The sequence below is a fragment of the Vibrio sp. 1580 genome (assembly GCF_033340055.1).
This window is the reverse complement of sequence record NZ_JAWOVT010000001.1, coordinates 422936-480606: the sequence shown is the minus strand read 5'-3', so window position 1 is coordinate 480606 and position 57671 is coordinate 422936. Positions and strand designations below refer to the sequence as shown.

Below are 57671 nucleotides of genomic sequence, written 5' to 3'. Positions count from 1 at the left end.
GTAAGAATGCTTGGCCTTTGGCAAAGTTTTCATCTGCTACTTTATGGTTTGTCCAAGTACGGTAAATGAAAAAGCCCGCCAAAATAAAAATAATAAGAGGAAACAAAAATTTAGACACGTAATCTCCTTGTCTATTTAGGTTGTTTTAGCAAAAAGTTGATGGTTTCTGCCATGGCTTCAACGCTGTCATGACCACCAGTAATCACTTGATATTTTCCGTTTACGATAAAGGCTGGAACGGAGTTAATTTGGCCGCGAGTCGTGCTCGCTTCTGCCTTAGTGATGTACTCAAACAGCGTTTTTTGCTGTGCTTCATCTAAATGGTAAGGGCTGATAAGGTTGCGAGACTCAAAGGCTTTCTCTACGGCGATTTGGCGTTCCTCAGCCGTTGCATCGGCACCCATTTGCACAGCAGTAAAAAGATCTGCCATAAACGCTTTATCTGGTGTTGATTCAAGCTGCATTACGGCAGTATAGAAGATGATGGCGCTCACTTGTGCACTTTCATTGAACGTTACATGCATTTTTTCAACGCTTTGATCGGTCAATGATTCAATTTGAGGGACAAACTCTTCCATTGAGCGGCAGTGGCCACAAGTTAAAGAGAATGCTTCAGTCAGGGGAGCTAAATCATATTCTTCAAGGGATACTGGCAAAACTTCGTATTGTTTGCCTTGCTGAGGCTGACTCTTGCCGCTATCGCATGCCGACAAAGCCATTACGGCAACAACAACAGCAAAGCCTTTCGATATGGTTTTTAACATAGTAGTGCTCTAAATGAGAAATTTGCGTTAGTTTATCGGTTAACGATAGTGACTAAAACCATTAAATAACAATAAAGTGAGACCATTGGTAACAGACTTTGCCTGACGTATGGGCTGTAAGGGTAGGGTATTTTAGTGTTGCTTTTTATTTGAGAGATGATTTTGCATTGACTCCAGTGGCATGAACGCTGCATAGACAAACCAGTCGGTGGACAAAAGCGCTAAAGATTCGGCGTGTTTTGTCGACACAATGAACAAGAGTTTTTCTACGTTGGTAATGGTATGAAGCATTGGTTTTTAATTGTTTGTGGCATTCTGGCCGGGTGCAGCAGCCTCGATCAAGATATGGTCCCTGGTGGGAACATTTTAGATACAGCTCCTAAATCAAACTCTGAGCTGAGACACCCAGAGTGGGGATACCCGAGCGCATCCAATGTGGCTTCTTCCCCTCGTTCATATCAAACGGCGAGGGCGTCAGTAAAAAAGTCGCAAAACGTGACCTCTCTGGAAATGTTCCTGAGCAGGCATAACATTCCTCACGAGACGCTCAGTGGTGGTCACCTGATGATACGTTTGAAAGAGCAAGTGCATTTTCAAACGGGTTCTGCACGGTTATCTGCTCAATCTCAAGACTGGATTCGAAACATTGGTCACTATCTGGCTGGAAGAACTGATGTTGATGTCGTGATTGATGGTCATGCGGATAGCACGGGAGCTGAAAGCTTCAATGACACGCTATCTGAAAAGCGAGCTCGTGAAGTAGAAAAACAACTATTGGCGACGAGTATTCCACGTCAACGAGTGTTTTCTAGAGGCTTCGGAGAGTATGTACCGAAGTGCAGCAATGCGACAGCGAGTGGTAAAGCTTGCAATCGGCGCGTAGAGCTAACATTGATCGTGGATGAATAACGCAGACGTTGGGTGGTAATCTTCGTTGTGTTGTTCTTGCATACCCGTTATTTGCTTAGTGGAGTTTAAGTTCGGAGTTGAGCAAGAAGACTGAATAAGGAAAGCTCGCACGGCAACATCTAGCTAGAAAAAATAGAAAAGAGGCACCGTTAGGTGCCTCTTTTACATCCGCCAATGTTCATAGGGGGAACTTAGGCAAATTCTTTTTCAACGTAAGCGACGATGTCAGATGACTCGTATAACCACTGTGTCTCGCCATCTTTTTCGATACGCAGACAAGGGACTTTAACTCGCCCACCACCTTGCTCTAGTTCAGCTCGATGAGTCGGGTTATTTTTTGCATCACGTAGCTCAATGTTCACCGATTGACGCTTCATTGCACGGCGGACCTTTACGCAAAAAGGGCAGGCTTCAAATTGGTAAAGTGCGTATTGTTTCGCTTTTTCATCAATACGTTGCTGTTCTTCTGCGGTGCGCTTAATACCACGAGGTGAGAACACCGCGTTCAGCAATAAGATAACCTTGCCTAAAATCCAACGGATAAACTTCATAATGATCCCTTGATGTTCATTGGGTAATTGTCCTTTAAGAATGCAATCATGATGCTTGTTGCACTGAACGTGAAGTCTATCAGTTGTTTGAAATGGATAAAACCATGTATTTTATGCGGAAAATAGACGTTTAAACCAACCCCAAAAGCCACTTGCTGAAGCCGGACGGGCTTCTTTACCTTGATAAAAACTTTGCATGAGTTCGGTTCTGAATGCATCAACGTCCATGCGTTTTATGACAAGCTCATGCTGCAATGTATTTTGAGTCTGCTCGGCATGATCGTGCGCCAAGCTGAAATCCATATTTAAATAGCCTTGCGTGTATAACCAAAGGTGGGTGACTAAGATTAGGTCTTCAGCAGATTGGTTAGTAAACTTATCCGCGTGCTCATTACCCAAGGAGTCAGTCAGAACTTGCTGCATACGCTGGGTAGAGTGAGCATGTTGCTCGTAGTTAGCACTTGCTTCAATATGTGATTTGGTCAAAAGGCCAAGCAGGTGAAGAGTAGGTGCTGTTGTGGGTTTGTTCTCACAAACTTTTGTAAATAGTTGTGACTGTTCTTTTAACCAACGTCGCTTTGCTGCTTTATGTTCTTTAACAAAGGGGATTTCTTCAAATCCCATCTCTTGACTCAGTTCACTAAGAGACGTCATGGTTTTTTAGTTCCTTCACCGTTACTTCGATATGTTGATCATTGATATCAACAAAAATTGAGCTGCCAGTAATCATAACAGAAAGGCTAGTACCTCGGTCAAGGTGCTGACAAATCAAGTCGATAGCGTCATAGTCAAAGCTCTCTACGTTGACGGGAAGCATTGAGAACTTTCCTGACATTTTGTCCCACCAGACAGCCGCTTTGGTGTTATAAGTGTAAACTTTTACATGCTTTGCGAGGCGAGAAGCTTTCTTAATTCTGTCTGGTTCTGGTTCGCCAATTTCAATCCAGTGAGTAATGCTTTGATCATCGCCAACATGCCATAAATCAGGCTCTTCAATCGTAGAGAGTCCTTTTGTAAACTCTAGATTGCTTTGAGCATTTAAACAGTAAGCTAGAATGCGAGCCAACATTCGTTGCGGCTTTTCAGAAGGGTGAAGGGCGATAGTTAGATTTTTAGAATCGTAATAGTCATTATTCATATCGGAAATGGCGATACGAAATTTGTAAATGGTTGGTTTAAGAGCCATAGATTTATATCGTTTTGTTGGCAAAATAAGTTTTAGGCAAAAAAATAGCCAGCTTTAAAAGCTGGCTATCGTATCAAATTCTTTAAGAATTAAAGTACTTTGATTTGCTCTGCTTGAGGGCCTTTTTGACCTTGAGAGATAACAAATTCTACTTTCTGGCCTTCAACTAGAGTACGGAAGCCGTCACCAGTGATTGCAGAGAAGTGAGCAAATACGTCAGGACCGTTTTCTTGTTGAATGAAACCGAAGCCTTTAGTTTCGTTGAACCACTTAACTGTGCCAGTAGCTGTGTTAGACATGTCTATTTCCTAAATATCTAAATAATGTAATCTTTCGCCTCAACGGCGCTTATAGCGTGGAAAAATAAATTGCTATTGCGTACCACAGGACGACGGGTTACAAGTAATCCAACGAAATGTGAAAACAAAGAACTTTCTTTCTAGCCGTGTTTGAGTCTAGGTTAATTCCACGAAGAGTCAACATATATTAGTGCTTTATGGACAAATATTTGTATTTAGTCACTATTTAACCAGCATGTTTTTGATTAAATTTCAAATAAATGACGGTGATGTGAAGTTTTTTAGCATAAAATTCAACTAAATCTATAAATTTGACTTATTTATATAATTATTGTCCAATCTGGTTCGACCATTAAGGAGGATTTATGGCAAAGCGTAAAATCAGTCCTCAACCGAGTGGCTCACAACATGAGACCGACTTCGGCAGAGGTGAAATCAAAGACAACGCGTTAAAAGCGGTTGTTACCAGTCAGCTGTTCCAAACACGAGTCGTTAAAGCGAAAAAAGGTAAAGGTAGCTTCAGCCGTAAAATGAAGCATAGAGGCAAAGAGCCCTGTTCAAAGTTCTCCCCAAGGTGGATTTTGAATAGGGCTTTTTTATTGGTACTAGGTGTTTGCAAAACTGATGATATTCAATTTTTTAGTACCAGATAAGTTTTCCTAATTTATCATGTACTGCTTCAACTGCTTCAACTGCTTCAACTGCTTCAACTGCTTCAACTGCTTCAACTGCTTCAGCGAACCAAGCGTTGAAAGTACCAATTAAGTACTAAAACTTACTAAGTTAGATTCATATCAATAAGCGTCACTTCCTGTATTATGCAACTCTACTATATCTTTAGTCTAATCAAACAGCCGAGATTATGGTTTAAAAAGACTGGTGAGAAGTAGGTATGTCATCGACGAGTTATGGTACTTATGGTTGCAAATGTAAAAAAGCGTGTGCTTCTTTATTACTACTGTGGCTGTCCATTTGTCCGATGGCGCATGCGCACAAATCAGAGTCTCATTCTTTAATTGTTGCTAACTCCAAAGCGTGGAAGCCGTTCTCTTATCTTAGCCCAGATGGTGAACCTAAAGGTATTTTAATCGACTTTTGGAAAGAGTACGCGGCGAACAACCAAATCGACGTTCAGTTTCTCCTTTTGGATTGGGATGCTTCTTTACAAGCCGTAAAAGAGGGTAAGGCTGACTTTCACGGAGGACTTGTCTACTCGCCCGAAAGAGCGAAGTATATGGACTTTGGCGCAGTCATAATGCCTATCCAAACCAAATTGTACGTAAATAAAGATGTACTTTCGGTTGATATCAGGAGTGTTTTAACTGGCGAAATGACGCTGCCAATTGGCGTTGTTAAAGGAAGTTACGAGTCTGAGTTTGTTCAGACGAATTACCCGAATGCACCTATCGCAGAATACATTAACAATGATTCGATGATACAAGCCGCCGTCGATAAAAAGGTGCTGTACTTCGTTGCAGACCTGCAAGTTGCTAACTTTTATATGGCAACCACGCCGGGAGCGGGTATGTTTGTCCCGACAATTAGCTTATATAGTAAAGATCTTCGGATTGCAGCAGGAATGCACAGTGCAACTTCCATTTTAGAGGTATCACGAGCGTTTGAAAAAGTCATCGATACGGATCGTGAGCGGATCCTCACCCGTTGGAGTCTGGTGAAAACGGTTTATCCACTTTATCTTTTCCCTATTGCTATTTTCATTATGGCGGTCGCAACGCTTTATCATATTTTTGCCCTCAAACGTATGGTTGCTCTTCGGACAAGGCAATTAACGATTGCCAATCAGCAATTGCTGGAGATGACGTTGACGGATTCTCTCACAAAGCTATACAACCGTAGACACCTGATTGAGCAATTGGCGCTACTGAATCATTTGAAGCGAAACTTAACGGTGATGGTGTTTGATATTGATGATTTTAAATCAATCAATGATCGATATGGCCACCTTGCTGGAGACCGAGCAATAGTTGCCATCGCAGAAGCCGCTAAGTCGATGACTGATGACCGAATGACATTGGCGAGAATTGGAGGAGAAGAGTTCGCACTCGTTACGTCGTCTCTGTCAGAGCGAGAAGCGCTCAATTTTGCCAATATGCTTTGTAAAGCCGTTTACGATCAGCCTGTTATACTGGGCGGACAAGCAATTCATTTGAGTATCAGTTTGGGCTGTGCTTACTATCCTGAGTTTACCCACATCGTGAGCTTGCAAGATGCTGACGAGTTGATGTATCAAGGTAAGTCTGAAGGAAAGAATCGTGCAGTTTTCCAAGTTATAACAGACTGTCAGCTTCAACCTGCGCTTCGTCAAGTGAATTAGGTCTCGCTAATTCAACTGATACTTCAAACCATCCTCAAGCCTCAAAGTTTTAGTCAGAGTAAGGTGGTAAGCGTTGACGATCACGTTGCGTTGTTTTCTTTGAGGCCAATTTGCGTACAAATACTATCACTTTCATATATATAAACCCCCGCTTGCTCACGTTTTTATCATAGAAGCAGTAATTGTTTTAAAGTGATAAGTGATTTCTTGGTAAAGATCAGAACCCCTGTCTACACTCAGTGTAAAGTAATGCATATAAAGCATGATGCATACGGTGTTGTACAAAAACAATTAAAGAAGATAAGAAATAAGTTGGCTTGAGAAGGACGGGGAATGAACAACGAATGCTTTGCTAGGTTCCGAGCTGTCACGGATGAACTGTCAATGAAAGAATCGTTGTCAGTTGGGAAAGACCCTTATGCTCACTATCTCAAAGATATTGTGGGGATTGATTTGTTGTCTCGTGAAGAGGAGTTGCATTACGCCAAACTTAATCGAGCTGGTGATGAAGAAGCGCGCGAAATGTTGATTGAGTCTAATCTTCGACTTGTTGTGAAAATCGCAAAAGGCTACCTCAAACGGCCAGGCAATAACTTTACTCTGCTCGATTTAATAGAAGAAGGTAACATTGGTTTGATAAAAGCGGTCGATAAATTCGATCCTGAGCCAGGCTACCGTTTTTCTACTTATGCGGTATGGTGGATTCGCGAGAATATAGAAGCGGCATTAATGAACAATGGCCGCACGGTACGTTTACCTGCTCATGTGTGCAAAGAGATAAATAGCCTGGCTTTAAAAAAGCTAGATGCGTCAAAAAGTGAGAGCAAGGAGTTGTCTATTTCTGAACTCTCACGCTGCTCAGGGGTGAAAGCAGAACGTATAGATGAACTTGTTGCTCTAAGTGGTTTTATTGATGTATCGACCACTGCGGACCTACATCGCGTTCCATTTGTTCTTGAACTGTGTGAAAGTGAGTATACGCCAGATCCACAACAAGACTGTGAAAATCAGTGCTTTACTCAAGCTATTGAAAATATTATTAAAACCTTGCCAACTAAGTTGCAGAAAGTCTTAATCCATCGATTCGGATTATTTGACCAGAGAGTGAAAACCTTGTCGGAAATAGGCCTGTTGTTAAATGTGTCTAACGAGCGTGTTCGTCAGATGCAGATAGAGGCGGTTGAACGCGTGCAGAAACGTCTCCGATTCGATGGTTGGGTTTAAGATTTTTAGCCCCTTATCCTAGCCGATTAATTTACTGGCTTGCTACTCTGTTCTTCCGTAAGTAACAGCAGCTCAAGCTGTGCTTTAGCTGCTGCCTCCAATCTCCATACACTCAATAATCGGTTAAGTGCTGCGCGATAAGCACGACTTTTGAGTAAAAAAGCGAGCGTACTTGTGTAGTTGTTTACGACTTGCGCTTGTGTCTCGACTAATGCGGTTTTGTTTTCGATGTCGATGTGTTGAAGGTTAAAGTCAGGAAGAAACGCACACTCATACCATACCTCTACAATTTCACGAATTTCGAGTTCTTCTTCAGGCACGTCGAAGTCTTGTAACTGGTAGTTTTCTGGTATCGTTGATAAATAAACCACATCCAATTTGTCTGCAACAAATGTATACATCGGATTCCTTAGTGTACGCGCTTACAGAGTAAATAGTCTCATCGTTTACATTTTTGTCAATGACCGTACTCAAGTATGAATGATGAACCACACCACATTCCGAACTTAACTTAGACTTTTTAAGTACTTATCGGTTAACCCGAAATATTTCAGGTTGCCATCTGGCTCCAAGACTAAGCTCATGTTGGATGTAGAGATCATGCCCGGATCATTCGTTGAGAAAATAACGGTCTTATTGAGTAGTTTGTCGCTGAATAACCGCTTGAAGTAGTGCGAGTTTTCTTGCTCAGCACCATTAAATGGCTCGTCAATGATAATCAAAGATTGTTCGCAGTTACCTAGCCCTAATGCGAGCCGCAGTCTTTGTTGAATACCATTTGGTAAACTTTTACAGATATCAACGCTCAATTGAGTGTCCAGGCCTTGTGGCAACCATGTATCGAGCTCAAAGAAACTCACCATTTCACGCATTTTTTCTGTTGGGATTAACCCATTATGCAAGATGAAGTTAGTCTCCAAGGAGCCTTCAAAAATATGCAGGTTAAACGGGATGTAGTTAATCGAGGTTCGATAGCGGTAACTGTTGAATTGTTTGATGTTATAACCGTCCACCGAAACTGAGCCTTGATAGCGTTCCTCTAGCCCAGCGATAATAGAAATGAGCGTCGTTTTACCGCAACCTGTTGGTCCACAAATCACAACTTTTGCGCCCGGTGGAATCTTAAAACCAAGATTAGTTAAGCCTGTTGCCGCACCACTATAACGATGGCTCACACCAGAGCCGACGATACTACCTTGAAATAGGCGAATAGGGGGGCTTTTCTCTAACGTTAGCTTATCGTCATTCATCGCCATAAGGTTGTTGATTTGCGCAGAAGACGCCTTAATGGATTGGAACTTAGAAATAGAGTTGTAGATGCCCATAATAGGCCCCAACGCCTTCCAGACTAAAATTACGGTAGCAAGCATTGCACCTGCATCGGAGGTGCCGTCCATCACGCCGATAACGGCCGCGACGATACTTGCGGTACCAATAACCTGAATCAAACTTCCGCCTGCTGCCTGAACCCTGCTATTAGTCACTGAAACATGTTCTGCATCGTTGGTGCTTTGTAAATGCGATGCGCTAAAGCGGGACTGGATAACACGCAACAATGGCAAGCCTTGGATGGTTTTTATACCACGAAGAATCTCATTCCATTGGTAAGAAACCATGGCGTTGGCGCGAGAGCTCTTGGACGTGGCTTGCGAGTAGATGTAACGAGAATAAACACAGAACACCAACATCAGAATCAACCCCGCCATAACGACTAGCGCTGCGGTACCAGACATAAGAGCAATGGCAATAATGAATACGATAACAAACGGCATGTCGAAGTAGCTTAATGTTGACTCTGCGGTTACCAAACGGCGGAAAGTGTCGATGTCTTTCAAACGCGCTAACTGAGAAGAGACACCTGCGGTGGATGTCATCGAATACGGAAGCCACAACAGTTTGGATATTACGTTTTGAGAAATATGCACCGCCAAATCCTTTCCTGATGTGGCGATGATGTTGACCCGCATTTTCTTGAAAAAGTATTCCGAGAACCCAACAATCACAGCAAATAACGTGAGCCAATAAAGCGTGGCTTGCGAGCTAGAGGTTAAGGCGAAGTTGTACACACTCATAATAAAAAAGGGCTGGAGTGCGCCGAGAATGCTGACCACGAAGCTGAGAATAATCAGGCTTTTGAGTTCATTGTTGTAGCGATAAAACGCGTATTTAATCCAGTTACTGCGGTCTTGAGATTCAGGTGGCGGTTCTCGGAATAAGCGGGAGTATTCGCTGATCGAGACCAACAAGCACGGCTTCTTGCAGAGCGGGTATTCAATGGTGTTGTTATTTGTGTAATCAAACAGGATCAGTTTGCCGTCTTTAGTGCCCAAGAAAATCGCAGTGAGGTTTTCTATCTCGATAAAACAAGGATGAGGATGCCCCTTGATGTGCTCCAACGTTTTTAGTTTGGTGACGTCACAACGGTAACCAAGGCGTTCAATCGTAGCGATAAAACTGTCGCTGTCTTTTGGTTTAGGGATAAAAGCGTCGCTGAGGATAGAAGGTGTGCCTTCCCATTCAAGCGCTATGAGGGTGTAAGCTAAACCACGAATCAAAGGTGACTCATTGTATCGCTCGTCATAACTGCGAGCCTCAAAGTCCAACAAGCGCTGAGGGACATTATTAAAATCAACCAAAATACTCATTGGTCACCTCCGGTAAGTTTGACGCGTTTGAGGCGATGATTGAGTTTGTCCATCTTGTTGCTGACGATGATGAGGATTTTGTCGTTGGCGCGATAGGCGGTGCTGGTCAAAACCAATCGAGCAAAGTCGTCATCATAAACACAGTCGATGTCGTCGAAGATCAACACACGTTTGTTCGCGAGTAAGGCACGCACTAACAACAAGGCATAAGCGACTTGGCGCGAGAATGGGTTGCGTAAATGTCCTTTAAGCTCGGTGTAAAAACCAGCGGGAAGGGCATCGATTTGTGCTTTGATGTTCATGGTTTCGCAAAGCGCAAATGCCGTGTTATTTAAGCTTGGGCGGAAACAAGTCAGGTTGTCTATGATGGTGCCTTCGACGAACGAGCTGGTTTTGTCGACCATGAGCACGCTATTACGCCAGACGTTGTAGTTGACATCATCGAGCGGTGTCTCGTTGATTTGGATATCGAGCTTACTGTCGGTGTTTTGTCGCGTAATGCAATTCGCGAGGTGGGTTTTGCCTGCGCCGCTTTTCCCTGTTAGCAAGTAAGCCTGACCACGATCAAACTCGATGCGTTGTTTTTCCGAATACTTCACCGAGATGCGCTCGACTTCTGTCGTGTCATTTTGTTGTTCTACAGATGCAGCAAGTTCAAGCAGCTCGGCGATACGTTGAATATGAAGCTTGTTCAACTCCCATCGACTCACCGTGCGCATTACTTGCTGGTATGGCGCGAAGTAGCGGTTGGTAAGCATGATGATAGCAGCCATAATGCCTTGGCTAGATTGCATGTTGATAACTGCCGTTGCCAAAACCACTACCACACACGCGATGGAGAGCTGTTGTATGAGCGACAAGATAAGGCTGAAGTTTGATTCGATTTGCTCGTATTTGATGTTCTCGACTTCACGTTCTTCCACCATTTGTGTCATCAAGCTCTCAACGCGATATTCCATATTGCGCGCTTTGATATCGAGTGGGCTAGAGATGATCTCGATGATTTTAGAAGTAGTTAAGCCTTCGATGTCGGATTTGTTTTCTAAGCTGTTGATTTTCTGCTTGGAAAGACTGAGTGCGAACACCGCCAAAATGATGGAGGCGAGCAAGATGGTCACTCCCGCCCAAATGTTGATCAGACCGATAATCAGAATGGTCAGTATGCTGACGGCAAGGTTGATCAATGCCCGTACAGATTCTCCGCCAAAGAAGGATTTAATCTCTGGAATGGTCGCAATACGCTCTAGGTATTCACCGGGTTCTAGACGACGAAACTTCGATATCTCAGCCAAACAGATTGATTGAAACACCTTGTTGGTTAAGTTGGTTTCGAATTGCTTCATGATCACCGACGAAATCTTCTCTTCCTGATTCTTTAAGTGATAGTCGAGGAAGATGGTGATCAAGATAATGGCAAACAGAAGAAACAGCGTGTCTTTGGCTTGGTTAGGTAAAACACGGTCAAAGATAATAAGAATCGAAAAGGGCAGCACTAAACCAAACAGTGTTGAGATGACCGTTGAGAAAGTCAGATAACACTTGTCAGCAAAGTTAATCTTTTGGGAAAAGTGCTCAGTTTGCATTGCGACCTCCTTCCTTAATCGATGGTTTAGAGAGAAGGTGTTTTGGAACTAAGTCTTGATTGCTTCTGCCTTCGATATCGCTCATCAACTGCATGATGCTTTCGATAGATTGAACCGATAGCATGCCTTTGATTTGCTCAAGATTGATCGATTCAATGATGTAGTCATAGCGCGCGCTCTCGTAATCACGTAGTGCGCTGAACAGTTTACTTTCCGCTGCCAGTAAGTCGGTAATGGTTCGCGTACCAAGCTGATAGGCGCGTTGAATGCCTTTGTAGGAAGCGTAGTTGGCACGGATGATGTTCTCGTAACTGCTGATGGCGCGGGAGAAGTCGTTAATGTTGAGTACTGAGGTGTTAACGCTATTGCGCGTCGCGAACAATGAATCTTGGTACAGCAGCTCGGTTCGCTCGATGGCAGTCGACGATTTTTGATAACCGTAGTAATCCGAACCGCCGGAGAAAATTGGCACATTCAAGTTCAACCCGACGCTGGTCGAGTTACTGTCCCCTGTTGCGGTTGGGTCGGTTCGGTCATAGTTGTTCGCATCGTCGTAACGGTAACTGGCAGAGAGCGATACGGTCGGCACAAAGTTTGAACCGCTTTCTTTCAAGCCTCTTCGGCTGCGCTCGACGGTTTTCTTCGCAACCAATAAGTCGTTATTGAGCTTCAAAGCTTGTTCAAGAATCTCACGTTGTTCGGATTCGCTGATTTCCTCCAAGGGAACACTTTCGTAGATGTCTTGTGATGGGGTGACTGGGTATTGAACTTGAATCTCTAAACCGTTCAAAATTACGCGCCGGTCTTTCTCTAAGGTTCTTAAGCGATTGGCAATGCCTTCTTTCTGGGCAATTACCTCATACAACTCGCTCGCCGCAGTGTTGCCAAGTTCCACGTTGCGACGCATTTGGCGCTCACGTGTTTCAGACGATTTAAGTTCTACTTGGGTGGCTTTGATTTGCGCGTTGTTTTTGAGGTATTCGAAATATTGCGTCGCGATTTCAGAAATGGTGCTCTGGATTTTGTTCTCGTGTTTGATTTCCTCAATGTTGAAATCCAGCTTAGCGGTGCCGTATTTAAAGATGTCACCAAGGTTAAACACCGATTGGGATAAAGACACGCTGTAGCTATTTGAGTTGTAGCTTGAACGTTTATCTGGTGTTCCCGTTAATATGGTCTCGTTTTCATTCCATGTTGTATCAGCGGCACCGTTTAAAGAAGGCAGGAACTTAGAACGGCTAATGTCGATGTTGTATTCGTTTTCTTCCACGCCTTTGTCACTAGCGCGCAGAGATAAATTGTTTTCCAAGCCGAGTTTGACCGCCTCAAGCAAGGTGGTCGCCATTGCCGAAGGAGCATTGCTCAATGTAAGCGCTGCCAATACGCAGCTAGTTAAGTTTCTGTACCGCCACATACTTGTTGATCACCTTGATGATTTCGTCGTTTTTATAAGGTTTGCTGATCACGTAATCCATTCCAGCTTCGATACAAGCTTGGTGTTCATTACTGCTGGTCAATGCTGTCGCGCCTATGATGGTGCAAGGGTTTTGTCCGCTCTCTTGTTCGTATTGTCGAATGCGTTTGGTTGCTTCAATACCGCCCATGCCAGGCATGATGCAGTCCATAAAAATGATGTCCGAGCGCTGATTCATGAAGTGCTGAACAGCGTCTGCGCCATCGCCAACGGTGTCGGCTTCGTATTCTTGCTTGCTCAAAATACGTTTGAGTAGAATCTGTTGAACACGGTCATCTTCCACAATCAGGAATGAGCTGTTCTCCATCTGATCTTCTGAGGCTTCCGCTTCCATGATTGCTAAAAGATTGGGGATAAACTCATATGGAATCGCAGGGGAGTTCAGAATCTTGTCGACAAAGGTATGGCTCTCTTGCGCTTGCTGAGTGCTAGTGACCGAGAGCAGCAACTTGGTGTTCGGGTGATTGCGCAGTTGCGATTTCACCGTTTTGCTCAGTGAGGGCAGCTTGTTTGGCTCGAACGTGTCGGTCAGCATGATGGCATCGTATTCGCCAAAGGTTTTTGCCGCAGAGAAGAGTTCGTTCGGCGTTCGAATTGGCGTAATCTCTAAGCCCAAGTTGACTAACATTTTGCTCATCACATCAATGCGCAGCTGAGAGTTGGCACACAGTAATAGGCGCTTATTGTCGAAGCGAGTTTTCTCGGTGTGGAAGCTTTTGGCTTTCAAATCGAGCTGAATTTGAAAACGTTCCTGATTGCCCGATTGATACCAATGGCTCTCGTAATAGCCATAATCTTTCAACACGCTTTTCGCCAAATCGTCTTTGGTTGCAGTGTGCTGTTTATGGTCGCTCCAGTGTAGGGTATTGAGCTTGGCAAGCGGCACATCCAGCGTGGTTAAGAAGTTTAGATTGATGGTCAGGCGAGTGTTTTCAATGTCTGACGCCGCACCTGATTCAATGGTGACAAACAGTTTCTTGTCGGCTTTGAGTTGGATGGCATTTGATAGCTGTAGGAACAACACCCAGAATAAGCTGGTGGATTGTCCTTCAACACGGTTTGGTAGGTTATCCGAGATAAAGCAGTCTAGCTCACCTTCATTTCGCTGCACTTTTGAACTGATGTGAATCATCAATTCAGACAGTACATTCAGCAGTGAAAACTCTTTCGATTTGCTCTCGGTCCCTTGTGAAATGAGTCGGTTGTAGTTCTCTGCCAATTCAGACAGGGTATTGGCAGCCGAGGTTATATCTTGCGCCATCAACACTCCGCTCTCATCGGTCTCTTGAACGAGATATTGCACGCCGCCGTTAATGGTGTTGGTGATGCCACGAATCTCGTAACCAATCAGAGCATAGAGCTGCTTGTAGAGATCGTTATTGCGTTTTTGCTCTTCGAGTTTGCTGAAAATCAGTTTTAGGTGTGAGTAGATCTGACGCTGCTTAGGATTGATGCTCACTTCATTCAGCAACTCTTCCAACCTTTGTAAATCCAGTAGTTTGAGTTCTTGATAAAGCTCATCGAATTCTTGGTCAATGTCACGCTCATTCGAGCTGGATTTTTTCAGTTTAAGGATTGCCACCAGGTTCGATAGTACTGCGATACCAACCAGTACGACAACGACCACAAACAACCAAATGAAGAACTCGTTTTTCTCCATCATTAGGTCGCTCGCATGGTTGTTAAATATGGTCCGGTAGTTGTCGTCCATTTGTAGGTAGTTATTGGTGAGCGAGAGGTACAGTGCCAACACATCGTCGCGTGTTTTTTGGCTGTCTGAGAAGCGATTGATTGCCAGTTCAAGCTGCGTGTATTCGGTCGCGCCCACCAAGCTAAACTCGGTTTTGTTGAGTGACGCGAGCGACTTAAATTGGTCAATTTCGTCTTTCAGAACCTCAAAATCAAGCTCTGTTGTACTGCAATAACGTGCGCTTAAACAGCGTTGAAGCGTTTGAATATCAAACTCGATAGTTTGGTTGAGCTGTTGAGCTTGAACCAAAAGAGGCGCGTTTTGCACTTTCTCGACTGAATCCACTTTTTCCCAAGAGATATACAAATAAAAGGCGAGGGCAGCCAGCATCAAGCTGAAAGCGATGCTTAGGCGCATAACAGGAACGGAAATATTGTAAGAAGGTTTGCTACTCATCCATCACCTCTCATCGAATGCGTCTTCGATAGCCGACATAACCGGCTTCGCTGCGTATTCGATCACCCGGCGTGAACCTGTTTTCACGTCTGCGGTAAACTCCATATAAGGGGACAGCTTGTATTGTGTGCCTCCGCGCTCTAGATAGTTTTGACTGATTTGGATTTCCGCGAGATAGAATTCAGCGTCTTCTTCTTCATAAGAAGAACGGCTGATCGATGCAATTCGACCTTCCAAAAATCCGTATTTGGCAAAGTTGTAGGTATCCATCTTCACTTTGACCGCTTGTCCGATTTCTACAAAACCCATGTCTTTACGCGGGATCTTCGCCTCTCCGTGAAGGGCGTTATTGATCGGTGCAATGTCCGCGATGCTTTCACCTGGCGGTATCACAGCGGAGCGGAAATTGAAGTGCACTTTATCTACTACACCGTCAATAGGGGCGTAAACCACGAGGCGATCCACTTTATCTGAGTGTTGAGGACGTAATATACGTTTCAACTTTAAGTCCTTGTTTGCTTGAATGATTTGTGCTTGATACTCGGCATTACGATTCTCCACCAAGTCTCGGTACTGCTTCTCTAGTTTGTCGAGTTGGAAGCGCTCATTCATGACCGACTCATCAAGGTTTTCAATCTCACGCACCATGTTTGACTCTTGAACCTGCATATTCAGAACATCGACGTAAGACGCCATTTCCTCTTTGTACAAGGTGTTCTTAATATTGAGCTGCTTGCGTATCAAGGAGAGCTGGTTCTCGGAGCTTTTACGGCGCTTGAGCATTGAATCAATAAGCGAATTCTTATGTTGGATATCGTGAGTGATCAACTCTTCATTGGAACGGTTTTTAGAAAATTCTTGCTGCCAGGTATTCATGTTGACTTGCACTAATTCTGGGTACTTTTCGATGTAGGCAGAAAAATCGGGTTCCACCATATCGCGCAGGCTTTCGTAACGAATCTTGTCTAGCTCAAGCTGAATGATCTCTGTGTTTACCGTATCGAGTTGAGTGTTTCTATCCAGAGAGCGAAGGCGTGCTATAGGCTGACCTTCGTAAACTACTTCGCCTTTGCGCACTAGCATTTCTTCTAGAATACCGCCTTCAAGGTGTTGCACTTTTTCGATGTCAGATTCGAGCAATAGCTCACCGCGCACCGACACCACAATGTCGATACGAGCCTGAGATGCCACGGCGATAGCCACCATGGAAAGCAAAAAGATAACCAGCAAGGTTTTGTGTACGCTGGTCATTGCACTGGCTAGCACGATTGTATCGTCTGTTGTTACCTTCGAAGCTTCGTTGTTCGAAACGAGCGCCTTTTTGAGGTGATGTTCTATTTGCTTATTGCTCATGAGCCACCCCTACGATTCACTACCTGTGCGGCTATCGATTGAATTTTCGATTTTTAACAGCTGGCTAATTTGTTTGTTTACGTTGTTAAGCTCGGTTTTAACATCCTCGATCAATTCATTAGGAGCAGGGAAATGGTGTTTGTTTAAGTGTTCAAGCTTTGCCAATTTTGGTGGTAAGTCGTCATCACATAACAAGACGAGAATGGTCTTTAGTCTTTTTGAATAACATCTGAGTGCTTCAAAACGGTTTTGTTTATGCAGCATCTCAATATCAATCCCTGCGTCACTGAAATCTTGGTAAAAATCGCCTAATAGCAATTGCAGCCCTTTATGGCTGTTGTCGACTGAGCGCAACAGATTTGTCATATTTATCATTATCCCACCGCACTAATTGCTTTAATGACAACAAGTAAGGATCTTTATACTGGGTTTTCAAATTTTTTTGTTTTTATGGAACTCGAAAGGTATGAAAAAAGTTGTATAAAAAAGTTGGTTTCTAAAAATGGTGTCCTTTACTGCCTCTAAATACGATCAGTTAGCTAAAAGCAACGGAGGCTGTAATGGCAGGCGACACTAATCAAGAAAAAGACAATGAAAAGCTTAACGATGCGGTAGAGCAAACAGAAACGAAGGATACGGGGACAAAAGAAGAAAAACAGCAGTCGACCGTCTCTTCGACTGTAGCGACCGGTGCTGAAAGCGCAGATGCTGTTGATGAAGCCAATCGTGCGATGGAAGAAAATCCTAGTGGCGCGGGTACGGAAGAAGAAGCAGTGAGCTCGGGTGGCGCAGTTCAAGAAGAGGATACTGAAAGTAGCAGCGACTCTGACGCTGCACAATCCAATGTTGTTGATAGTGTAGCTTCTAGCGGAGAATCAGGTGACGAGGCTCTGGGCAGCGGTGGTTCGGATTCTGGGGCGGGTGCCCAAGCGGTCGGTGGTGGTGATGCCTCTGGCTCTGAAGGTGGTTCGGACGCAGAAGGCAATGAAGCGCAAGGACAAGCGGTACAAACTTCATCTGCGCCAAGTGCTTCTTCAGACTCTGAAGGTTCTCAAGGTGGTGACGAGCTAGATTCAGAAACCACTGAAGAGAGCTTCGCGGTGGATGTACAAGACACCAGCGAAGAAACCACGACGCAAGTAGAAGACGATTTCGACTCCGAAACTACGAGCGAAACGTTCCAAATTAAAGTCGAAGGTGAAAATGACGCGCCAGAAGTAGGGCAAGATCTGGCATACATCATGGATGAAGATGGCACCATTACCTTCACGCAAGAACAACTTCTCGGGTACGCGAGTGATGTTGATGGCGATGATCTTGCCGCATTCAACGTGCAAGTGGGTGCTAATGCATCCGTTGTGGATAATGGTGATGGCACTTATACCGTCACACCTGATACTGATTTTAATGGTGAACTCGGCTTAACGTTTGATATCAGTGATGGTCAAGAAACCATTTCTAGCTCGATTGATTTAACTGTTCGTCCAATCAATGACGCACCAGTGCCTGAAGATAAAACCTTTGAGATTGAAGAGGATGGTACGCTGATCTTCACCGATGCTGACCTGCTTGCTGGCGCAACGGATATTGAAGGCGATAACCTCACAGTTGAAGGTGTAAGTTACGATGGTGGCGACGGCATCCTGACCGATAACGGTAATGGGACTTACACTTTCGCGCCAAATGAAAACTTCAATGGCGATGTGAACTTCAGCTTTGATGTGTCCGACGGTACAGATACGGTTTCTGCCAACATTGATGTAAGCGTCACACCAGTCGATGACGCACCAGTATCTGGCAATCTTGCTTACTCGGTGGATGAAGATGGCTCGATTCGTTTGAGCCAAGAGCAGTTGTTGTCGCAAGCTTCCGATGTGGAAGGCGATGCACTGACGGCGTCTAACCTTTCGGTAGATGGCAATGCGACGGTGACTCAAAATGACGATGGTAGCTTCACCATCACGCCGGACGCAGATTTCAACGGTGATATCGACATCAGCTTCGATATTTCCGATGGCACGAACACCGTTCAAGCAACCGCTGATCTAACCGTTAACCCAATAAACGATTTGCCGGTTCCTCAAGACCAGCAGTTCAGCGTGGAAGAAGATGGCACGCTGATCTTTACGGACGCAGACCTGCTTACTGGCGCTACCGATATTGAAGGCGATGACCTTTCGGTAACGGGAATCAGCTATGAAGGCACCGACGGCGTTCTAACTGACAATGGAGATGGCACATATAGCTTTGCGCCAAATGAGAACTTCAATGGCGATGTAAACTTCAGCTTCGACGTGTCTGATGGCACAGATACGGTTTCAGCGAATGTAGATGTGAGCGTTACGCCGGTGAATGATCCTCCGGTGGCAGGCTCAACGTCTTACACGGTTCACGAAGACAACTCTATTACCATTTCTGACGCGCAGCTGTTGGCAAACTCTTCGGATTTAGAAGGGGATGTCTCGATTGATAGCGTGAGCTACTCTGGCAGCGATGGTGTGTTGCAAATCAATGGTGACGGTACGTACACCTTCTCTCCAAATGAAAACTTTAATGGTGAAGTGACGCTTGATGTTGTCGTCGCTGATGAAGAAGGCGCAACGGATGCCACCACTGCTGGCATTACGGTGCTGGAAGTGAACGATCCACCAGTCGCAGGACCAACTTCTTACACCATTGATGAAGATTCAGTTCTGACCTTCAGTGAATCGCAAGTGCTGCTGAATGCCTCTGATGTGGAAGGCGATGTAGAGCTTGTTGGCATTAGTTACGATGGTCCGGATGGCATTTTCACCGTTAACGATGATGGCACGTGCAGCTTCGCGCCAAACGAGAACTTTAACGGGCAAGTTCAACTTGATGTGACCATTCGAGATGAAGATGGAGCAGAAGTTGATACCGTCATTAATGTGAATGTATTGCCAATCAATGATGCGCCAGTATCGGGTGGTTTGGCTTACAGCGTTAATGAAGACGGTGCGATTACACTCAGCCAAGAACAGCTTCTTTCTCAAGCGTCTGATATTGAGGGAGATGGTCTGACTGCTAGCGATTTGACTGTAGATGGAAACGCAACCGTCACAGCGAACGACGATGGCAGCTTCACGATTACGCCAGATGCGGACTTTAATGGTGACATTGATATCCAATTCAACATTACGGACGGCACAGACACTATCCAAGCAACGGCGGATCTAACGGTTAATCCGGTTAACGATCTTCCTGTTCCTCAAGACCAGCAGTTTAGTGTTGAAGAAGACGGCACGCTTCAGTTTACTGACGCAGACTTGCTTGCTGGCGCGACCGACATCGATGGCGATAGCTTAACGGTTGATGGCATTAGCTACACAGGCAGCGATGGTGTGCTGACTGACCACGGTGATGGTACTTACACCTTTGCACCAAACGAAAACTTCAACGGTGATGTCAGCTTTAGCTTTGGTGTTTCTGACGGCACTGAGACCGTACCTGCCAATGTGGACGTGAGCGTCACTCCAGTCAACGATCCTCCGGTTGCGGGTGCAACGTCTTACATGGTTGATGAAGACAACGCGATTACCATTTCCGACGAGCAGCTTCTGGCTAACTCTTCGGATGTGGAAGGCGCAGTGTCCATCGATAGCGTGACCTATTCAGGCACCGATGGCGTATTCCAAGACAACGGTGACGGCACTTACACCTTCATGCCGAATGAGAACTTCAGCGGTGATATCAGCCTTGATGTGATTGTGGCGGATGAGCAAGGTGCGATTGACGAAACGACTGCAGGCATTACCGTCATTGAAGTGAATGACCCTCCAGTTGCCGGTCCAACGTCTTACACGATTGACGAAGATTCAGTACTGACATTCAGTGAGTCACAAATTCTTGCTAACGCATCTGATATCGAGGGCGATGTAGAGCTTGTTGGCATCAGCTATGAAGGCTCGGATGGTATCTTTACCGTCAATGGCGATGGTACTTGTAGCTTTGCGCCAAACGAGAACTTCAATGGCCAAGTTCAGTTGGATGTGACCATTCAAGATGAGAATGGGGCAACCGTTGATACGCACATCAATGTCGATGTATTGCCAATCAACGATCCACCAGTATCGGGTGATTTGGCTTACACCATCAACGAAGACAGCTCAATCACGCTAAGCCAAGAGCAGCTGCTTGCCAAAGCGGGCGATATTGATAGCGAGAACCTTGAAGCCATCAATCTATCGACAGATGACAACGCGACGATTCAATACAACGATGATGGCAGCTACACCATCACACCAGATGAAAACTACAACGGTGACCTAGATCTGACCTTCGATATCATTGATAACGATGGCGGCTCGGTACAAGTTGGTCTGGATATTACGGTTAATCCTGTGAATGACTTGCCACAAGCGCAAGATCAACAGTTCACGGTAGAAGAAGATGGCACCTTGCTGTTCACGGATGCAGACCTATTGGAAGGTGCATCGGATATTGATGGCGATGATCTGTCTATCGAAAACGTTCTCTACACAGGTGCGGATGGTGTACTTACCGACAATGGTGATGGCACTTATAGTTTCGCGCCGAATGAGAACTTCAACGGTGATGTTCAGTTCACATTCGATGTGTCTGACGGCACAGGTTCAACACCGGCATTCATTGATGTCAGCGTGACACCAGTGAACGATCCACCGGTGGCAGGTTCTACGTCTTACACGGTTCAAGAAGACGGTCAAATCACCATTAGTGACGAGCAGTTGTTAGCCAACTCTTCTGATGTGGAAGGCGATGTAGCCTTGGCGAATGTTAGCTACTCTGGTAACGACGGTAGCTTCGTGGACAATGGCGACGGCACATATACCTTCACGCCAAATGAGAACTTTGACGGTAACATTTCGCTCGACGTTACAGTTATCGACCAAGATGGTGCAACGGATACAACAACCGCAGGCATCGATGTTATCGCGGTGAACGACGCACCAGAAACGTCAGGCATTCAAGCTGAGGTGGATGAAGATAACGCCATCACCATTACACAAGAACAGTTGCTTGCGAATGCGACAGACATTGAAGGTGATGACCTTGTTGCCAGCAATCTACAAACCAATGACCCGGATGCGACGATCGTAGCCAACGATGATGGTTCATTCACGATTACGCATACGGAAAACTTCAATGGTGAGTTGGACTTCACTTACAACATAAGCGATGGCGAAAATGATGTTCTGACCACGTTGGATCTGACCGTTAATCCTGTCAACGATGCGCCAGAAGCGGGCGACGAGATCTTTATTCAAGCAGAAGAAGACCAAACAGTGGGTGTTTCTCTGCGTGAAGAGCCTGCGTTACGTCTCGACCAAGCCCCTGAAAACGGCATCATTGAAGCAAATCTAAATGACGAATGGGTACAGCTAGAAGTCGGGCAGGAGGTGCCTGCAGACACGGAAGTGCGCTTCATTCCAAACGATGATGCATTGGCAAACGGTACGCATACGAGTCAAATTGGTACCTTTGATGACAACGCTAGCCTCGATGATTGGGGTACTGCTGTTGACCCTTACACACGTGAGTTTGTTGATGGTGATTTGAAAGTTACCGTTCAAAGTAATGATGACCCACTCGGTGCGTGGAATGGTAAAACACACATCGGTCACGGTATTGGCGATATTGACCGCCAAGGCTTGAGCGGTGATGAAAAACTGACTGTGACCGTTGAAGGCCAAGACATCAACGAAATCAGCTTCCACCTAGATGGTCTAGGCGGCTGGTTTATGGAAGAGTCTCGCCACTTTACCGAAGTCGAAATTCGCGCATTCAACTCTGATGGTGACTTGATCGACTCGATGACTTATCACAAAGAAGATCGTGGTAGCTATGAGACGGATTACACCCTAACGGTGAACGAGCCTGTATCTTACTTCGAACTAGGTACGATTCAAGGTAACGGTACTTACGTGGTTCAAAACATGACGGTTTCGCAAACTTGTCATGATGAAGCGGTGTTCACATCTATTGGCGTGGACGGTACGGAAATCACGGAGACGGTAGAACTGAATATCCGAGAAGGTGACAGTGAAATCGAACTGACCGCTGACTTGCCAAATGTGACCATCGATACCGAAGGTTCTACGCAGTTTGCCTCTGTGGTTATCACAGAAGAGCAGCTTTTAGCACAAGCGAGTGATATCGATAGTGATGTCCTTGATATTCAAAACCTAGAGCTGGTGGGGGATAACGCGGAGCACGCTACGTTAACCGACAACGGCGATGGTACATGGACAGTCACACCAGATGAGAACTTCTACGGTGAGATTGAGCTAGGTTACCAAGTCACGGATGGTGAACTCACTGACGACAACATCATCAACATCAACTTCGAAGCAGTAAACGATGCGCCAATCGTTTCTGGTCCGATTGTGTTGTCGACTGATGAGGATGTGGGCATTACGTTTAGCGCGGACGATCTGCTTGCCAATGCAAGTGACGTGGAAGGCGATGCGCTGTCTATCTCTGATATCTCTTACAGCGGTGATAACGGTGAGCTTGTCGACAATGGCGACGGCACTTACACCTTTATGCCGAATGAAAACTTCAATGGTGAAGTCGACATTGATTACAAAGTCTTCGATGGCACCGATGAAGTCGACACCCATCTAGATCTGACCGTTATTCCAGTCAATGATGTGCCAGTTCCTGGTGCGCCGCTGCATACTCAAATGCTAGAAAACGGCACCATCATCATCGAAGCAAAAGACCTACTATCAGGTGCGACCGATGTGGATGGCGACATTCTGCATATCGAGAATCTACTGCTTGTTGACCAGTCACAAGGTACGTTGACAGACAACGGCGACAACACCTTTACCTTCGAGCCAACTTCGAACTTCTACGGTGAAGTGAACTTGACCTTCGACATCAGCGATGGTCAAGCAAGTGCCCCAAGCACTGCGAAGATCGATGTTGAGATCGTCAACGAAGGTCCAGAGGTTAGCGGTCCAGTTGATGCGGTCGTTGATGAAGATGGCTCAATTACCATCACTCAAGAAGACTTGTTAGCGAACGCGACGGACGTGGATGGTGACAACCTTGAAGCGGTGAACCTATCGACCAACGATCCTAATGCAACTATCGTTGAGAACGCTGATGGTAGCTTTACGATTACACCGAGCGAAAACTTCTTTGGTGAAATCGAATTTACTTATGACGTAACTGACGCGATTGAAACCGTCGCTGCGGATCTAAACCTCACCGTTAACCCAGTGAACGACCTGCCAGATGTGCCTGATTTGTCCTTCACCACAGAAGACGGTGAAGCTATCACGATTACTGAAGCAGAGCTGCTGGCTCAAGCGACGGACATCGAAGGCGATGACCTGTCTGTTGTTAACGTGACGAGTTTAAGCGACACGGTGCAAGTGACAGACAATGGCGATGGCACTTACACATTAACGCCAGAGCAGGGCTTCTTTGGTAATGTTGACCTCACGTTTGATGTGAGCGATGGCACCGATGTGGTGGCGGCAAACATCGACTTGAAAGTTGAGTTCGTCAACGACGCACCAGAAGCAGCGCCAATCGTGGCAGACGTGGACGAGGATGGATCTATCCTCGTGACACAAGAAATGCTGCTTGAAAACGCCAGCGATCAAGATGGTGATGACCTGTACGCAACGGCATTAGAAACCAATGATCCTAATGCCTCTATCGTGGATAACGGTGACGGCACCTTTACCGTTACGCCTTCACAACATTTCAATGGAGACATAGAGTTTACTTATGAAGTAAGCGACGGTGAATTGAGTGTTGCCAATGAAATGACATTGACGGTGAACCCAGTCAATGACATTCCAATTGTTGCGCCTGGCATGTACCACATTGAAGAGGATGGCAGCATCCTGTTCACGCAAGAAGATCTGCTAAGTGGTGCGATTGATATTGATGGTGATGACCTCACTGTTACCAGCATTAATTACTCGGGTGATGAAGGTACTGTAACGGACAACGGTGACGGTACATTTAGCTTCGTACCAGAAGAGCACTTCAGTGGTGACTTGCAGTTCAGCTTTACGGTTTCTGACGGTACGGATGAAGTTGAGCAAGACATTAATGTCCATATCGAAGCCGTGGCAGATGCGCCAGACCTAGTCATCACTGATGGCGATGGTCGAAACGTGGATGATCAAGCAATCTTGGTTGAGCCAGGCGGTATTGTTGAAGTGAACATCGCCGCTGCATTGGTTGACCAAGACTTGTCAGAAACGCTGACGGTGACCGTGGATGGTGTCCCAGAAGGTTCGGTGATCAGCTACGACAACGAAGGGGTACTTAACGATCAAGACAACGGTATCACCAGTTTTAACGATACTGAAATCACGGTTACCTTTGAAGGTGAAACCGCGGGTTACCAAAACGCAGCTGGCTATTACAAAGTTGATGAAGACGGCAATATCACGGGCGTTGAAGTGGTGTACGAAAACGCCTCTCAAGTTGGCGGAGGCGGTGACCTCATTCCGGGACAAGATCAGTTCAGCTTCCAAATCTCGGAAGGGGAAAGCTTCAACCTATTCTTGATTCCTAACGGTCATAACTTCAATGACTTTGCGTCCATGCAAGATGGTCAGTATGAGTTCCGTGCGGCAGATGGCTCTCCTGCGAACATGGATACGGTCGACCCACAACTCGTGTTTGTGGGTGCTGATGGTTCTGAAACCGTGATTCAAAGCCAATTTGGTGATGCAGTCTTCCATGGCGGCACAAGCTCAGAGCTCAACCAAGATGGCATTGAACATACTCGAACTACTGTGAACGAAGACGGTGAACTGGTTTACGGCTTTGAAGATCTCTACGGTGGCGGCGATGCCGATTATAGTGACTTCAACTTCACCATTGATGTAGGTGAAGTGAACAGCCAGATCTACAGCGGTGAAGTAACAGTCGGTCCAGATGGTTCTGTAACGCTTCCAACCACAGCAATTGAACAAGAGCTACAGATTCAATTGCCAGAAGACTTTAACCAACAGCTAGAAATCAATGTAACGGCAACGGCGACAGAGCTATCAAATAATGATTCTGAAACCGTTTCTCAAACCATCTACGTCAATGCAACGGGTGCTCACATTGAACATACGCCTGAAGCATTGCCTGTTTCTGCTGTGGTTGAAGAAGATGGTTCAATCCTAATCACGCAAGAAGATTTGCTCGCTAATGCGCGTGACTTGGATGGAGACCAACTGACAGCGCTGAACTTGGCAACGGATGATGAAAACATCACCATCACAGACAATGGTGACGGTACTTACACCTTAACGCCAGATGCGGACTTTAATGGTGACATCACCTTTACGTTCGATGTGTCTGACGGCGATGATGTTGTCTCAACCAACCTTGAGTTATTGGTGTCACCAGTTAACGATGCGCCTGAACCACAAGATCAAGCGTTCACCATTGGTGAAGATGGTGTGCTGACCTTTACTGATGCGGATCTCCTAACAGGCGCTACCGATATTGAAGGGGATGACTTATCTGTTGAGGGCGTCACTTACACAGGCGCGGACGGTGTTCTTACTGACAATGGTGATGGCACATATAGCTTCGCACCAAACGAGAACTTTAATGGCGACGTGAACTTCACTTTCGATGTTTCCGATGGCACGGATACTGTGACGGCGAATATCGACGTAAGCGTGACGCCGGAGAACGATCCACCGGTTGCAGGCAGCACGGCTTACACCGTTCATGAAGACAATTCGATTACCATTAGTAACGAACAGCTGTTGGCTAACTCGTCTGATATAGAAGGCGAAGTGGCGATTGATAGCGTGAGCTACAGCGGTAACGATGGCGTGCTGGAAATCAACGGTGATGGTACGTACACCTTCTCACCAAACGAAAATTTCAGCGGCGAGGTGAGCCTAGATGTTGTCGTTGTCGATGAAGATGGTGCAACGGACTCTACCACTGCTGGCATTACTGTGATTGAGGTAAATGACCCGCCAATCGCAGGTCCTACCGCATACACTATCGATGAAGACCAAGTTCTAACGTTTAGTGAATCTCAAGTGCTACTGAATGCTTCGGATGTTGAAGGAGATGTTGAGCTAGTAGGCATCAGCTACGACGGTCCAGATGGCATCTTCTCAGTAAACGGGGATGGTACTTGTAGCTTTGCACCGAATGAAAACTTCAATGGCCAAGTGCAGTTGGATGTGACCATTCGCGATGAAGACGGCGCAGAGGTCGATACTTACATTACAGTCGATGTCTTACCAATCAATGATGCACCAGTATCGGGTAACTTGGCGTACAGCGTCGACGAAGACAACTCAATCACACTGAGCCAAGAGCAGCTTCTTGCTCAGGCATCGGATGTAGAAGGTGACGCATTAACCGCATCTAATCTAGTGGTTGATGGCGATGCAACGGTTACGGCAAACGACGATGGTAGCTTCACTATCACGCCAGATGCGAACTTCAATGGCGACATTGATATCACGTTCGATATCAACGACGGCAGCGATACTATTGTTGCAACGGCGGACCTAACCGTTAACCCAGTTAATGACTTGCCGCAGCCAGAAGATCAAGCGTTCACCATTGGTGAAGATGGCGTGTTGACCTTCACTGATCAAGACCTGCTTGATAGTGCAACGGACATTGATGGCGATGACTTATCTGTTGAGGGCGTCACTTACACAGGTGCGGACGGTGTCCTAACTGACAATGGCGATGGCACATACAGCTTCGCTCCAAACGAAAACTTCAATGGCGACGTGAACTTTACCTTCGATGTTTCTGATGGCACGGATACCGTGACCGCGAATATCGATGTGACAGTCACACCAGAGAACGATCCACCGGTAGCAGGCAGCACGTCTTACACGGTGCATGAAGATAATTCGATCACCATCAGTGACGAGCAGTTATTGGCAAATTCATCAGACGTCGAAGGAGATGTCGCGATTGATAGCGTCAGCTACAGCGGCACAGATGGTGTGTTCCAAGACAATGGTGATGGTACTTACACCTTTTCGCCAAACGAGAACTTCAATGGCGAAGTGAGCCTTGATGTTGTCGTGGTCGATGAAGACGGTGCGACGGATTCCACTACCGCTGGCATTACTGTTCTAGAGGTGAACGATCCACCAATCGCAGGCGCGACCAGCTATTCAGTGAACGAAGACGAAGTTATCACCATTAGCTCTGAACAGTTATTGGCGAACGCTTCTGACGTTGAAGGTGAAGTTGCGATTGATAGCGTGAGCTACAGCGGCTCCGACGGTATCTTTACCGATAACGGCGACGGCACATTCAGCTTCGCACCAAACGCCAACTTTGATGGCGGTGTTAGTCTAGATGTTGTGGTTGTTGATGAAGACGGTGCAACTGCGGCAACTAACGCAAACATCGATGTATTGCCAATCAACGATGCGCCAGTATCGGGCAACTTGGCTTACAGTGTCGATGAAGACAATTCAATTACGCTAAGCCAAGAGCAGCTTCTTGCTCAAGCATCGGATGTAGAAGGCGACGCGCTAACCGCATCTAACCTAGTGGTTGACGGTGATGCAACGGTCACGGCAAACGATGATGGCAGCTTCACCATCACGCCTGATGCGAACTTCAATGGTGACATTGATATCACGTTCGATATCAACGATGGCACCGACACTATTGTTGCAACGGCTGACCTAACGGTTAATCCAGTTAACGACCTACCACAGCCAGAAGATCAAGCGTTCACCATTGGTGAAGATGGCGTCTTGCTGTTCACTGATGAAGATCTGCTTGATGGCGCAACAGATATCGATGGCGATAATCTATCGGTTGAAGGTGTGTCTTACACTGGCGCAGATGGTGTCCTAACCGACAATGGTGATGGCACTTACAGCTTCGCGCCAAACGAAAACTTCAATGGCGATGTGAACTTTACCTTCGATGTTTCTGATGGCACGGATACCGTGACCGCAAATATCGATGTAAGCGTGACGCCAGAGAACGATCCACCGGTAGCAGGCAGCACGTCTTACACGGTGCATGAGGACAGTTCGATCACCATCAGCGATGAGCAGTTACTAGCGAATTCGTCGGATATTGAAGGCGATGTTTCGGTTGATAGCGTGAGCTACAGTGGCGCAGATGGCGTGTTCCAAGACAATGGCGATGGTACTTACACCTTCTCGCCAAACGAGAACTTCAATGGTGAAGTCAGCCTAGATGTTGTCGTGGTAGATGAAGATGGTGCGACGGATTCAACCACCGCAGGTATTACAGTACTTGAGGTAAATGATCCACCAATTGCCGGCGCAACTAGCTACTCAGTGAACGAAGACGAAGTCATCACCATTAGCTCTGAGCAGTTATTGGCGAATGCTTCGGATGTTGAAGGTGATGTCGCGATTGATAGCGTCAGCTACAGCGGCGTCGATGGTATCTTTACCGATAACGACGACGGTACATTCAGCTTCGCACCAAACGAAAACTTCAACGGTGATGTCAGCCTAGATGTGGTCGTGACCGATGAAGACGGTGCAACGGTAGCAACCAATGCAAACATTGATGTATTGCCAGTCAACGATGCGCCAGTATCAGGTGATTTGGCTTACAGCGTGGATGAAGATGGTTCTATCACCCTCAGCCAAGAGCAACTTCTTGCACAAGCAGGCGACGTGGATGGTGATGACCTAACTGCATCCAACCTGACTGTTGACGGCAATGCGACCGTTGTTGCAAACGATGACGGCAGCTTCACAATCACACCGGATGCAGACTTCAATGGCGACATTGATCTGAGCTTCGACATTACGGACGGCGATGCAACCATTCAAGCGACTGCCGATCTGACTGTGAACCCAGTGAATGACTTGCCAACGGTTGGTCAGCCACAGTTCGTCACGCAAGAAGACACCAGCTTCACCTTTACCGAAGAGCAACTGCTGCAAAATGCAGGTGATATCGATGGTGATAACCTAACCGTAGAAAACGTTGCTTCTGACAGCGGTACTTTGGTTGATAACGGTGACGGCACGTACACCTTCGCACCGAATGAAAACTTCGATGGCAACGTGAACGTAACGTTTGATGTCAACGATGGCACCGCAACCGTACCAGCAGAAGCGAACATTGATGTTCAATCTGTTGTTGATATGCCAGAGCTTTCGATTGCTTCGGACTTGGTGATTGCGTCTGATAACTTCGAGTCTGGCTCGAACGGTTGGAACGCGAACACTGAAAGCTCTCAAGGCTTCGAAACGGGCGACATGCTGGGTCGTATTGGTGGCACTGGCGGTGATGAAGCGGTCAGCAAAACCTACGAGATCCCAAGTGATGTTAATGAAGTGAATATATCGTTTAGCTTCTACGAAATCGATTCTTGGGATGGCGAGTCGTTCCAAATCTTTGTGGGCGGTGAACAGCTAACCACCTTGGAAAACTCCGCGTTCCGTACTCAAGATGGTACGACAACGCTTTACGACTCAGATGGTAATGAAGTGGGTGAAGTGATCCACGGAGCCTCTCAACGTGAAGGCTTCAGTGGTTGGAATGACCAAGCTCACCAAATCAACCTAACGGTTCCTGTCGAGGATGGTGAATTGCAACTGGGCTTCGGCTCAACCTTGAATCAAGACGTTTGGGATGAATCGTTCGGTATCGACAACATCGAAATCACGGTAGCGGATGCGGATTACCAAATCATTGGTACCGAAGATACACCTGTGCCGCTTGATATCGATGCAGCATTGACCGATACCGATGGCTCAGAAAACCTCGCTATCTTGATTGAAGATGTGCCAGAAGGCAGCGCATTATCAGCGGGTGTTGATAATGGCGACGGCACTTGGTCACTACAACCAGGCGAGCTAGAAGGACTAGAGTTTATCCCTTCTGCGGACTTCAACGGCGATGTGACGCTAACCGTAAATGCAACCTCTACGGATGTGGATACAGGTACAACGGCGACAGCGACGCAAGATGTGACGATTCATATCTCGCCAACCAATGATGCACCAGAAGTAACGGGTGACATCACTGCAGTCACTGCCGAAGACAACAGCATTACGCTAACTCAAGAGCAGTTACTGGAGCACGCTGTTGATATCGATGGCGATGACTTAAGTGCAATCAACCTGAGCACCAATGATGAAAATGCAACGGTTGAAATGAACGAGGATGGCAGCTTCACCATTACTCCAAGCGAGAACTTCTACGGCGACATTGAGTTTAGTTACGATGTCACGGATGGCGAAGAAGTGGTTGCTGCTGGTCTTGACCTAACCGTTACACCAGTCAATGACGCTCCAGAGCCACAAGATCAAGCGTTCACCGTGGGTGAGGACGGTCTTCTTACCTTTACAGATGCAGACCTATTAACAGGCGCGACGGATGTAGAAGGTGACAACCTAACAGTTGAAGGCGTGACTTACACTGGCGCGGACGGTGTCCTAACCGACAATGGTGATGGCACGTACAGCTTCGCGCCAAACGAAAACTTCAATGGCGACGTGAACTTCACCTTTGATGTTTCTGATGGCACGGATACCGTGACCGCAAATATCGATGTAAGCGTGACGCCAGAGAACGATCCACCGGTGGCAGGCAGCACGTCTTACACTGTGCATGAAGACAACTCGATCACCATCAGTGATGAGCAACTACTGGCTAATTCGTCTGATATCGAGGGTGATGTTGCGATCAGTAGCGTGAGTTACAGCGGTAACGACGGTGTGCTAGAAATTAATGGCGATGGTACTTACACCTTCTCACCAAACGAAAACTTTACAGGCGATGTTAGCCTAGATGTTGTCGTGGTTGACGAGGACGGCGCGGTTGATACAACAACAGCGGGTATTATCGTTCTTGAGGTGAACGATCCACCAATCGCAGGTACAACCAGTTACACCATTGATGAAGATGAAGTCATCACCATCAGTGCAGAACAGTTGTTGGCAAACTCTTCCGATATTGAAGGTGAGGTAGCACTAGATAGCGTGAGCTACAGTGGCAGCGAAGGTATCTTTACCGACAATGGTGATGGTACGTTCAGCTTTGCACCAAACCAAAACTTCAATGGTGAAGTGAACCTTGATGTTGTAGTCGTGGACGAAGATGGTGCGACCGCTTCGACGACGGCAAACATTGATGTTCTGCCAATCAATGATGCCCCAGTATCGGGTGACTTGGCTTACAGTGTCGACGAAGACAACTCAATCACGCTAAGCCAAGAGCAGCTTCTCGCTCAAGCAACGGATGTAGAAGGTGATGCACTAACCGCTTCCAACCTAGTGGTTGGCGGTGATGCGACGGTTACGGCTAATGACGATGGTAGCTTTACCATTACGCCTGACGCGAACTTTAATGGCGACATTGATATCACGTTCGATATCAACGATGGCAGCGATACTATCGTTGCAACGGCGGACCTAACGGTTAACCCAGTTAATGACTTGCCGCAGCCAGAAGATCAAGCGTTCACTATTGGTGAAGATGGTGTGTTGACCTTCACTGACCAAGATCTGCTTGATGGCGCAACGGATATTGATGGTGATGACCTATCGGTAGAAGGTGTCAATTACACTGGTGCCGATGGTGTCCTAACCGATAACGGTGATGGTACCTACAGCTTTGCTCCAAACGAGAACTTCAATGGTGATGTGAACTTTACCTTCGATGTTTCTGATGGCACGGATACCGTGACCGCAAATATCGACGTAAGCGTGACGCCAGAGAACGATCCTCCGGTTGCGGGCAGCACGTCTTACACAGTACATGAAGACAACTCGATCACCATCAGTGACGAGCAACTACTGGCTAATTCGTCGGATATTGAAGGCGACGTAGACATCAGTAGTGTGACTTACAGTGGCAACGATGGCGTCTTCCAAGACAATGGCGATGGTACGTACACCTTCTCTCCAAACGAGAACTTCAATGGCGAGGTCAGCCTAGACGTTGTGGTTGTCGATGAAGAGGGTGCGACAGACTCAACCACTGCGGGTATCACAGTACTTGAGGTGAACGATCCACCAATCGCAGGTGCGACAAGTTACTCTGTCAATGAAGACGAAGTCATTATCTTCACGGAAGAGCAACTGCTAGCGCAATCAAGCGATGTGGAAGGTGACGTGAGCCTAGAAAGCGTCTCTTACAGTGGTAGCGACGGCATTCTAACGGCGAATGACGATGGCACTTACAGCTTCGCACCAAATGAAAACTTCAACGGTGGCGTAAGTCTCGATGTGGTAGTCGCTGATGAAGACGGTGCAACTGCGACAACCAACGCGAACATTGATGTATTGCCAGTCAACGATGCTCCGGTATCTGGCGACTTGGCTTACAGCGTCGATGAAGACGGTTCAATCACATTGAGTCAAGAGCAGTTACTGGCTCAAGCGGGTGACGTAGACAGCGATAATCTAGAAGCAGTGAACTTAACCGCGGTAGCCAATGCAACCGTTGTTGAGAACCAAGATGGTAGCTTTACGATTACGCCTGATGCGAACTTCAATGGCGATATCGACCTAAGCTTCGACTTGATTGATAACGATGGTGCGAGCGTGGAAGTGGGCGTTGACCTAACGGTGAACCCAATTAACGATGCGCCGCAATCAACGCCAGTGAATATTGCTGGCACCGAAGATACCACCATTCTTATCACGCAGGATATGTTGCTTGCTAACGCGACAGACATCGACAACACCTACGATGAACTGTCTGCTGTCGACCTAGTGATTGATGAGCAATACGGTGACTTGCTAGATAACGGTGATGGTACTTGGTCATTCACTCCGGCTGAAAACTTCAATGGTGATGTGCCAATGTCGTTTGGCGTCAGCGATGGTGATTTAGTTACGCCGGTTGAAGGCAATCTAAACATCGAAGCGGTTAACGATGCACCAGAAGCGCCAACCATCCAGATGCAAGGCGAAGAAGATGTGGTCATGGTGATTGACCCTGCTTACATCGCTGATCAAGTTACGGATCTTGATGGTGACGAAATCAGCGTAGAAAGCATCACGGTTCGTGCTCCTGCAAACGCGACATTAACCCAGCAACCAGATGGTATGTACCACTTGGTGACCACTCAAGACTTCAATGGTTTGGTGGAACTGGGCTACACCGCGACGGATGGTGAAGAAGTGGTTGAAGGTTCGTTGAATGTGGATGTTATTCCAGTCAACGATGCTCCATTCAATGTGGGTAATGCCTTTATGGCAACCGACGAGGATGGCGCATTCACCTTCGACGCGGGCGACCTGATGAACTTGTTCGGCGATATCGACACTGAAAACCTAGTCGTATCACGCATTATCACCGCAGAAGGTGAAGATGGTGGTGAGGTAACAGACAACGGTGACGGTACTTGGACATTCACACCGACTGGCGATTTTGCAGGGGTTTCTGACTTGCAAGTTGTGGTAAGTGACGGTGAGTTTGAGACGGTACTTGACGTACCAGTGTTTGTTCGCCCTGTTGCCGATGGCGCAGTCATCACAACCGACCATGATGGTCCGTTAGTGTTCGGTGAGGACGAAACAGGTCACCTAGGCTTGAATGTCGGTCTAATCGACGATTCAGAAACGCTAAGTAACCTAGTGATGACTGGTTTCCCTGTTGGCTTCGAAGTTACGGATGGTGTGAACACCATTACCATCACGGAGCCGGGTCAATACATCGACTTGAACGAGTGGGATATTTCAGACCTGCAAATGACGCCTCCGGCTGACTTTAATGGCGAGTTCTTCGTAACCGTGACCGCAACAACGGTGGATTATGGTGACGAACCAGAAGAGTTCGAAGATGGCATCGATTCAGGTGACTTCGAAACCCTAGCGGGTGAGTCCGTTATCCTAACCGCTGATGACCTAATCGGATTGGCAGAGAACGTAGATGCTGACGCGGGTGATGAAGTGAAATTCGTTCACCTAGCTGATCGCAGCCAAGGTGAGATTGTCGATAACGGTGATGGCACATGGACATTCAATCCAGCACCAGGCTTTACTGGTGAAGCGGACATCGCTTATGTGATTGATAAAGACGGTGTGCTTCATGATGAGCAAACAGGTGTGGTCGTGAAAGAAGATGCGCCACAAGAGAATGCTTCTCCAGAAATCGACAGCATTTCTACCACAGAAATGGCAGCGGATGGCACCTTGTCGTTCACCAATGACGACATGCTATCGACATTGAGCGATGCAGAAGGCGACAGCTTGAGCATTGAATCAGTGAGCCTAATGGAAGGTCAAGGTGTGATAGAGACCGATAACCAAGGTAACTACCAATTCACACCAGCAGAAGGCTACACCGGAGATGTTCAAGTTGGCTTTATTGCAACTGACGGTGAAAATCGCATTGAGAGCTTCTTCAATGTCGACATCCAAGGTGAAGGTGAAACCACAACCAGTGAAGGCTACGCACTGGCTGATGATGGTTCACTAACACTAACGGAAGCGCAGTTGATTGATGAGCTTGGCATTAGCCCTTCTGCAGAAGTGTTGGATGTCGCCGATGCAAACGATGCTGGTTTCTTTGCGAAATCAGGTGATGAAGAGTGGACATACTGGCCGAACGATGACTTCGATGGCAATTTGGCTATGGATGTTCAGGTCAACGACAATGGTGAAGTATCGACTCAGAATCTGAGCATCCAAGTTGCGGACGATTCAGCGCAAAGCGACGAGCCACAAATCCAAACTGCTCAAGTATCAGCAGAGCAGCAAGTTGGCGAAGCGCAACAGCCTGAAGAGCAAGCAGCAAACGGTGCAGACAGTGAAGAGGAGAGCGCAGCTGATGTGACTGCAGCACCAGGCGATACCATTTCTATCTCGGTTCCAGATGAGGTCAGTGGTAACGAATCGGTGGATTATGCAGAAATGTCCGGTCTACCTGATGGTGCATCAGTAAGCAACGCACTGGATAATGGCGATGGCAGCTTCACATTAAGTGGCAACCTGAACCAACCAGTATCGGTTGACCTACCAGAAGGTTACGAAGGTACGAGCGAAATCCAATTCCAAGGTTACGACGAATTGGGCAGCGCGGTAGAAGGTGCGAGTGGCACAGTTGAAGTTGAAGTCGATGATCAATACACCATGCAAGGTTCTGCTCAAGATCAGCAACCAGACATGGCGGGTATGGAATCTGGCGGCAGCGACTGGACAAGTGCAGGAGGTCAAGATCAAGGTGTTGACTTCACGGATGACTCTGGCAGCTTCGACTCGGATACTCAAACGGGTACTGACCAAGGCAACGATTTCGATCAAAGCTCAATGTAACCAGTCCTAGACGAGGGCAGTGTCATTGCTGCCCAAACCAAAGCCATGCAGAGTCTACTTTGCATGGCTTTTTTGTTGGTCTTCTTTCTATGAGCTGTAGAAAAAAACTTGGAAATTGAAAAAAGTATTCTTAGCTAGTTTATACCCAAGTAACCTCGAGATGTTAGGTTCAGCGAGAATGGCTTGGTTTGTAGACGCGGCGGCGATTTAAAGGTCTAGTGGGTCTAAATCAAGAATCGACAACAAAGTATACAAACCAAGACAGCTCGCCCTTCGGGAGCGTGTCATTGACTCGGTTTCTGTGTCAAACAACTTGGAAAGAGCTGACTATTACGCTGCGTTGTTTTCCTTGACCCCGAATCAATGACAACGCTCTGAATCCTGCATCTTGAAGTCACTTGGGTATAAGAGTCATTTACAAGGAGGAGCGACATGTACCGTTATGTCAGTTCGCCAAAAGCATCGAAGTACATAGTGCCACCACCACAGCATCGAGAGTTGTCGAGTATCGATGTGCCGGAGTCAGAACTAGAAATGCGTGAAATTCTGAACAATTGGTTTGCCGATGGATTGGCGCCCATCATTGAAAATGAGGATAATGACATCTCTGCTAATGAGCAACAGCGCTTTGAGCAGCTCAGCCGCACGGTGGGCGTGCTATTGCGTAATAAAGATTACTACTTTGCCACCAAGCGGATTCTTTCATTGTGGGAGCAAGACTGCTTAGAAACGACTTACGTTAATTATCTGATTTTACGTAGTGAGCGCATACCATACTTCGAATAAGCCCTATTTATAGGCTTAAAATAGTGGTTTACATGGTTTTCTTAGTAACTTTTGACACCTGTATTTAACATTTTTGTAAACATCGTTATATTTAAGGCTCATCGTTGTCAGGAGTTTATGGATGAACCTTACGATATCAGGGAAGTTGCAGCTCAGTTTTGTGCTGCTAGCCGTACTTTTTATGGCATCAGCGGTATTCACGTATCGCAACGTCACCACCGTAGAGCAATACGCCTCTTCGTTACTTAAATCCGATTTACCGACCGTCGACACCAGTCGCGGTATACAACAGTCCGTTCAAGCGTCACTGTCTTCTATTCGAGCCTACATGTTGCTAGGTGGCGATGAAGAGGCGAGCGCACGTCTGAGTGAGGACGTTCGCAATATCATGGCATCTACAGACGAGTCGCTTCCGACTTTGCAGGCTTTGATCTCTGAACAGGATTTTCAAGCGATTCAAAGCCAGTGGGACGCGGTAAAAGTCTCTTTGAACAAGCTGATTGAACTTAGCCACAGTGATGAGAACTTACCCGCGCACAACCTCTTTATTAACGAAGCGGCACCCATTGCAGAAGTGGCACTTGATCAGCTTCAAAGCTTAATCAATGAAGAGTCAGGAAACCCATTTGGTGGAGACAGAAAGCGTCTGTTTAAAGTTTACGCCGACAGTTATACCTCGCTCGCCAATGCACTGTCCGCCTTGCGAGATTTCCTGTTGTACGGGCAGCAAGATCATCTGGACAAATACCACGACTTGATTAAGTACCACAATCAGTCCGTGGCGGAAATCGACAGTAAACTCGACAGACTGACTGATAACGACCAATCATTGTGGTCCCTGTTTAAGGAAATGCAGCAGCTGTACTTTCCTTTAGCAGAGCAGGTAATTGCATTGCGTCAATCGCCAGAGTGGAACGAATCAAACTTGTTAATGGCGAATGAACTGTTGCCAGCAGCGGATGTACTAGACCAAAGCTTAGAAACGATCGTATTGGCTCAGCAAAGTCGTGCTGATCAAAGTGGAGAGGGTATTAATCAGTCGATCAAGAACGTACTCACCACTATGTTGATTGCTGCGGCATTGGTTTTGTTTGCCGCAGTAGCGATTTCAAAATACATGGGCAATACCATTGGTCGCCGAGTGAAAAACTTATCGGAGCGTGCAAAGACGATCGCTTCAGGAGACGTTTCTCAGCCTCCACTCACCGTTGTTGGGAAAGATGAATTGGCAGACCTTACCGATTCGATTAACCGCATGAACCAATCGTTAGCGAGCATCGTGGCAGGGGTGAGTGAAAAAGCGCACCAAGTGGATACCAGCATGGGAGCTTTATTGGAATCGGCGCAAGTCACTTCATCGAATGTTGAACAGCAACAGACCAGCATTGTTGAAATGGGAAGCCAATTGGATGAAATCGCTTTAGCCGCGCGTAACACCCTAGATCAAGCCAATCAATCGGTGCAGAAGCTTTCTGATTCAAAAGGCGAGATTGAACAAGGTCGCGATGCACTAGAGCAAAACAAAGTCACCATGGAAAGCTTACATGGCAGCATTGAAACCGCGAGCACGCAAGTGACGCAGTTAAGTAAAGAGAGCGAAGCCATTGGTCGAGTGACGGAAGTGATTGAAGGCTTAGCAGAACAAACTAACTTACTGGCATTGAATGCCGCGATAGAAGCAGCGCGTGCGGGTGACCAAGGACGAGGCTTTGCGGTTGTGGCGGACGAAGTACGCATGTTAGCGACGCGCACTACTCAATCGACGACAGAAATAAACGGCATTATCAATGCGATTCAACGCTCGACCAATTCGGTGGTTGAGGAGATTGAACACAGTCAATCACTTGCGGAGCAGGGCGCTGAGCACATTGAAAAAGCGGTAACTCGTTTGCTTGTTACTACTGAGCAAATAGGTTCCTTGAATGAACAAATGGCAGAGCTTGCGGCAGCGGCAGAGCAGCAATCTCATGCGACCAATTCGATCACTGGATTGATGTCCTGTATTACTCAATCAGTGGATGAGGTTTCGAATAACAGCCAACGCGCATCAGAGACATCATTGCAAGTAAAAGAGCAAGTTACTGAACTGAATCAACAGATGGCAACTTTCAAAACGGCATAGATAAGGTTTACGTCTGTTCATCTACTTTTGAACGTTAACCAAATAGTAAAAAAGCCCCAATCCTTTTTACACAAAAAGGGTTGGGGCTTTTTGTTGGATGATACGCCGATATTCGTCTACTTGCTCATTGGATTTAGCTATTTAAATCATAGTTAAAACCAAATTTTCTTCACCGAGCCGGAGTCGTAATATGACTCCATCGGCAGCAAATACTGCAAAAGAATTTTTAAACTTTATACCAATCCCGGTAAGAGAATCGTTCGTTACTACGATTGGTATCATCCTTCTAGGAGCAAGATTATGAACAAACAAGTAAGCCTAATTGGTCTAGACAGCGAACAATCAGCACAACTAGCTCAACAGCTAAATCAACTGCTGGCGCATTACCAAGTGTTGTACATGAACTCTCGCGGTTACCACTGGAACATTAAAGGTGCGCAATTCTTCGAACTGCACGTAAAATTTGAAGAAATCTATACTGATCTACAAACAAAAATCGATGAGCTTGCAGAGCGTATTCTAACTTTGGGTCATACGCCAGCGCATGCATTCAGCAACTACTTGGAAGCAAGTGAAATTAAAGAACATCAAAACGCGACTTCTGGTGAGGAGTGTGTACAAGGTCTGGTTCAAGGTTTTAGCGTTCTACTTCTAAAACAGCGTGAGATTCTACAAAACGCGGGTGAAGCAGATGACGAAGGTACAGCGGCATTGATGGGTGACTACATCCGTGAGCAAGAAAAATTAATGTGGATGCTTAACGCTTACCTACAAGGCTAAGTGGCGCATCACCCAAGTAATCCTTGGGAACGCATGAAACAATCGGGAATAAGTCATAAGGGGCACGTTGGTGCCCCTTTTTTTGTTTGCGTATTTTATATGTGTGCTTTATTTGCGTGGTAAGGATTCGAAACGGCTCAATAAATCACTGAGTTCATTAAGCGCCAATGAGGCTGAATCATTGAAGGTTTCTTGATTACCGTGATGAACAAGGCAAGAGGGCATCTGCGCGTTATACGCTGCCTGCAAGTCGTAAAGGTAATCGCCGACATAAAGCACTTCATCAGGCATCAAACGCCACTCTTTCGCCAACACCTGCAAAGACAACGGGTCTGGCTTGGGCGGGAAGCATTCACGAGTGATGACTCGCTCCACAGAGATTTGGTTGTGCTCTAGTTTGCGCTGCGTGGCGATTTGGCAGTTGCGCGTCACGATAGCGGTTTTGATTTCATTTTGATGCAAGTGGGCGAGCAACTCATGGCAGCCAATCATTGGAGCAGACTGCTCAGCATCAGAAATCTCGTAATCAAATATCACGTTATGAGCGTGCTCTCGATGATGAGGGTGCTCAAGTGCGTCGACAAAATCCAATAGATCTTCACTCTGCGGACAACCTAGCTGTTGTCGCAATTCGCCGAAGTTCATATCAGAACTCACCAAGGTGTTGTCTAAATCAAACACCACGGCTTTAATTTTATCGAGCTGTAAAGGGAATGGAATCATAATGACCTCGTACAACTTAACCGAACTATCGTTTTAAAAAACAAAAGGTTATTGTTAAGTTTAGATTCTTCTGCTTAGATTGTACGAAAATAAATCAACCATGTATCACAAAACAAGGACGCGCATGATCATTCCTAAACCATTACAAAAAGGCGACACCATCGGCTTTTTCTCGCCATCCTCCCCAGCCACGGTATTTGCACCAGCGCGTTTTGAGCGTGCCAAAGCGTACGTGGAATCTCATGGTTACCAGCTAAAAGCAGGCAGCTTAACGGGCAAAACTGACCAATATCGCTCGGGTTCAATTCAAGAGCGAGTAGAAGAATTGAATGCGCTGATTCGTGATCCCGAAGTGCGCTGTATTATGTCGACCATTGGCGGTAACAACAGTAACTCATTGCTACCTTACATTGATTACGAGGCATTGAAGAAGGATCCCAAGATCATTGTTGGCTATTCGGATGTGACGGCTCTACTCATGGGCATTTACGCACAAACTGGCATCGTTACTTTCTATGGTCCAGCTTTGGTGGCATCTCTGGGTGAATTCCCGCCATTGGTGGACGAGACCTTCGCTTCGTTCGAATCGATAGTGAATACATTAGTCGGCTTGGATCATCAATACACAATGCCACTAGGGTGGACAGATGAATGGATAGAGTGGGGCGAGCAAGACCGCGCAAAGCAAACCTTGCAAAACCAGTGGCACTTCAAAGGTGAAGGCAAGATCACAGGGCGTTTGATTGGTGGCAACCTCAATACCATGACGGGTATTTGGGCAAGTAAGTTTATGCCGAGTATCGAACAAGGCGATATTTTGCTAGTGGAAGATTGTTTGCAGGGCATTGAAACGGTCGAACGTTCTTTTGCGCTGCTCAAACTATCCGGTGTGTTTGAAAAAGTCAGTGCAGTTGTTCTTGGCAAGCATGAAAAGTTTAACGATAAAGGCACAGGTCGTGCACCTATAGACGTGTTATTAGAAGTACTTAACGGTCAACCACTGCCAATTTTGTATGACTTTGATAGCTGTCATACCCACCCAATGCTTACCGTTCCATTGGGCTCGACCATGACGCTCGACTTTGACAATGAAACGGTGGCAGTGAGTTTAAAGAGCTAGCTTTTTTGACTCGTTCGTCAGAGAAAACTATTTCTCCTCAAGACGAAAGATTTTGCCGCTGTCGGTAGAAAAATAGATATAGCCATCGGGGCTGATGGTTATATCTCTTACTCGCTCACCAAGATTTTCCATCAATCTTTTTGATTCGGTGAGCTTGCCATTCTCAATAGAAACTACGTTGATGTGCGCCAGTTTCAATGCACCGGCGAGGATTTTTCCGTCCAACTCAGGGTACTGATCGCCACGGTATAAAATCATATTGCTGGGTGCGATAGAAGGGATGTATACCAGCTTTGGATCTTCCATTCCCGGTAACGACTTAGCTTCGCCGACGTCTAATGGTCCCCAATATTCTTTACCATGAGAGACTTGCGCCCAGCCGTAGTTCGCACCTTTCTTGATTAGATTAATTTCATCGCCGCCGCGCGGCCCATGTTCAATCGACCACAGCTGTTTTGTTGTTTCGTCGTAAAACATACCTTGTGGGTTGCGGTGCCCGTAACTCCATATCTCAGGACGAGCTTCGGAAGGTTTGAATGGGTTGTCTTGTGGAACCGAACCATCAAGGTTAAGGCGCAGAATACTGCCAGCATGGGTTTGAGTGTCTTGCCCATTATCACGTTCACCACGGTCACCGATTGAGAAGTAAACTTTGTCGTCTACAAATGAAATTCGACTGCCGTAGTGGCGGCCCGTGTCGGTGATGGCATCAGCAACAAAGAGATCTTTCCAACCTACAAGCTGATTGTTTTGCAATTGCGCCGTCGCTAACGCCACCGTATTGCCTTTGCTCGTGCGCTTGCTGTAGGTAAAGAAGAGTTGCGGGGTTTGCGTATCGGCATTCGGTGCGAGCGCGACATCCAATAAGCCCGCTTGTCCACTGGTATTCACATCGGGGACGTTAAACAGCTTTTGAGGTTTGCCTGTGGTGATATCTAGCAACGAAACCGTACCGTTCTTTTCATTGACGATAACGCGTTGGCTACTAAGAACTCGATCCCCCAAGGGATCTGAAATCCATTCGCCACTTCGTTAGCGCGGTATTCGGCAGCGTTGGCAGAAAAGGATAAACAAGCGAGTAGGGCAGCAGCAATCGTTCTCATGGTTCCTTCCAATATGAATCGTATTAATGTTTAAAAGCTAACACTAAAAGAGAACGTTTTGCAGAGCATGGATTGTATAAGAATGTAAAAAATCCCCGATACGAGATCGGGGATTGAATTAAGGCTAGAGAATTGTTTATGTAGCGAGATTACATCGCTTCTTCGAAGATCTTAGAGATTTCTTCGTGAGTTGCTTGTTTAGGGTTAGTGAAACCACAAGCGTCTTTCAGTGCGTTGTCTGCTAGTGTTGGGATGTCTTCTAGTTTCGCACCAAGCTCTTTAATACCTGCTGGGATACCCACATCTTTCGCTAGAGTAACGATAGCGTCGATTGCTGCCGCTGCACCTGCTTCAGCAGACATGCCTTCTACGTTTACGCCCATTGCTTTCGCTACATCACGTAGACGCTCAGGACATACTTGCGCGTTGTAGCGCTGTACGTGAGGTAGAAGAATCGCGTTACAAACACCGTGTGGAAGGTCGTAGAAACCACCTAGTTGGTGTGCCATTGCGTGTACGTAACCTAGAGACGCGTTGTTGAACGCCATACCCGCCATGAACTGTGCATATGCCATTTGTTCACGAGCTTCTAGATCTTCACCGTTTTTCACGGCTGTGCGTAGGTAAGCTTGGATAAGCTCAATCGCTTTGATTGCTACCGCATCAGTGATTGGTGTTGCCGCGATAGATACGTAAGCTTCAATCGCGTGAGTTAGGGCATCCATACCTGTTGCCGCAGTTAGCGAAGCAGGTTTAGCTAGCATTAGCTCTGGATCGTTTACAGAGATAAGCGGTGTTGTGTGCTTATCAACGATAGCCATCTTGATGTGACGCTCTTCGTCAGTGATGATGCAGAAACGCGTCATTTCAGATGCAGTACCCGCAGTCGTGTTGATCGCGATAAGTGGCATCATTGGTTTTGCAGATTGGTCTACGCCTTCGTAATCTGCGATTTTGCCGCCGTTAGAAGCAACAAGCGCGATACCTTTCGCACAGTCGTGTGGTGAACCGCCACCTAGAGAGATAACGAAGTCACATTCGTTATCTGTAAGAAGTGCCAAGCCGTCGTTAACGTTGCTGATAGTAGGGTTTGGTTGAGTGCCATCGAACACAACAGTTGCTACGTCGCGTTCTGTTAGTAGATCTTGAACCTGCTTTACTACACCGATTTGGTTAAGAATCTTATCCGTAACAATCAAACCTTTTTTAAAGCCTTGAGATTGGATGCTGTCTGCTGCGTCTTTCAAACAACCAGCGCCCATTAGGTTTACCGTAGGGATAAAAAATGCACTTGTCATATTGGATAGCTCCGTCGTTATTTTTAATAATCTTTCTTAATTTGCCATTTACTGTCGCACATTCGTTTCCAGATTGAAGTTGATCTGAAGCAAGTTTACCTACTTAGAGGTACTTGCAAGAGAAAAACTGTGACAGTGATCTTGTTGCACTGCGTATAAGTGCAACACTGATATAAAGTAGAACAAATATGAAACTATGGACGCAAACGATTGGCAGAAATTGACTTCTGACGCGGATATATCTCTAAATTCGACTAAAGTATAAAAAATTCCCATTAATAACTTAATTATCAATGGGGATAGAGAAGTGTTTTATAAGATAACTACTAATAATTAAGCTATTTTAATCAGCTTTGATACTAACTTTTCGATACCTGAAGCCGCTTGAGAGATATTCTCTGCCAACATGTAAGCAGGGGTTGAAAGTACGAGGTGTTTTTCATCAAAAACGATGTCTTCGACAGGGCACATGGTGTGTTCACCGCCCATTTGATTAAATGCTATTGAGACTGCCTCATCGTTGCCTACCGTTCCTTTCACGCCTTGCTCATAAATCATCGGAATAATGACAGGAGAAATACACAGATAGCCAGCTGGTTTTTTCGCATTAGCAAACGCGCGACAAGCTTGAGCTACGTGTGTGTTAATGGAGCACTCTGCACCTGAAACGGCGAAGTCGGTTAAGTTTTTCGCAGCACCAAATCCACCTGGAAGCAGTAGGGCATCGTATTCGTCAACGTTAAGTTTGGCGACATCGTCAATGTTACCGCGAGCGATACGAGCTGATTCGATCAAGACATTGCGTGTTTCATCCATTTCGTCACCAGTTAGGTGATTGATGACGTGGAGTTGGTCAATGTTAGGTGCAAAGCAGTGCCAAGTTGCACCTGCTTTTTCGATGGCGTAGAGCGCTAATACGGCTTCGTGGATCTCAGAACCGTCGTAAACGCCTGAACCACTTAAAATGACTGCGACTTTTTTCATGATTGGATTCCTTTACTCTGAACGTTCCTTAGATTGTTCTTCACTATCTAGACCATGCGTTTCCGAATGTGTTTCAACGTTTTCACTTTCGTCGTCTTCCTCATAGTAGCGCACAACAAACGGTGTCAGCATGACACTCGAAGGCAGAAAATGTTTCATATCGACTCCAACCGCTTAATAGAGTGGTTTTTATACCGATTTTGGAAAAAGAGTACGTTGAAGCGGATCATTTTTGAGTTAAGCTGCAGTTTCCTTTGGCATTCATGAGCAGTAGGTCACATAGATAACATGCAATCCTATCAGTTTCGTTTCACCCTTTATGGTTGTATCGCCATTCTCTCTTGGAGCTGTTTGCTAGGCATCGCTAGATTGGTGACAGAAAGTTTAGGGCCCGTGGGCGGATCAGCCATGCTGTATTCTCTGAGCTCCATTTTTCTGTTGATTGTGGTTGGCATCCCAAAACTGTCGTATTTCTCGTCCAAGTATTTAGTTCTCGGTGGGGCGATGTTTGTTTGCTACGAGATTTTCCTCGCGCTGGCATTGGGCTACTCCAATTCTCGTTCTCAAGCGATTGAAGTTTCCATCGTCAATTATCTATGGCCAGCACTAACTGTGTTGTTTGCGGTATTGGGCAGTAACAAAAAGCCGAACTGGCTACTGTACCCGGCAGTTATGTTGGCATTCATTGGCGTCGCTTGGACGGTCAGTGGTGATAGCGGTTTATCACCGACGCAGTTAATGGCGAACATCAGCAGCAATCCGATTGTTTACTTCATGGCATTTGCAGGCGCAGTCATCTGGGCCGTGTATTGCAATCTGACTCAAAGACAACAATCGAAGCACAACGCGATTACTTTGTTCTTTATCGCGACAGCCATCTCTTTGTGGATCAAATACGCCTTTACTGATGAGCCGCCAATGGCATTCAGTTGGGAAGCGATGGGGTACTTAGTGGCTTCTGCAGCTTTAATGGCTGGTGGTTACGGGTTGTGGAATATCGCGATTGTTGGCGGCAATATGGTGTTTCTCGCAACCTTGTCTTACTTTACGCCGATTTTCTCTGCTCTGTTTTCTTCTATTATTCTAGGCGTCACTTTAAGCCACAGCTTTTGGCAGGGCGTTGTGATGGTAACGGTGGGCTCGCTGATGTGTTGGTTAGTCACCAAAGAGAAGCGCGAAGCGGCTGGGTAAGTTACCAACGAGATCAGAGAATTTAAGTGAGCAACGAACAGATCTCCCTTGCGAGCTGTATTCGAATACGAAGCAACTAAATCGAAAAAATTAAAAAAGCTCCCGAGATTGGGAGCTTTTTATGGAGTTTTAACGGCTCTTTGGTGGCGCTCTAATAAGCGACGTTCAAGTGTAGTTGAAGCTTGAATCTGTGCTTCGACAGTCGCTTGATAAGCTGCTTACGAGTGTGCTCTAGTGTATCAAGCTCCAATGTGTCGTCATCAATATGTACGTCCACATTTACTCGTAGCTCTTGGCCCACCTTCGTTACGCCAGCCAGTTTCAATTGATGCTCAGTCACTTTTTCAATCTCAAGAACATCTTTGCCAACGCTCTGACACAGCTCTTTGCTTGGTGTCATCATTAGTAGTTCACGTAAGGCACCTACTAGCATATCGAACGGTACTTTGAGGAAGTAAAAGCCCATTAAAACCATCATCATGGGGTCGGCATATACCGCATACTCAGAGAATGGCGTTAGTGAAACAGCCCAAGCCGAGATAAATCCTACGGTCACCGCCACACTTAGCAGAGTATCCATTTGCCACTGTTTTTTCTCCGCTTCAATCAAGCCTGATGAGAAGCGGCGGCTGCGTTTCGCCATAAACCACCAAGCGTAACCACAGCCAATAACATTCACGATGCCGAATAAGGTCGCAATAGAAGCATCGACCTCGCGACCTCCAGACATCAATGCTGATATCGCAGAGTAGAGAGAGAAGCTTACAACCACTAAAATGACGGCTGCTTTTATCGCAATAACGATTGGTTCTAAGACCGCTTTTCCAAATGGGAATACAGATTTTGAAGGCTTGTTAATATAGTAAGAAGCGGCCAGTGACAATAAAGTTAACAGTAAGCTGATTAAAGAGTAAACACCGTCAAAAACGATGACAATTGAGCCTACAAGCAAGCCAAGTACCATACCACCAGCAGCGAACCCAGATGCCAAAAGGGCTGAAATGGTTAGAATACGGTTTTCGTTTTTGCTTGTCCTGTCACACATAAAAGATGCCTTTGAATTTTAATACCTTACTATTCTTCGCTCATAAGGTAATTTAGGCAACCACAAAGTGACCAGTAACTAATCTAAAAAATTGCGTTTTTATTTATGTTCTTATAAAACAATGGCTTACTGTGATTTTTTGGTGTCAGTAAAATTGACGCTCACTGATAAAATGTTTAGAAGTCAAATAAATACTCGCTCAATTTATCTGCTAACCACGTCATTGCTGGATGCTCAGTATGGCCGTTAGGTGAAAACATACAGTAGTCTTCTTGCGTCAATCCGTATGTGTGTTTGATAACGGCGAGCTTCTGCTGACGAAGGTAATGGCGGATTAATGGTTCAGGAAGCACGCCCCAAGCGTCTTCTTCTAAGATGGTGTTCAGCATGTAGTCAAAACTCGAAAAACCAATATATCGAGTCGAGAAAGGTTGCAGTTCAGGGTTGTCTTTCTCATTTAGGTACACCATTAGTGCTTGCATCTGACTACGTAGATCTTCGTCTGAGACACGGCGCATCTTACTTAGGCGGTGTTCTACACTGCATACTGACATCATACGTATCTTACCTAAAGGGTTATATACGATACGAGGATCGTCTACTCGCTCATAATCAACGCCGAAAGCAAAATCTACTTGGTGGGTACTGACCAAGTTGGCTAAGTCGCCACTGGATGCCAAGATTAAGTTGAAGGTTGTTGAAGGAAAGCGGTTATTCAATGTATGAGATAATTCTTGCCAGAGATCATCAGGTAAGGAGTCGTCACGTGCTACCCAAACTTCCGCGTTAAACCCTTCCGAGATTTGAGCGCAGGTCTTTCTGACCCGTTGTGCGATGATAAGTAGGTGTTCGCAATCTTTGTAAATGGCTTTCCCAGCTTCAGAGAGGGTGAGCTGGTTGCCAGTTCGGTTAAACAATTCAACGTCGAGATCTTTCTCTAATGCCTTAATCGACATACTGAGTTTGGTGCGATTGCAGTCGAGTTGCCTTGCCGCTTCAGAAACAGAACCACACTCAGCGATGGTGCAGAAGGCTTCTACTTGAGTTAAGTTCATGATTTGACACAACCAATAAATGAATTCAAATAATTTGGGTATTATGCAGAGGCGCTCCCAAAGCCATGAAAGATTATCGAAAAAAACGCGAATCCGCCAGATAAGTCTATGGTCTTTTAACGGTTTTGCGGTAATCTATGTGGGTTACAAAAAGTGAACATGGAGGCCACGATGGCACAAGATTGGGACGGCTTAGCAAAAAACTGGGAATCAAATCCAGCAACAGAGCAATTTGCGCAGTCGGTGTTTGAGCAGTTACAACAGCTAACTCAGCTTGATGGCATTAAAGTACTAGATTTTGGATGCGGAACAGGGCAGTTAAGTCAACGATTGTCACCGATGGTTAAAGACATCGTAGCATTAGACGCATCGGAAGCCATGATTGAGGAACTCGATAAAAAAGAGCTCGTCAACGTAGAACCTGTGGTAGATGCATTATCTCGCGGCTTGGTCGCTCAGCATCCGGCGTTTCGTGGACAGTTCGACTTGGTGGTTGCATCATCAGTTTTAGCGTTTGTGGAAGACTTAGACGCGTCATTAACGATCTCGCATTCTCTACTTAACCACGGCGGCTATTTTGTTCATTTTGATTGGATTGCAGAATGTGAACAAGACGGTTTTACCCTTGCGAAGTCTGAGCGTGCACTGAAAGAAGCAGGCTTTACTGAAGTTGAATCGCAACACGTTTTTGACATTACATCTGATGGTAAAACAATGTCGGTATTAATGGGGCTTGGTCGTCGCTAATACCGCTGAATAAAGAACAAAAAATGACAAAAGCGAGCTAACAAGCTCGCTTTTTTCTTATCTGCTGAGGGTATATGTAACTTCACTTGCTCTAAACGAGCGTCGTGGTGCAGGCAAGGACATACTCGAACAACTAAGTCTTCGGAGGTTATTTTGAGACGACTATCCTGCGTATCTCCTCCAGCACTTCAGGGTTGGCTATTGCGCCTAAATTTTCGACGCTTCGGTTGTTAACGATTTGCTTAACGGCTAACTCGACCAGCTTTCCTGAGCGTGTCTTAGGTATATCGCTTATTGCGTAAATTGCACTAGGTACATGCCTTGGAGAACATGCAGACTTTAGCTGTGCTTTGATGGAAGCGATCATCTCGTCATTGAGCTCTACCCCTTTGACTAATTGGACAAACAGCCATATTTGTTCGTTGCGATCGACTTCTTTTCCTACTGCGATCGAATCTAGAATACCGTCTATACAGTTCACTTGCTGATAGATTTCGGCCGTGCCGATTCTTACGCCACCAGGATTCAACGTGGTATCACTTCGACCATAAAATACGTATCCCCCAACGCGGGTCTGTTCAACATCATCGCCGTGGTGCCAAATATTGTCGAATTTATCCCAATAAGCACGATGATATCTCTCACCGGTGTCGTTCCAAAAGCCAGCAGGGAAGTTGGGTAATGAATTGGCACAAACCAACTCACCGCGCGCTCCCATTACGCTATTACCTTGTGGGTTAAAGACTCGGACATCGACCCCTAACCCTGCTGATTGGCACTCTCCCCGATAAACGGGAGAAATAGGGTTGCCCAATACAAAGCAGCCACAAATGTCTGTTCCGCCAGAAATCGAGGCGAGGTGTACATCTTCTTTAATGCGCTGATAGACATAATCAAACTGTTCTGGATACAGAACAGAGCCCGTTGAGCAAATGGTTTTCAGACTTGGAAATGCATCACTTTTCTGCGGAGAAAAAGGTGCTTTTTCCAGCGCCTCTAGGTATTTTGCTGAGGTTCCAAACAGCGTCACTTCGGCTCGTTCTGCGAGGTCCCAGAGCACATTATGAGTGGGGTAAACAGGGCTACCATCAAAAATCACCAAACATGCACCGCTCGCGAGTGAAGAAACGTGCCAGTTCCACATCATCCAACCGCAGGTCGTGTAATAAAACACTCGGTCGTTCGGTTGGATATCGCAATGCAGTTGATGCTCTTTCAAGTGATTAAGCACCGTTCCGCCGACGGAATGAACGATGCATTTCGGTTTGCCTGTTGTGCCTGAAGAATAGAGCACAAATAGCGGATCGTTAAAATTCACACGAGTAAAAGTCAGCGCTTCGGGGGTGTATTGATTCAGGACATTTTGCCAATCTTGGGTGCAGACATCGCATTCAAAAATGTGTGGTTTAAGGTAGCTAATTTGGCAAACTTGTTTAAGACCATCAAGATGATCCGCAATATGCTGGTTTTTCTTAGACATATCGAAAGTTTTGCCATTGAATGTATAGCCATCACAAGTAAACAGGATTTTGGGTTTCACTTGACCAAAGCGCTCCAAAACGCTTTCGACGCCAAAATCAGGTGAGGTGGAAGTCCAGGTCGCCCCTAAACTGGTGGTTGCTAGCATAGCTATTACCGTTTGAGGTAGGTGAGGTAAATAACCAGCGACGACATCACCTTGCTTAATTCCACATTCTTTCAACCATTGCTGCACACTCGAAACTTCTTCGCACAATTGTTTCCAGGTGTAGGTCTGTTTTTCTTCACGTTCATTTTCAAACCAAATCGCGAGATCATCGGGTTGGTGACACGCGTAGGTTAGCAAATTTTCGGCGTAGTTAATTTGCGCGTTTGGGAACCATTTTATATCCCTATTTTCAACAGGTTGCTGCCAGCGACTTTCTGCTCGCTCTTTTATGGTCTCTCCCTGAGTGCCAATGACGTCGCAGAATAGCCAAACTTCCTGCCAAAATTTTTCTACATGATCGAGTGACCATTGATGCAGATCAGCGAAGCTTTCAAGGGTATTTCCTTGTCGATTAATGTGTTCAATAAACTGTGTAATGTTGGCTTCTTCGATACGACTTTCGCTCGGTTGCCATACTTTGCTGCTCTCGCGCATAGGTCCCTCTATAACAAAGTGATAACAGGTTTTAGTTTGAGAGGAATACACGATAAAGTCAAACAAGCCAGATATTATATCGTGTCATAAAAATCATGCAGTTACGATGAGTTGTAAACAATATGTTACATCGGGATGATGCTGAGAAAATCGCGCAGGGATTGGAAGCTCTTAAGACTACAGATAGGCTTAATGTAAAGGATTTGTTAATGGAGATGAGCCATGACCCAGTATCGTTCTAAACCCGTAAACCAGGAAGGCAGGGTTGAATGGAGCCGTGAAGAAGACGCCATTTGGCGAGATTTGGTAACACGACAAATGGGTGTGATCCAAAACAGAGCTTGTAAGGCTTATTTACACGGTTTAACGCTGCTTGATTTACCTCAAGACCGCGTTCCTCAATTGCCAGAAATTAATCGTGTCCTGATGGAGACAACAGGTTGGCAAGTGGAGCCCGTTCCTGCGCTTATTGACTTCGACCGATTTTTTAATCTACTCGGTAATAAGCGCTTTCCCGTCGCCACATTCTTGCGTACCAGAGAAGAGTTCGATTACTTGCAAGAGCCGGATTTCTTCCATGAAATATTTGGTCATTGTGCGATGTTAACCAACCCAGATTTTGCTGCATTTACCGAACATTATGGTCAACTAGGGCAAGCCGCTACCCCAAAACAAAGAGCCTATCTCGCTCGCCTCTACTGGTTTACCGTAGAGTTTGGCTTGGTGAAAGAAGGGGACAAAACCAAAATTTACGGTGGTGGTATTCTTTCATCTCCTGGCGAAACCCTCTACGCATTAGAGAGTGATGCAGCAATTCGCGACCCATTTGAATTACAAACTGTGCTGAGAACGCCTTATCGTATCGACATCATGCAACCGAAGTACTACGTGATTGATGACTTTTCTCAGCTTTTTAAAATCAGTCAGTTGAATTTATTGAAACAAGCCGATCTAGCGATTGAAGCTGGACTGCTTCCTCCACTTTTTGAACCAAAGGAACCTGCTCATGTTGAATGAACAAAAATGCGAAGCTTGTAGTATCGATGCCATTGCACTAAGCAAAGAAGAACAACAATCTCTGCTGCTGCAATTGTCTGATTGGCAGATCATTGAAAAAGAAGACATACCTCAACTAGAAAAGGTGTATAAATTTAAGAACTTCAAACAAGCATGGGCTTTCTGTAACAAAATCGCGGAACTGGCAGAAGATGAGTTCCACCATCCTTCTATTTTGTTGGAATGGGGTAAGGTTACCGTAACGTGGTGGAGTCACTCTATCAAAGGTCTGCATAAAAACGATTTTATCTGCGCATCAAAGTGTGACGCGCTAGCATCGGCAGAGTAGGACATTACCTCATACAAAAAAACGCCCGGCTTACGTCGGGCGTTTTGGTTCTAAATGACTTTTACATTACTTTATAGATTGATTCGGAAGACGGATGTCGTGCCCGATACCTCATTGCCAACGGCGATAAAATGACCACCATTACGGGTAAAGTGATTAATGGATTCTGGACCTAAATCGCCTGCTTTTGGACTGTATGTATCGTTCATGCATTCGCCATCTTCGACTTCTGTACATACTGGCTGATTGTAATCACGGCGGTTTACGTAATGCATAAACTGCGCTTGTTTCGGGTCTGTGATGTCATAAATCATGATACCGCCTTGACGCTCCAAGCCGATAAACGCGTAATGACGACCGTTAATTTGTGCTACTTCAATCGCCTCTGGCTCAATACCTTTATCATCACTTCGGTCATCGCCACTATTATTGTTATCGTTGGTGCTGTTGAAGTTCTTGCCTTCATTCAGCAGCGCGATAGTCGCGAAATCGTCACCACGATCGAAGACCAACTTGCCGTTTTCATCCCAAATCGAGAATGAACGCGCGCCAAATGATTGAACATTCTCTTGTGCAGAAAGCGTTTGTTCCGGCTTAATCACTTTTAAACGCGCGAGTTGTTTGTTGTCTTTTAGTGCCTCTGCCAATGGGTGTTCTGCTGCTACTTTCAGCTTCTTACCGCGCACTTCATCAATATGGCTTAAACAGCTCCCTTGCTCAGATGTGTATTCATCTGTACCAAGGTAATCGTCTTCATCCCACATAAAGCCAGCTTTGTCGCACAGTTCTTGAGTGGTTTTGAATCCGTACTCACGCCCGTCGCCTTCATTTGCAGATACGATGTAAGTACTCCCATTCACTGAGTAGCTGTCGATAGTGTCAGGCATAAATAAGCCAACCAGTTGTGGGTAGCTTTTCAAGTTCCCAATGATTTTGTCTTTGTTGGATGCATCGAGTTTAGCGCCCGACCAAGACTTCTCACCTAAGCCAACAATTTTTTCTACCGATTTGCTCTCTGGATTGACGATTGCCATGGCGTTATTTTCTTGTAGCGCGACATAGATTTTACCGTTATCTGCAAAAGTGAGGTATTCAGGCTCTAGATCTTGTGCGATGGTGGCGTTTGGCCCCGAAATACGCACATTCATTGGGAGCTCTGCTTTTCGTGAACCATCAAATTCGTTAAAGCCAATTTGTGTTACTTCTGCTTGAGTAACACCAAGGCTCAGATCGATCAAAGTGATACTACCTTCAGGGTCAATGCTGTAATCGCTGTTTGGTTCTCCTTCATTAGCGGTTGCGATGTATCGGCCATCTTTTGAGAAGCCAACCATGTCTGGCAATGCGCCTGTTGGGAAAGTCGTGACTAATGACAAATCGCCGGAGCGGTACAAGCCAACAATACCATTCGCTTGTTTATTACTGTTTTCAATCGCAACTGCTACCAAACCATTGAATGCAGCGACACTGTTTGCTGCGCCAATTTCAATGCCCGCTGCTTCGCCAGCGCTGTTGAGATCAATGAATGCGCTTTGCGTTGGTACGCCGTTGTCATCCATAGAAAGTACATCGATACGTTTTGCTTGAGCATTAACCACATAGAGCTTATCTGTACAGGCGTCATAACTCACGATTTCAGCTGCCGATGTGTCGAATGGAGCATCAGCAACGGATGTCCCGATAAACGTTAACCCTTGAATTGACGTTTCCCCAGTAACGGGCGCAGTGGTAGGTTTGCATTGTGTAGCGAATGAAGCCACGGTATCTTCGGGTTGTGATGAACACGCGATGGCAAGTGATGACAATGCGAGTGCACCGATTGCCTTTAAAGGGGTGATCATGATATCTCCTTATCAATCCGATAGGTTGTCAATCAGCATGGGTTTTATGCTGCTGTCCATTTCCGCAACTGGAATGATAGAGCGCTGAATGACGTGTGATTTGGTAAGGCTCTGAATATATGTATGATTGATGACTCTTATATTGGCTTTTTATGAAACTAATATGTCATCAAAATGATGAAGTAGGGATAGAGGAATAATGGAATTAAAATCGTTTTTAGATTTATTGGCAGCTTCACCAGAGCAGGTCGAATTTGAAGCAACGATGGCGGTGATCGAAGATAACTATACGTTTGAGCCAACCGCTTTTGTAAATGGTGAGACACAAAACAATGCAGGCGAGAACAACGGTTCGTGTAAGATCTTCGCTTTCGGTTTGCTAAACAACCTAGGCAAAGAAGCGACGCTAGCCTGCTTTGGCCGTTTTTATCGTGAAGATGTATTGCAGCATCCAGAGAACAGCGATCACCAGAATATTCGTAATTTTATGGTGACAGGGTGGGAAGGCATTAAGTTTGAAGCGTCCGCTTTAACCGCTAAATAAACACCAGTCAGAAAACGATGATCAGTAAGCCAGTCGTATTACGCGACTGGCTTTTTTTCTAGACATTTTCGGCACAAACACAGCTGGTTGGCGCTTGGCTTGGGTAAATCACGGGTTTCAATAGTAAAGCACCAGCATGTCTCTTTGCCTGCGGCGATATCACAATGGGCTTGAGTCCCGCATTCAGGACAACTGTGTGTTGAATCTTCTCCTGCGATTTGTTCGATAATCGCATCTCGTTGGAGATCGGTTTTGTCTTTCCATTGGATGATTTCATCCATCGTTCGGTGACAACCAGAGCATATTCCGGCGTTATTTTTACATGCTGCTCGACAAGGTGACTTCATTGCTTTATCGTTCTCATTTTTTATGCCGCGTACTCTAGCACAAAGCGAGTCACGGCCGCCAAAATAAACGTGACTGCGATTTGCTGGTGAGGAGGGAGAACCAGTGTTACCCTTGGACGAGTTACCTTAACTCTCTGTCACTTATGTTAGAAAAAGAAAACCTCATTAAACTCGCTAGAATGCAAATGCCATTTGGGAAATATGCAGGGCGAGTGTTGATCGACCTGCCTGAAGAATACTTACTGTGGTTTGCCAATAAAAAACAGTTTCCTTCGGGAGAGTTGGGTGATTTAATGCAGCTATGTTTAGCTCTCAAGGTTGAGGGCTTAGATTCTGTAGTGAAGCCCCTTAAGTATGAGAACTACCCCTAAAATCTATAATTACGCTCGTGTCAGCACCACTAAACAAACAAAAGGTGTGGGATTAGAAACCCAGCAGCAGAGGAGCGTCCTCGAAAACCTGTCGCAAGAGCATAACCTTCCTATTCATGATGAGAATTTCGTCGATCAGGGGTTAAGTGCATATCATGGTAAACACAAGGATGGTGCATTTGGAGTTGTTTTATCTCGAATTGAAAGTGGTGAAATAGCGTCTGGCAGTATCCTTGTTGTCTTCTCCCTAGACCGCCTCTCAAGAGAAACGGTTAACGTTGCTATGGAGCAATTTCTTAGCATTATTAATCGTGGCGTACGTGTTTATACACATATTGATTGCAAAATGTTTGATTCAGAGAGCCAAAATCAGACCGCAGATCTTATTGGTTCGTTAATTACGATGCAGAGAGCAAATGAGGAATCTGAAACTAAATCGAAGCGTATAATTGCTGCACAGAAGATCGCTTTAAAGCGTTGGAAAGATACAGGTAAGCCACAAGGAGCACTTGGACGCTCACCATTCTGGATAGATCAACCTACAAATACACTTAATATCAATGCCGAAGGTGTGAAAAAAGCGGTTGAAATGAAACTTGCGGGTTACGGGGACTTAAAAATTAAACAGTACCTTGATGCTAATTTCGAGTACAAGCAAACACGAACAAAGGGTACTGTAAAACAATCGAATACATGGGATTATACTGCTATCAGTCAGTTATGGGCTAATCGTTCATTGATTGGGGAAAAAAACTTTCATATAGAAGGTGTCAGTCATGTTTTTGAAAATTACTATCCTCCCATAATTGATGAAGCCACATTCCGTAAGCTTAAAATGTGTAAATCCGAAAAACGAGGAAGGAATACAAGCAGTGGCAAAATACCATTGCTAAAAGGTATTGCTCGGTGCGGTATTTGCGGCGGGGCGATGGTGTTCGTCGATAAGGGTGATAATAGAGTTAACTACGTGTGTAATTTGGCGATGAAAGGAGAGCATGATAGGGAAGTATATAATGTAAACATGCTGGATCTTTTGACGTTGGAAATATGTAAGGATGCTTACCTTGCAGAATCTGATAAGGCTAATAATACATTTGTAGAAAATGAAAAAATAAAAATTGAAACAGAGTTGGTAGAAGAACGAGAAGTACTAGATGAACTTGTAGCTCGTTTTAAATCAAAAAGATCGAACGCGATTTTAGACCTTATTGGAGATAGTGAAAACAAAATTGACGAGCTTGAAGCTAGACTGGATGCCCTTAACAGCGCTGATGTGATTTTAAGTGCAGATGAGTTAGCAAGCTTACCTGATATTTTTACCGATGATGTTCGAAAAGACTACTTACACCCAGAAAGGTTGGCAATTCGCAATAACCTCTATCGTTTTATTTCTTCAATTACTCTGAATCGTATGTTTGAACCTTGCAGTGATGCCAAGACTAAGTTTGCCAACTGCGTCGATATCACTTGGCACTTCAAAAATGGTCAAAAGCGAAGGCTTGCGATGTTGCCCTACGAGTACACAAAGACTGAAAGTGGTGGCAAAGGGCTTTATCTGCCATTCGTGTATATGTATTGCAGCAAAAACCTTATCAAAGTAGAAGATGGTGATCAGCTTTTGTCAGATATTTTGACGAAACTTCACAAACTAGACCTAACGAAGTGTCTGTATCCGAGCAAAGGGCAGTACCAATGGAGTCAACGAACTTTAGAGTGTGGGAAAACCTATTGGGTTCCGCTGGATGAGGGCGTGTTTCTAGAACCAGAGGCATTGCAGTTTGATTTTGGAGGTATTCATACTGAAAAATCAACGTCTCAAAATTATATTTCTTTAATGTATAGCCATCTATGGGCGGAAGGGGAGTATACGAATGATTACCCATTGTTGAAGTTTCGTGATTTAGCCCGAGGGTTTAACTTCGTAGAAAGTTATGCTTTTTATGATACCTTGCGAGATAATCTTTTCGACCAAGAGCTTTACTTAGCACGCGATTTTTTGATGTCTTAGTGAGATTCTTATTCTATTAAAGGGCATGGTACGACGGAGTATTAAATGTAATACCCATGACTCTTTCGACGAGAGTTCGCTGGAGATTCTGAGATTGCAGCCCGTTAACTATGGCGATTATGGGAGCGCTACTGTTAAACATTGGTGATTATAGGTACATCTAGCACCTGAACTATGGTGATTTTGGGATCGCAACCGCTAAACACTGGTGATTATAAGTAGAGCCAGCACCTGAACTATGGTGTTTTTAGGATCGCTCACCACCTAAGGCTGGTGATTGTAGGACATCCAGCACCTCAACTATGGTGATTTTAGGATCGCTCATCGCCAAAGGCTGGTTATAGGACATCCAGACCCTGAACTATGGTGATTTTAGGATCGCTATCACTAAACACTGGTGATTATAGGTACATCCAGCACCTGAACGATGGT

At 45.7% G+C, this 57671-nt stretch carries 38 protein-coding genes and 1 pseudogene (1 of these 39 cut by a window edge); 16 read left to right on the top strand and 23 right to left on the bottom strand.

The window, feature by feature from the left end:
* Positions 1 to 118, bottom strand: partial view of an FKBP-type peptidyl-prolyl cis-trans isomerase gene (locus R7093_RS02155; RefSeq protein ID WP_005375638.1) — the 5' portion only. Its footprint begins 356 nt before the window's first position; 118 of the gene's 474 nt are visible here — the first part of the coding sequence; its start codon is at positions 116 to 118; the stop codon falls past the left edge of the window.
* A gap of 13 nt (positions 119 to 131) precedes the next feature.
* Positions 132 to 764 carry a thiol:disulfide interchange protein DsbA/DsbL gene (locus tag R7093_RS02150; RefSeq protein ID WP_047101612.1) on the bottom strand — a complete coding sequence of 211 codons (633 nt, stop codon included), beginning with the start codon at positions 762 to 764 and terminating at the stop codon, positions 132 to 134.
* A 282-nt stretch (positions 765 to 1046) separates the two neighbouring features.
* Between R7093_RS02150 and R7093_RS02145 the strand changes: the two genes are divergently transcribed.
* On the top strand, positions 1047 to 1673 hold the full coding sequence (locus R7093_RS02145; protein WP_047101839.1) for an OmpA family protein: 627 nt from the start codon (positions 1047 to 1049) through the stop codon (positions 1671 to 1673).
* A gap of 191 nt (positions 1674 to 1864) precedes the next feature.
* Here the strand turns inward: R7093_RS02145 and R7093_RS02140 are convergent, their stop codons facing one another.
* The 4 genes from R7093_RS02140 to R7093_RS02125 form a co-directional block, all read right to left on the bottom strand.
* Positions 1865 to 2224 (bottom strand): glutaredoxin family protein, encoded by a 360-nt coding sequence (locus R7093_RS02140; RefSeq protein ID WP_005375631.1) that lies wholly within the window; start codon positions 2222 to 2224, stop codon positions 1865 to 1867.
* Positions 2225 to 2335: 111 nt separating this feature from the next.
* Positions 2336 to 2878 (bottom strand): hypothetical protein, encoded by a 543-nt coding sequence (locus R7093_RS02135; RefSeq protein ID WP_005375629.1) that lies wholly within the window; start codon positions 2876 to 2878, stop codon positions 2336 to 2338.
* Positions 2865 to 3410, bottom strand: a complete 546-nt coding sequence (locus R7093_RS02130) for a YaeQ family protein (protein ID WP_005375627.1) — start codon at positions 3408 to 3410, stop codon at positions 2865 to 2867. Before R7093_RS02130 ends, R7093_RS02135 begins: the two co-directional genes overlap by 14 nt.
* Positions 3411 to 3499: 89 nt before the next feature.
* Entirely contained in the window at positions 3500 to 3709 is a 210-nt protein-coding gene (locus tag R7093_RS02125; RefSeq protein WP_005375625.1) for a cold-shock protein, read from the bottom strand.
* Positions 3710 to 4074: 365 nt separating this feature from the next.
* On the opposite strand from R7093_RS02125, the gene R7093_RS02120 reads away from it, so the two are divergent.
* From R7093_RS02120 to R7093_RS02110, 3 genes are all read left to right on the top strand, one after another.
* Positions 4075 to 4362: an alternative ribosome-rescue factor A gene (locus R7093_RS02120; protein WP_005375622.1), complete on the top strand. Its 288-nt coding sequence runs from the start codon at positions 4075 to 4077 to the stop codon at positions 4360 to 4362.
* A 239-nt stretch (positions 4363 to 4601) separates the two neighbouring features.
* Positions 4602 to 6044 (top strand): diguanylate cyclase domain-containing protein, encoded by a 1443-nt coding sequence (locus R7093_RS02115; protein WP_005375621.1) that lies wholly within the window; start codon positions 4602 to 4604, stop codon positions 6042 to 6044.
* A 333-nt stretch (positions 6045 to 6377) separates the two neighbouring features.
* Positions 6378 to 7268 carry an RNA polymerase sigma factor RpoD/SigA gene (locus R7093_RS02110; protein WP_017635872.1) on the top strand — a complete coding sequence of 297 codons (891 nt, stop codon included), beginning with the start codon at positions 6378 to 6380 and terminating at the stop codon, positions 7266 to 7268.
* A gap of 26 nt (positions 7269 to 7294) precedes the next feature.
* On the opposite strand, the gene R7093_RS02105 is transcribed toward R7093_RS02110, so the two are convergent.
* The 7 genes from R7093_RS02105 to R7093_RS02075 form a co-directional block, all read right to left on the bottom strand.
* On the bottom strand, positions 7295 to 7669 hold the full coding sequence (locus R7093_RS02105) for a hypothetical protein (protein WP_025768457.1): 375 nt from the start codon (positions 7667 to 7669) through the stop codon (positions 7295 to 7297).
* Between the two features lie 105 nt (positions 7670 to 7774).
* On the bottom strand, positions 7775 to 9913 hold the full coding sequence (locus tag R7093_RS02100; RefSeq protein WP_047101605.1) for an ATP-binding cassette domain-containing protein: 2139 nt from the start codon (positions 9911 to 9913) through the stop codon (positions 7775 to 7777).
* A complete protein-coding gene (locus tag R7093_RS02095) occupies positions 9910 to 11496 on the bottom strand; it encodes an ATP-binding cassette domain-containing protein (RefSeq protein WP_105067331.1) in 1587 nt (528 codons plus the stop codon). The genes R7093_RS02100 and R7093_RS02095 overlap by 4 nt, the downstream gene beginning before the upstream one ends.
* Complete coding sequence (locus R7093_RS02090) at positions 11486 to 12910, bottom strand: TolC family protein (protein ID WP_054577119.1); 1425 nt, start codon at positions 12908 to 12910, stop codon at positions 11486 to 11488. Before R7093_RS02090 ends, R7093_RS02095 begins: the two co-directional genes overlap by 11 nt.
* Positions 12885 to 15116, bottom strand: a complete 2232-nt coding sequence (locus R7093_RS02085) for a response regulator (protein ID WP_005389023.1) — start codon at positions 15114 to 15116, stop codon at positions 12885 to 12887. The genes R7093_RS02090 and R7093_RS02085 overlap by 26 nt, the downstream gene beginning before the upstream one ends.
* A 3-nt stretch (positions 15117 to 15119) precedes the next feature.
* Entirely contained in the window at positions 15120 to 16469 is a 1350-nt protein-coding gene (locus tag R7093_RS02080; protein WP_005375593.1) for an HlyD family type I secretion periplasmic adaptor subunit, read from the bottom strand.
* 9 nt (positions 16470 to 16478) lie between these two features.
* A complete protein-coding gene (locus R7093_RS02075) occupies positions 16479 to 16847 on the bottom strand; it encodes a hypothetical protein (RefSeq protein WP_031777210.1) in 369 nt (122 codons plus the stop codon).
* Positions 16848 to 17029: 182 nt separating this feature from the next.
* Here R7093_RS02075 and R7093_RS02070 point away from each other — a divergent pair, with 182 nt between their 5' ends.
* The 4 genes from R7093_RS02070 to R7093_RS02055 all read left to right on the top strand — a co-directional run bounded on the left by R7093_RS02070 (position 17030) and on the right by R7093_RS02055 (position 39395).
* Entirely contained in the window at positions 17030 to 35707 is an 18678-nt protein-coding gene (locus R7093_RS02070; RefSeq protein ID WP_318146481.1) for a tandem-95 repeat protein, read from the top strand.
* Between the two features lie 432 nt (positions 35708 to 36139).
* On the top strand, positions 36140 to 36493 hold the full coding sequence (locus tag R7093_RS02065; RefSeq protein WP_033906832.1) for a hypothetical protein: 354 nt from the start codon (positions 36140 to 36142) through the stop codon (positions 36491 to 36493).
* Positions 36494 to 36614: 121 nt separating this feature from the next.
* Positions 36615 to 38615 carry a methyl-accepting chemotaxis protein gene (locus R7093_RS02060; protein WP_318146480.1) on the top strand — a complete coding sequence of 667 codons (2001 nt, stop codon included), beginning with the start codon at positions 36615 to 36617 and terminating at the stop codon, positions 38613 to 38615.
* 300 nt (positions 38616 to 38915) lie between these two features.
* Positions 38916 to 39395 carry a Dps family protein gene (locus tag R7093_RS02055; RefSeq protein WP_005388254.1) on the top strand — a complete coding sequence of 160 codons (480 nt, stop codon included), beginning with the start codon at positions 38916 to 38918 and terminating at the stop codon, positions 39393 to 39395.
* 108 nt (positions 39396 to 39503) lie between these two features.
* On the opposite strand, the gene R7093_RS02050 is transcribed toward R7093_RS02055, so the two are convergent.
* On the bottom strand, positions 39504 to 40118 hold the full coding sequence (locus tag R7093_RS02050; protein WP_005388252.1) for an HAD family hydrolase: 615 nt from the start codon (positions 40116 to 40118) through the stop codon (positions 39504 to 39506).
* Positions 40119 to 40242: 124 nt separating this feature from the next.
* Between R7093_RS02050 and R7093_RS02045 the strand changes: the two genes are divergently transcribed.
* Positions 40243 to 41238, top strand: a complete 996-nt coding sequence (locus R7093_RS02045) for a S66 peptidase family protein (protein ID WP_054702028.1) — start codon at positions 40243 to 40245, stop codon at positions 41236 to 41238.
* 27 nt (positions 41239 to 41265) lie between these two features.
* Here the strand turns inward: R7093_RS02045 and R7093_RS02040 are convergent.
* From R7093_RS02040 to R7093_RS02025, 4 genes and pseudogenes are all read right to left on the bottom strand, one after another.
* A pseudogene (locus R7093_RS02040) lies at positions 41266 to 42341 on the bottom strand (PQQ-dependent sugar dehydrogenase).
* 149 nt (positions 42342 to 42490) lie between these two features.
* Complete coding sequence (gene yiaY, locus R7093_RS02035; protein WP_005442614.1) at positions 42491 to 43639, bottom strand: L-threonine dehydrogenase; 1149 nt, start codon at positions 43637 to 43639, stop codon at positions 42491 to 42493.
* A gap of 333 nt (positions 43640 to 43972) precedes the next feature.
* Complete coding sequence (gene elbB / locus R7093_RS02030) at positions 43973 to 44623, bottom strand: isoprenoid biosynthesis glyoxalase ElbB (RefSeq protein WP_318146479.1); 651 nt, start codon at positions 44621 to 44623, stop codon at positions 43973 to 43975.
* Between the two features lie 12 nt (positions 44624 to 44635).
* Positions 44636 to 44782: a hypothetical protein gene (locus tag R7093_RS02025; protein WP_005453721.1), complete on the bottom strand. Its 147-nt coding sequence runs from the start codon at positions 44780 to 44782 to the stop codon at positions 44636 to 44638.
* Positions 44783 to 44911: 129 nt separating this feature from the next.
* On the opposite strand from R7093_RS02025, the gene yddG reads away from it, so the two are divergent.
* On the top strand, positions 44912 to 45814 hold the full coding sequence (gene yddG, locus R7093_RS02020) for an aromatic amino acid DMT transporter YddG (protein WP_318146478.1): 903 nt from the start codon (positions 44912 to 44914) through the stop codon (positions 45812 to 45814).
* Between the two features lie 151 nt (positions 45815 to 45965).
* Here yddG and R7093_RS02015 read toward each other — a convergent pair whose 3' ends face one another.
* On the bottom strand, positions 45966 to 46859 hold the full coding sequence (locus tag R7093_RS02015; protein ID WP_047101581.1) for a cation diffusion facilitator family transporter: 894 nt from the start codon (positions 46857 to 46859) through the stop codon (positions 45966 to 45968).
* Positions 46860 to 47035: 176 nt separating this feature from the next.
* The gene (locus R7093_RS02010) at positions 47036 to 47914 is read right to left on the bottom strand and encodes a LysR family transcriptional regulator (RefSeq protein WP_005375568.1); all 879 of its coding nucleotides are present in this window, start codon (positions 47912 to 47914) and stop codon (positions 47036 to 47038) included.
* 171 nt (positions 47915 to 48085) lie between these two features.
* On the opposite strand from R7093_RS02010, the gene R7093_RS02005 reads away from it, so the two are divergent.
* Positions 48086 to 48661 carry a class I SAM-dependent DNA methyltransferase gene (locus R7093_RS02005; protein WP_017821100.1) on the top strand — a complete coding sequence of 192 codons (576 nt, stop codon included), beginning with the start codon at positions 48086 to 48088 and terminating at the stop codon, positions 48659 to 48661.
* 148 nt (positions 48662 to 48809) lie between these two features.
* Here the strand turns inward: R7093_RS02005 and R7093_RS02000 are convergent, their stop codons facing one another.
* Positions 48810 to 50783 (bottom strand): acetoacetate--CoA ligase, encoded by a 1974-nt coding sequence (locus tag R7093_RS02000; RefSeq protein WP_047101579.1) that lies wholly within the window; start codon positions 50781 to 50783, stop codon positions 48810 to 48812.
* A gap of 222 nt (positions 50784 to 51005) precedes the next feature.
* Between R7093_RS02000 and phhA the strand changes: the two genes are divergently transcribed.
* Both phhA and R7093_RS01990 read left to right on the top strand, forming a co-directional pair.
* Positions 51006 to 51800, top strand: coding sequence for a phenylalanine 4-monooxygenase (gene phhA, locus R7093_RS01995; protein WP_047101577.1), 795 nt, complete (start codon positions 51006 to 51008; stop codon positions 51798 to 51800).
* Positions 51790 to 52128 carry a 4a-hydroxytetrahydrobiopterin dehydratase gene (locus tag R7093_RS01990; protein ID WP_262634900.1) on the top strand — a complete coding sequence of 113 codons (339 nt, stop codon included), beginning with the start codon at positions 51790 to 51792 and terminating at the stop codon, positions 52126 to 52128. Before phhA ends, R7093_RS01990 begins: the two co-directional genes overlap by 11 nt.
* A 71-nt stretch (positions 52129 to 52199) precedes the next feature.
* On the opposite strand, the gene R7093_RS01985 is transcribed toward R7093_RS01990, so the two are convergent.
* Complete coding sequence (locus tag R7093_RS01985; RefSeq protein ID WP_318146477.1) at positions 52200 to 53969, bottom strand: choice-of-anchor I family protein; 1770 nt, start codon at positions 53967 to 53969, stop codon at positions 52200 to 52202.
* 199 nt (positions 53970 to 54168) lie between these two features.
* Here R7093_RS01985 and R7093_RS01980 point away from each other — a divergent pair, with 199 nt between their 5' ends.
* Complete coding sequence (locus R7093_RS01980) at positions 54169 to 54513, top strand: HopJ type III effector protein (protein WP_047101574.1); 345 nt, start codon at positions 54169 to 54171, stop codon at positions 54511 to 54513.
* A gap of 38 nt (positions 54514 to 54551) precedes the next feature.
* Here the strand turns inward: R7093_RS01980 and R7093_RS01975 are convergent, their stop codons facing one another.
* Entirely contained in the window at positions 54552 to 54860 is a 309-nt protein-coding gene (locus tag R7093_RS01975; RefSeq protein ID WP_080276966.1) for a cysteine-rich CWC family protein, read from the bottom strand.
* 143 nt (positions 54861 to 55003) lie between these two features.
* Here R7093_RS01975 and R7093_RS01970 point away from each other — a divergent pair, with 143 nt between their 5' ends.
* Together R7093_RS01970 and R7093_RS01965 are read left to right on the top strand one after the other, a co-directional pair.
* Positions 55004 to 55231: a DUF3820 family protein gene (locus tag R7093_RS01970; RefSeq protein ID WP_029812086.1), complete on the top strand. Its 228-nt coding sequence runs from the start codon at positions 55004 to 55006 to the stop codon at positions 55229 to 55231.
* Positions 55215 to 57239: a recombinase family protein gene (locus R7093_RS01965; RefSeq protein ID WP_318111949.1), complete on the top strand. Its 2025-nt coding sequence runs from the start codon at positions 55215 to 55217 to the stop codon at positions 57237 to 57239. Before R7093_RS01970 ends, R7093_RS01965 begins: the two co-directional genes overlap by 17 nt.
* Positions 57240 to 57671: the final 432 nt, after the last annotated feature.

Coding starts and splice junctions, on each gene's coding strand:
- phhA (WP_047101577.1), top strand. CDS start 51,006: ATGACCCAGTATCGTTCTAAACCCGTAAACCAGGAAGGCAGGGTTGAA.
- R7093_RS01985 (WP_318146477.1), bottom strand. CDS start 53,969: ATGATCACCCCTTTAAAGGCAATCGGTGCACTCGCATTGTCATCACTT.
- R7093_RS02095 (WP_105067331.1), bottom strand. CDS start 11,496: ATGCAAACTGAGCACTTTTCCCAAAAGATTAACTTTGCTGACAAGTGT.
- R7093_RS02060 (WP_318146480.1), top strand. CDS start 36,615: ATGAACCTTACGATATCAGGGAAGTTGCAGCTCAGTTTTGTGCTGCTA.
- R7093_RS02145 (WP_047101839.1), top strand. CDS start 1,047: ATGAAGCATTGGTTTTTAATTGTTTGTGGCATTCTGGCCGGGTGCAGC.
- R7093_RS02100 (WP_047101605.1), bottom strand. CDS start 9,913: ATGAGTATTTTGGTTGATTTTAATAATGTCCCTCAGCGCTTGTTGGAC.
- R7093_RS02110 (WP_017635872.1), top strand. CDS start 6,378: ATGAACAACGAATGCTTTGCTAGGTTCCGAGCTGTCACGGATGAACTG.
- R7093_RS02080 (WP_005375593.1), bottom strand. CDS start 16,469: ATGAGCAATAAGCAAATAGAACATCACCTCAAAAAGGCGCTCGTTTCG.
- R7093_RS02150 (WP_047101612.1), bottom strand. CDS start 764: ATGTTAAAAACCATATCGAAAGGCTTTGCTGTTGTTGTTGCCGTAATG.
- yiaY (WP_005442614.1), bottom strand. CDS start 43,639: ATGACAAGTGCATTTTTTATCCCTACGGTAAACCTAATGGGCGCTGGT.
- R7093_RS02000 (WP_047101579.1), bottom strand. CDS start 50,783: ATGCGCGAGAGCAGCAAAGTATGGCAACCGAGCGAAAGTCGTATCGAA.
- R7093_RS01970 (WP_029812086.1), top strand. CDS start 55,004: ATGTTAGAAAAAGAAAACCTCATTAAACTCGCTAGAATGCAAATGCCA.
- R7093_RS02090 (WP_054577119.1), bottom strand. CDS start 12,910: ATGTGGCGGTACAGAAACTTAACTAGCTGCGTATTGGCAGCGCTTACA.
- R7093_RS02050 (WP_005388252.1), bottom strand. CDS start 40,118: ATGATTCCATTCCCTTTACAGCTCGATAAAATTAAAGCCGTGGTGTTT.
- R7093_RS01990 (WP_262634900.1), top strand. CDS start 51,790: ATGTTGAATGAACAAAAATGCGAAGCTTGTAGTATCGATGCCATTGCA.
- R7093_RS02085 (WP_005389023.1), bottom strand. CDS start 15,116: ATGAGTAGCAAACCTTCTTACAATATTTCCGTTCCTGTTATGCGCCTA.
- R7093_RS02120 (WP_005375622.1), top strand. CDS start 4,075: ATGGCAAAGCGTAAAATCAGTCCTCAACCGAGTGGCTCACAACATGAG.
- R7093_RS02065 (WP_033906832.1), top strand. CDS start 36,140: ATGTACCGTTATGTCAGTTCGCCAAAAGCATCGAAGTACATAGTGCCA.
- R7093_RS02010 (WP_005375568.1), bottom strand. CDS start 47,914: ATGAACTTAACTCAAGTAGAAGCCTTCTGCACCATCGCTGAGTGTGGT.
- R7093_RS02135 (WP_005375629.1), bottom strand. CDS start 2,878: ATGACGTCTCTTAGTGAACTGAGTCAAGAGATGGGATTTGAAGAAATC.
- elbB (WP_318146479.1), bottom strand. CDS start 44,623: ATGAAAAAAGTCGCAGTCATTTTAAGTGGTTCAGGCGTTTACGACGGT.
- R7093_RS02140 (WP_005375631.1), bottom strand. CDS start 2,224: ATGAAGTTTATCCGTTGGATTTTAGGCAAGGTTATCTTATTGCTGAAC.
- R7093_RS01965 (WP_318111949.1), top strand. CDS start 55,215: ATGAGAACTACCCCTAAAATCTATAATTACGCTCGTGTCAGCACCACT.
- R7093_RS02005 (WP_017821100.1), top strand. CDS start 48,086: ATGGCACAAGATTGGGACGGCTTAGCAAAAAACTGGGAATCAAATCCA.
- R7093_RS02125 (WP_005375625.1), bottom strand. CDS start 3,709: ATGTCTAACACAGCTACTGGCACAGTTAAGTGGTTCAACGAAACTAAA.
- R7093_RS01980 (WP_047101574.1), top strand. CDS start 54,169: ATGGAATTAAAATCGTTTTTAGATTTATTGGCAGCTTCACCAGAGCAG.
- R7093_RS02115 (WP_005375621.1), top strand. CDS start 4,602: ATGTCATCGACGAGTTATGGTACTTATGGTTGCAAATGTAAAAAAGCG.
- R7093_RS01975 (WP_080276966.1), bottom strand. CDS start 54,860: ATGAAGTCACCTTGTCGAGCAGCATGTAAAAATAACGCCGGAATATGC.
- R7093_RS02070 (WP_318146481.1), top strand. CDS start 17,030: ATGGCAGGCGACACTAATCAAGAAAAAGACAATGAAAAGCTTAACGAT.
- R7093_RS02015 (WP_047101581.1), bottom strand. CDS start 46,859: ATGTGTGACAGGACAAGCAAAAACGAAAACCGTATTCTAACCATTTCA.
- R7093_RS02130 (WP_005375627.1), bottom strand. CDS start 3,410: ATGGCTCTTAAACCAACCATTTACAAATTTCGTATCGCCATTTCCGAT.
- R7093_RS02045 (WP_054702028.1), top strand. CDS start 40,243: ATGATCATTCCTAAACCATTACAAAAAGGCGACACCATCGGCTTTTTC.
- yddG (WP_318146478.1), top strand. CDS start 44,912: ATGCAATCCTATCAGTTTCGTTTCACCCTTTATGGTTGTATCGCCATT.
- R7093_RS02105 (WP_025768457.1), bottom strand. CDS start 7,669: ATGTATACATTTGTTGCAGACAAATTGGATGTGGTTTATTTATCAACG.
- R7093_RS02055 (WP_005388254.1), top strand. CDS start 38,916: ATGAACAAACAAGTAAGCCTAATTGGTCTAGACAGCGAACAATCAGCA.
- R7093_RS02025 (WP_005453721.1), bottom strand. CDS start 44,782: ATGAAACATTTTCTGCCTTCGAGTGTCATGCTGACACCGTTTGTTGTG.